The organism is Streptomyces sp. NPDC102467, from assembly GCF_044765445.1.
Classification (GTDB): domain Bacteria; phylum Actinomycetota; class Actinomycetes; order Streptomycetales; family Streptomycetaceae; genus Streptomyces.
In genome coordinates this window covers 169,660-224,826 of sequence record NZ_JBIWKA010000015.1, presented here as the reverse complement: position 1 = coordinate 224,826, position 55,167 = coordinate 169,660, and the positions used below count along the sequence as shown (strand labels likewise).

General features: G+C 71.7%; 56 protein-coding genes, 1 pseudogene and 2 riboswitches (2 of these 59 cut by a window edge). Of the genes and pseudogenes, 36 read left to right on the top strand and 21 right to left on the bottom strand.

Annotated elements, in window-relative coordinates:
- From ACIREE_RS30190 to ACIREE_RS30165, 6 genes are all read left to right on the top strand, one after another.
- Positions 1-975, top strand: partial view of a family 78 glycoside hydrolase catalytic domain gene (locus tag ACIREE_RS30190; protein ID WP_404158967.1) — the final stretch only. 2,214 nt of this gene lie to the left of the window's left edge; the window shows 975 of its 3,189 coding nt (coding positions 2,215-3,189); its start codon lies beyond the left edge, outside the window; the stop codon is at positions 973-975.
- A gap of 37 nt (positions 976-1,012) precedes the next feature.
- Complete coding sequence (locus tag ACIREE_RS30185; protein ID WP_404158964.1) at positions 1,013-2,437, top strand: BNR repeat-containing protein; 1,425 nt, start codon at positions 1,013-1,015, stop codon at positions 2,435-2,437.
- 89 nt (positions 2,438-2,526) lie between these two features.
- Entirely contained in the window at positions 2,527-3,555 is a 1,029-nt protein-coding gene (locus ACIREE_RS30180) for a LacI family DNA-binding transcriptional regulator (protein ID WP_404158961.1), read from the top strand.
- A 95-nt stretch (positions 3,556-3,650) separates the two neighbouring features.
- Positions 3,651-4,955, top strand: a complete 1,305-nt coding sequence (locus ACIREE_RS30175) for an alpha/beta fold hydrolase (protein ID WP_404158958.1) — start codon at positions 3,651-3,653, stop codon at positions 4,953-4,955.
- A gap of 53 nt (positions 4,956-5,008) precedes the next feature.
- A complete protein-coding gene (locus ACIREE_RS30170; RefSeq protein WP_404158955.1) occupies positions 5,009-5,227 on the top strand; it encodes a hypothetical protein in 219 nt (72 codons plus the stop codon).
- A complete protein-coding gene (locus tag ACIREE_RS30165; protein ID WP_404158952.1) occupies positions 5,224-5,481 on the top strand; it encodes a hypothetical protein in 258 nt (85 codons plus the stop codon). Before ACIREE_RS30170 ends, ACIREE_RS30165 begins: the two co-directional genes overlap by 4 nt.
- A 9-nt stretch (positions 5,482-5,490) precedes the next feature.
- Here the strand turns inward: ACIREE_RS30165 and ACIREE_RS30160 are convergent, their stop codons facing one another.
- Positions 5,491-6,033, bottom strand: coding sequence for a hypothetical protein (locus tag ACIREE_RS30160; protein WP_404158949.1), 543 nt, complete (start codon positions 6,031-6,033; stop codon positions 5,491-5,493).
- Positions 6,034-6,125: 92 nt separating this feature from the next.
- Between ACIREE_RS30160 and hemC the strand changes: the two genes are divergently transcribed.
- Entirely contained in the window at positions 6,126-7,058 is a 933-nt protein-coding gene (gene hemC, locus ACIREE_RS30155) for a hydroxymethylbilane synthase (RefSeq protein ID WP_404158946.1), read from the top strand.
- Here hemC and ACIREE_RS30150 read toward each other — a convergent pair.
- Both ACIREE_RS30150 and ACIREE_RS30145 read right to left on the bottom strand, forming a co-directional pair.
- Positions 6,946-8,457, bottom strand: a complete 1,512-nt coding sequence (locus ACIREE_RS30150; protein ID WP_404158943.1) for an MFS transporter — start codon at positions 8,455-8,457, stop codon at positions 6,946-6,948. The genes hemC and ACIREE_RS30150 overlap by 113 nt on opposite strands.
- Complete coding sequence (locus ACIREE_RS30145; RefSeq protein ID WP_404158940.1) at positions 8,454-9,047, bottom strand: TetR/AcrR family transcriptional regulator; 594 nt, start codon at positions 9,045-9,047, stop codon at positions 8,454-8,456. The genes ACIREE_RS30150 and ACIREE_RS30145 overlap by 4 nt, the downstream gene beginning before the upstream one ends.
- Before the next feature lie 139 nt (positions 9,048-9,186).
- Here ACIREE_RS30145 and ACIREE_RS30140 point away from each other — a divergent pair, with 139 nt between their 5' ends.
- Together ACIREE_RS30140 and ACIREE_RS30135 are read left to right on the top strand one after the other, a co-directional pair.
- Positions 9,187-10,026, top strand: coding sequence for an enoyl-CoA hydratase/isomerase family protein (locus ACIREE_RS30140; protein WP_404158938.1), 840 nt, complete (start codon positions 9,187-9,189; stop codon positions 10,024-10,026).
- 132 nt (positions 10,027-10,158) lie between these two features.
- Positions 10,159-10,605 carry a PPOX class F420-dependent oxidoreductase gene (locus ACIREE_RS30135; RefSeq protein ID WP_404158936.1) on the top strand — a complete coding sequence of 149 codons (447 nt, stop codon included), beginning with the start codon at positions 10,159-10,161 and terminating at the stop codon, positions 10,603-10,605.
- Positions 10,606-10,649: 44 nt separating this feature from the next.
- On the opposite strand, the gene ACIREE_RS30130 is transcribed toward ACIREE_RS30135, so the two are convergent.
- On the bottom strand, positions 10,650-11,552 hold the full coding sequence (locus tag ACIREE_RS30130) for an SDR family oxidoreductase (RefSeq protein WP_404158933.1): 903 nt from the start codon (positions 11,550-11,552) through the stop codon (positions 10,650-10,652).
- 168 nt (positions 11,553-11,720) lie between these two features.
- The gene (locus tag ACIREE_RS30125; protein ID WP_404158931.1) at positions 11,721-12,740 is read right to left on the bottom strand and encodes an NAD(P)/FAD-dependent oxidoreductase; all 1,020 of its coding nucleotides are present in this window, start codon (positions 12,738-12,740) and stop codon (positions 11,721-11,723) included.
- 104 nt (positions 12,741-12,844) lie between these two features.
- Here ACIREE_RS30125 and ACIREE_RS30120 point away from each other — a divergent pair, with 104 nt between their 5' ends.
- From ACIREE_RS30120 to ACIREE_RS30095, 6 genes are all read left to right on the top strand, one after another.
- Entirely contained in the window at positions 12,845-13,468 is a 624-nt protein-coding gene (locus ACIREE_RS30120) for a helix-turn-helix domain-containing protein (protein ID WP_404158928.1), read from the top strand.
- 126 nt (positions 13,469-13,594) lie between these two features.
- On the top strand, positions 13,595-14,581 hold the full coding sequence (locus ACIREE_RS30115; protein WP_404158925.1) for an NADPH:quinone oxidoreductase family protein: 987 nt from the start codon (positions 13,595-13,597) through the stop codon (positions 14,579-14,581).
- On the top strand, positions 14,578-15,762 hold the full coding sequence (locus ACIREE_RS30110; protein ID WP_404158922.1) for an acyl-CoA dehydrogenase family protein: 1,185 nt from the start codon (positions 14,578-14,580) through the stop codon (positions 15,760-15,762). Before ACIREE_RS30115 ends, ACIREE_RS30110 begins: the two co-directional genes overlap by 4 nt.
- Positions 15,759-16,877, top strand: coding sequence for an acyl-CoA dehydrogenase family protein (locus ACIREE_RS30105; RefSeq protein WP_404158919.1), 1,119 nt, complete (start codon positions 15,759-15,761; stop codon positions 16,875-16,877). The genes ACIREE_RS30110 and ACIREE_RS30105 overlap by 4 nt, the downstream gene beginning before the upstream one ends.
- Positions 16,878-17,089: 212 nt before the next feature.
- Positions 17,090-17,947 carry a phosphatidylinositol-specific phospholipase C/glycerophosphodiester phosphodiesterase family protein gene (locus tag ACIREE_RS30100; protein ID WP_404158916.1) on the top strand — a complete coding sequence of 286 codons (858 nt, stop codon included), beginning with the start codon at positions 17,090-17,092 and terminating at the stop codon, positions 17,945-17,947.
- A 111-nt stretch (positions 17,948-18,058) separates the two neighbouring features.
- On the top strand, positions 18,059-18,253 hold the full coding sequence (locus tag ACIREE_RS30095; RefSeq protein WP_404158913.1) for a hypothetical protein: 195 nt from the start codon (positions 18,059-18,061) through the stop codon (positions 18,251-18,253).
- A 69-nt stretch (positions 18,254-18,322) separates the two neighbouring features.
- Here ACIREE_RS30095 and ACIREE_RS30090 read toward each other — a convergent pair whose 3' ends face one another.
- Both ACIREE_RS30090 and ACIREE_RS30085 read right to left on the bottom strand, forming a co-directional pair.
- The gene (locus ACIREE_RS30090; RefSeq protein WP_404158910.1) at positions 18,323-19,555 is read right to left on the bottom strand and encodes a phosphodiester glycosidase family protein; all 1,233 of its coding nucleotides are present in this window, start codon (positions 19,553-19,555) and stop codon (positions 18,323-18,325) included.
- A 103-nt stretch (positions 19,556-19,658) separates the two neighbouring features.
- Positions 19,659-20,015: a DUF779 domain-containing protein gene (locus tag ACIREE_RS30085; RefSeq protein ID WP_404158907.1), complete on the bottom strand. Its 357-nt coding sequence runs from the start codon at positions 20,013-20,015 to the stop codon at positions 19,659-19,661.
- Between the two features lie 75 nt (positions 20,016-20,090).
- On the opposite strand from ACIREE_RS30085, the gene ACIREE_RS30080 reads away from it, so the two are divergent.
- Positions 20,091-20,462, top strand: coding sequence for a hypothetical protein (locus ACIREE_RS30080; protein WP_404158904.1), 372 nt, complete (start codon positions 20,091-20,093; stop codon positions 20,460-20,462).
- Positions 20,463-20,492: 30 nt separating this feature from the next.
- Here the strand turns inward: ACIREE_RS30080 and ACIREE_RS30075 are convergent, their stop codons facing one another.
- The gene (locus ACIREE_RS30075; protein ID WP_404158901.1) at positions 20,493-21,638 is read right to left on the bottom strand and encodes a hypothetical protein; all 1,146 of its coding nucleotides are present in this window, start codon (positions 21,636-21,638) and stop codon (positions 20,493-20,495) included.
- A gap of 184 nt (positions 21,639-21,822) precedes the next feature.
- On the opposite strand from ACIREE_RS30075, the gene ACIREE_RS30070 reads away from it, so the two are divergent.
- Positions 21,823-22,443, top strand: a complete 621-nt coding sequence (locus ACIREE_RS30070) for an L-threonylcarbamoyladenylate synthase (RefSeq protein ID WP_404158898.1) — start codon at positions 21,823-21,825, stop codon at positions 22,441-22,443.
- A gap of 15 nt (positions 22,444-22,458) precedes the next feature.
- Here ACIREE_RS30070 and ACIREE_RS30065 read toward each other — a convergent pair whose 3' ends face one another.
- The 5 genes from ACIREE_RS30065 to ACIREE_RS30045 form a co-directional block, all read right to left on the bottom strand.
- Positions 22,459-23,259, bottom strand: coding sequence for an ABC transporter ATP-binding protein (locus ACIREE_RS30065; RefSeq protein ID WP_404158896.1), 801 nt, complete (start codon positions 23,257-23,259; stop codon positions 22,459-22,461).
- The gene (locus tag ACIREE_RS30060) at positions 23,256-24,239 is read right to left on the bottom strand and encodes a FecCD family ABC transporter permease (protein ID WP_404159099.1); all 984 of its coding nucleotides are present in this window, start codon (positions 24,237-24,239) and stop codon (positions 23,256-23,258) included. Before ACIREE_RS30060 ends, ACIREE_RS30065 begins: the two co-directional genes overlap by 4 nt.
- A 29-nt stretch (positions 24,240-24,268) precedes the next feature.
- Complete coding sequence (locus ACIREE_RS30055; RefSeq protein WP_404158893.1) at positions 24,269-25,333, bottom strand: ABC transporter substrate-binding protein; 1,065 nt, start codon at positions 25,331-25,333, stop codon at positions 24,269-24,271.
- A 37-nt stretch (positions 25,334-25,370) separates the two neighbouring features.
- Positions 25,371-25,561: riboswitch (cobalamin riboswitch) on the bottom strand.
- A gap of 217 nt (positions 25,562-25,778) precedes the next feature.
- Complete coding sequence (locus ACIREE_RS30050; protein ID WP_404158890.1) at positions 25,779-26,183, bottom strand: hypothetical protein; 405 nt, start codon at positions 26,181-26,183, stop codon at positions 25,779-25,781.
- 14 nt (positions 26,184-26,197) lie between these two features.
- Positions 26,198-26,770, bottom strand: coding sequence for a helix-turn-helix domain-containing protein (locus tag ACIREE_RS30045; protein ID WP_404158887.1), 573 nt, complete (start codon positions 26,768-26,770; stop codon positions 26,198-26,200).
- A 134-nt stretch (positions 26,771-26,904) separates the two neighbouring features.
- Here ACIREE_RS30045 and ACIREE_RS30040 point away from each other — a divergent pair, with 134 nt between their 5' ends.
- Positions 26,905-28,410, top strand: coding sequence for an MFS transporter (locus tag ACIREE_RS30040; protein WP_404158884.1), 1,506 nt, complete (start codon positions 26,905-26,907; stop codon positions 28,408-28,410).
- Positions 28,411-28,589: 179 nt separating this feature from the next.
- Positions 28,590-29,657, top strand: coding sequence for an alkene reductase (locus ACIREE_RS30035; protein ID WP_404158881.1), 1,068 nt, complete (start codon positions 28,590-28,592; stop codon positions 29,655-29,657).
- 63 nt (positions 29,658-29,720) lie between these two features.
- On the opposite strand, the gene ACIREE_RS30030 is transcribed toward ACIREE_RS30035, so the two are convergent.
- Genes ACIREE_RS30030 through ACIREE_RS30020 form a run of 3 tightly spaced genes read right to left on the bottom strand, consistent with a single transcriptional unit; the run spans position 29,721 to position 34,625 of the window.
- Complete coding sequence (locus ACIREE_RS30030; protein WP_404158878.1) at positions 29,721-31,871, bottom strand: PI-PLC domain-containing protein; 2,151 nt, start codon at positions 31,869-31,871, stop codon at positions 29,721-29,723.
- 17 nt (positions 31,872-31,888) lie between these two features.
- Positions 31,889-33,151 carry an arginine deiminase gene (locus tag ACIREE_RS30025; RefSeq protein ID WP_404158876.1) on the bottom strand — a complete coding sequence of 421 codons (1,263 nt, stop codon included), beginning with the start codon at positions 33,149-33,151 and terminating at the stop codon, positions 31,889-31,891.
- A gap of 34 nt (positions 33,152-33,185) precedes the next feature.
- Positions 33,186-34,625 carry a basic amino acid/polyamine antiporter gene (locus ACIREE_RS30020; RefSeq protein WP_404158873.1) on the bottom strand — a complete coding sequence of 480 codons (1,440 nt, stop codon included), beginning with the start codon at positions 34,623-34,625 and terminating at the stop codon, positions 33,186-33,188.
- A gap of 174 nt (positions 34,626-34,799) precedes the next feature.
- On the opposite strand from ACIREE_RS30020, the gene ACIREE_RS30015 reads away from it, so the two are divergent.
- The 3 genes from ACIREE_RS30015 (at position 34,800) to ACIREE_RS30005 (ending at position 37,047) form a co-directional block, all read left to right on the top strand.
- Positions 34,800-35,894 carry a chemotaxis protein gene (locus ACIREE_RS30015; RefSeq protein ID WP_404158870.1) on the top strand — a complete coding sequence of 365 codons (1,095 nt, stop codon included), beginning with the start codon at positions 34,800-34,802 and terminating at the stop codon, positions 35,892-35,894.
- Between the two features lie 86 nt (positions 35,895-35,980).
- Entirely contained in the window at positions 35,981-36,613 is a 633-nt protein-coding gene (locus tag ACIREE_RS30010) for a hypothetical protein (RefSeq protein ID WP_404158867.1), read from the top strand.
- Between the two features lie 38 nt (positions 36,614-36,651).
- On the top strand, positions 36,652-37,047 hold the full coding sequence (locus tag ACIREE_RS30005; protein WP_404158865.1) for a molybdopterin-binding protein: 396 nt from the start codon (positions 36,652-36,654) through the stop codon (positions 37,045-37,047).
- A 31-nt stretch (positions 37,048-37,078) separates the two neighbouring features.
- Here ACIREE_RS30005 and ACIREE_RS30000 read toward each other — a convergent pair whose 3' ends face one another.
- The gene (locus ACIREE_RS30000; RefSeq protein WP_404158862.1) at positions 37,079-37,564 is read right to left on the bottom strand and encodes a molybdopterin-dependent oxidoreductase; all 486 of its coding nucleotides are present in this window, start codon (positions 37,562-37,564) and stop codon (positions 37,079-37,081) included.
- Between the two features lie 217 nt (positions 37,565-37,781).
- On the opposite strand from ACIREE_RS30000, the gene modA reads away from it, so the two are divergent.
- The 7 genes and pseudogenes from modA to ACIREE_RS29965 all read left to right on the top strand — a co-directional run bounded on the left by modA (position 37,782) and on the right by ACIREE_RS29965 (position 43,564).
- Positions 37,782-38,609, top strand: a complete 828-nt coding sequence (gene modA, locus ACIREE_RS29995) for a molybdate ABC transporter substrate-binding protein (RefSeq protein ID WP_404159096.1) — start codon at positions 37,782-37,784, stop codon at positions 38,607-38,609.
- Positions 38,606-39,457 (top strand): molybdate ABC transporter permease subunit, encoded by an 852-nt coding sequence (gene modB / locus ACIREE_RS29990; RefSeq protein WP_404158858.1) that lies wholly within the window; start codon positions 38,606-38,608, stop codon positions 39,455-39,457. The genes modA and modB overlap by 4 nt, the downstream gene beginning before the upstream one ends.
- Positions 39,454-40,530: an ABC transporter ATP-binding protein gene (locus ACIREE_RS29985; protein ID WP_404158855.1), complete on the top strand. Its 1,077-nt coding sequence runs from the start codon at positions 39,454-39,456 to the stop codon at positions 40,528-40,530. Before modB ends, ACIREE_RS29985 begins: the two co-directional genes overlap by 4 nt.
- Positions 40,531-40,715: 185 nt before the next feature.
- Positions 40,716-41,135, top strand: a pseudogene (locus ACIREE_RS29980) (molybdopterin-binding protein).
- A gap of 139 nt (positions 41,136-41,274) precedes the next feature.
- On the top strand, positions 41,275-42,333 hold the full coding sequence (locus ACIREE_RS29975; RefSeq protein ID WP_404158852.1) for an enoyl-CoA hydratase/isomerase family protein: 1,059 nt from the start codon (positions 41,275-41,277) through the stop codon (positions 42,331-42,333).
- A 96-nt stretch (positions 42,334-42,429) separates the two neighbouring features.
- A riboswitch (cobalamin riboswitch) is annotated at positions 42,430-42,501 on the top strand.
- A gap of 60 nt (positions 42,502-42,561) precedes the next feature.
- Positions 42,562-42,783 (top strand): CbtB-domain containing protein, encoded by a 222-nt coding sequence (locus tag ACIREE_RS29970; protein ID WP_404158849.1) that lies wholly within the window; start codon positions 42,562-42,564, stop codon positions 42,781-42,783.
- 22 nt (positions 42,784-42,805) lie between these two features.
- A complete protein-coding gene (locus ACIREE_RS29965) occupies positions 42,806-43,564 on the top strand; it encodes a CbtA family protein (protein ID WP_404158846.1) in 759 nt (252 codons plus the stop codon).
- 205 nt (positions 43,565-43,769) lie between these two features.
- On the opposite strand, the gene ACIREE_RS29960 is transcribed toward ACIREE_RS29965, so the two are convergent.
- Entirely contained in the window at positions 43,770-44,351 is a 582-nt protein-coding gene (locus tag ACIREE_RS29960; RefSeq protein ID WP_404158843.1) for a histidine phosphatase family protein, read from the bottom strand.
- Between the two features lie 362 nt (positions 44,352-44,713).
- Here ACIREE_RS29960 and ACIREE_RS29955 point away from each other — a divergent pair, with 362 nt between their 5' ends.
- From ACIREE_RS29955 to ACIREE_RS29940, 4 genes are all read left to right on the top strand, one after another.
- Entirely contained in the window at positions 44,714-45,814 is a 1,101-nt protein-coding gene (locus ACIREE_RS29955; protein WP_404158840.1) for a DUF1996 domain-containing protein, read from the top strand.
- 159 nt (positions 45,815-45,973) lie between these two features.
- The gene (locus tag ACIREE_RS29950; protein ID WP_404158837.1) at positions 45,974-47,734 is read left to right on the top strand and encodes a discoidin domain-containing protein; all 1,761 of its coding nucleotides are present in this window, start codon (positions 45,974-45,976) and stop codon (positions 47,732-47,734) included.
- 102 nt (positions 47,735-47,836) lie between these two features.
- Positions 47,837-50,338, top strand: coding sequence for a glycoside hydrolase family 3 C-terminal domain-containing protein (locus ACIREE_RS29945; RefSeq protein ID WP_404158834.1), 2,502 nt, complete (start codon positions 47,837-47,839; stop codon positions 50,336-50,338).
- A gap of 9 nt (positions 50,339-50,347) precedes the next feature.
- Positions 50,348-51,388 carry a LacI family DNA-binding transcriptional regulator gene (locus ACIREE_RS29940; RefSeq protein ID WP_404158831.1) on the top strand — a complete coding sequence of 347 codons (1,041 nt, stop codon included), beginning with the start codon at positions 50,348-50,350 and terminating at the stop codon, positions 51,386-51,388.
- 18 nt (positions 51,389-51,406) lie between these two features.
- On the opposite strand, the gene ACIREE_RS29935 is transcribed toward ACIREE_RS29940, so the two are convergent.
- On the bottom strand, positions 51,407-52,663 hold the full coding sequence (locus ACIREE_RS29935; RefSeq protein WP_404158828.1) for a sensor histidine kinase: 1,257 nt from the start codon (positions 52,661-52,663) through the stop codon (positions 51,407-51,409).
- An 81-nt stretch (positions 52,664-52,744) separates the two neighbouring features.
- On the opposite strand from ACIREE_RS29935, the gene ACIREE_RS29930 reads away from it, so the two are divergent.
- Entirely contained in the window at positions 52,745-53,050 is a 306-nt protein-coding gene (locus tag ACIREE_RS29930) for a hypothetical protein (RefSeq protein ID WP_404158826.1), read from the top strand.
- Positions 53,014-53,445: an ATP-binding cassette domain-containing protein gene (locus ACIREE_RS29925; protein WP_404158823.1), complete on the top strand. Its 432-nt coding sequence runs from the start codon at positions 53,014-53,016 to the stop codon at positions 53,443-53,445. Before ACIREE_RS29930 ends, ACIREE_RS29925 begins: the two co-directional genes overlap by 37 nt.
- A 117-nt stretch (positions 53,446-53,562) precedes the next feature.
- Here ACIREE_RS29925 and ACIREE_RS29920 read toward each other — a convergent pair whose 3' ends face one another.
- A complete protein-coding gene (locus ACIREE_RS29920; protein ID WP_404158820.1) occupies positions 53,563-53,931 on the bottom strand; it encodes a hypothetical protein in 369 nt (122 codons plus the stop codon).
- Positions 53,932-54,118: 187 nt separating this feature from the next.
- Between ACIREE_RS29920 and ACIREE_RS29915 the strand changes: the two genes are divergently transcribed.
- Positions 54,119-54,751: a DUF1345 domain-containing protein gene (locus ACIREE_RS29915; RefSeq protein WP_404158817.1), complete on the top strand. Its 633-nt coding sequence runs from the start codon at positions 54,119-54,121 to the stop codon at positions 54,749-54,751.
- Between the two features lie 8 nt (positions 54,752-54,759).
- Here ACIREE_RS29915 and ACIREE_RS29910 read toward each other — a convergent pair whose 3' ends face one another.
- Positions 54,760-55,167 carry the 3' portion of a DUF1206 domain-containing protein gene (locus ACIREE_RS29910; RefSeq protein WP_404159094.1) on the bottom strand. It continues 417 nt past the right edge of the window, so 408 of the gene's 825 nt are visible here — the last part of the coding sequence; its start codon lies off the right edge, out of view — the gene reads right to left on this strand; its stop codon occupies positions 54,760-54,762.

Below are 55,167 nucleotides of genomic sequence, written 5' to 3'. Positions count from 1 at the left end.
ACATACGGCGACCAGGAGACCCTGCGCGCGTACTACCCGCAGATGAAGAAGTACGTGACCTTCCTGGAGCAGAAGGTCTCCGGCGGCATCCTCGACTACTCGCTCGGCGACTGGTTCACCCCGGACAAGACCTTCCCCAAGGCCGTCTCCGGAACGTACGGGTACTGGCGCGTCGTCGACGCGCTCAGCGACATCGCGGGTGTCCTCGGCAACGACGACGACGCGGCCGCCTACCGCGCGAAGGCGGACGCGAGCGCGCGGGCACTCTCGGACACGTACTACGACCAGGAGTCCGGGACGTTCGGCGGCGGCGGGCAGGGCGCCGAGGCACTCGCCCTCGACATGGGCGCTTACCCGGAGGGCCAACGACCGCGCCTGCTCGCCCACTTGGTCTCCTCCGTACAGGCGGCCGACCACCACCTGCTGCTCGGCGAGATATCCCTGCCCGCCGCGTTCCGCGTGCTGTCGCGGTCCGGCCGGGACGACATCGTCTACAAGATCGCCACGCAGACGACCTCGCCCAGCTACGGCTATCAGGTCCTCGCCGGCAACACCACGCTCGGCGAGAGCTGGGACGGCGGCTCGGGCCAGTCGCAGAACCACTTCATGCTCGGCGCGATCGACGCCTGGTTCACCCGGAGCCTGGCCGGTCTCGACCAGACCCCCGACTCGGTCGGCTACCGCGAACTGCGCATCGCCCCGGCCGTCGTCGGCGACCTGACCTCCGCGAGCGCCACCTACACCACGCCCTACGGCGAGGCCGCGAGCCGGTGGCGCCGCGACGGCGGCCGGCTCACCCTGACGGCGCGCGTCCCCGCGGGCAGCACGGCCGAGGTCGAGGTGCCCGTCGCCTCCTCCGGCAAGGTCACGGCACCGAAGGGTGCGCGACTCCTCCGCCACAAGGACGGCGTCAGCACCTACGAGGTCGGCTCCGGGGCCTGGACGTTCCGGTCCACGTACACGCCGACGCAGTGACCGGCCATCAACCCAGCCATCCGCAAGAGGAGTTCACGTGCCCGCACGCCGCACCATCCTGCTCGGCGCGCTCGCCGCAGCCACCGTCCCGATGGCGTCCGCGGCAGCCGGGGCGGCCACCCGCCCCGGCCCCCCCGCCCGCCTCGTCTCCGACACCCAACTCGACGCACAGGCGCTCTACTTCATCTCCTACGACGGGCTCGTCAACAACAACTCGTTCCAGAAGAGCGGCCTGTTGACCTACCGCGGTCACCAGTACGCCGCCTGGTACACGGCCGACCGGACCGCCGTCCTTGCCCGCAGGCGCCTGCCGCACGGGCCGTGGCAGACCCTGCGCCTCCCGCACCAGCTGCGCTACGACGACTCCCACAACGTCATCAGCCTCGGCGTCTCCCCTCTCGACGGCCGCCTGCACGTCCTCATGGACGCGCACAGCGACGCGTTCTTCTACCTCAAGTCGGCGCGGGGCCTCGTCTCGAACCCCGGGCGGTTCTCCTGGAGCGCCGCGCACTTCGGCCCCGTACAGAACACCCTGGACGGCACGCCGCTCACTGACAAGTTCACCTATCCCCAGTTCCTCGCCACACCGGAAGGACGCCTGCAACTCCTGTATCGCACAGGGGTGTCGGGCAACGGTCAGGCCGCGCTCGCCGAGTACGACGGGTCCGCCTGGCGCAACCTGGGGGAGTGGTCCGACGCCGCCGGCAGGTACACCTCCGAACACGGCGGCAGCACCGCCCGCAGCATGTACGTGAACGGCTTCGACTACGGGCCCGACCGGTCGCTGCACGTCTTTTTCACCTGGCGCGAGCAGAACGCGTCCGTGATGTGCAGCCCCGGCGGTCTGTCCAACCACGAGATGGCGTACGTGTCGAGCGCCGACCGGGGCCGGACCTGGCGCGATGTGTCGGGCGCGCGCGTGGGCGTGACAGGGACCGCCGACCGGGTCGCTGTCACCGACACGGGCACCGTCGTGGAGGCCATCGGCCCCGACCACTCCCTGATGAACCAGGAGAGCCAGGCCGTCGACTCGGCGGGCCGCCCGCACGCCCTGTGGTCGTACGTTCCCGGCCGCTTCGGCCAGTGCACCACCAGCTACGCGGCCGACCGCGTCGCGAACGCCCGTACCTTCCACATGTACCTTGATTCCGCCGGGAGTTGGCACAAGACGGAGATCCCCGAAGCGCCGCACTCCACCCAGCGCAGCCGCCTGGCCTTCGACCGGCACGACAACGCGTACGCGATCATGCCGCGCGCGAAGATCGTCGGCGCCTCGGCCGCGAGCGGCTGGACCGACTGGCGCGTTCTGTACGACGGCGCCGACCTGAACGCCTACGGCGAGGTCCTCATCGACGAACTGCGCCTCAAGGCCGACGGCACCCTGTCCGTCCTCTACCAGCAGGCCTCCACCGGGACCACACCCTCACCGATCCGCGTGGCCGACTTCGCGCTGCCCGGCTGACCTCGGGCCGTCCGACCGACCGAACAACGACCGGGCCCTCCCACGTAGACTCCCTCTGCCGCACCCGCTCACCTGGAGGTCCACGCCCGATGGCTCAGTCCGTGGGGATCAAGGACGTCGCCCGTGTCGCCGGGGTGTCCGTGGGCACGGTCTCGAACGTGATCAACCGGCCCGAGACCGTCGCCGACGAGACCCGGGCCCGCGTCCTCGCGGCCATCGACCGGCTCGGCTACGTCCGCAGCGAGTCGGCCCGCCAGCTGCGTGCGGGGCGCAGCCGCATCATGGGCCTGCTCGTCCTCGACATGGGCAACCCGTTCTTCGTGGACGTCGCGCGCGGCGCCGAGCGCGCCGCCCGCGACGCGGGCCTCGGCGTCATGGTGTGCAACAGCGCGCAGAGCGCGTCCGAGGAGGCCGAGTACCTGTCGCTCTTCGCCGAACAGCGGGTGCGCGGCGTGCTGCTCACCCCCGCCCAGGCGACCGGGCCCACGGTGGAGGGGTTCAGGCGGCACGACATCCCGTTCGTCCTCGTCGACCGCGTCGCCGAGGGCGCCACCGAATGCTCGGTCTCCGTCGACGACGTCAACGGCGGCGCCCTCGCCGTGCGCCACCTCGTCGACGCAGGCCACCGCCGCATCGCCTACGTCAGCGGACCCCCCGCCCTCAACCAGGTCAACGACCGGCGCCAGGGCGCGCTGCGCGCACTGGAGGAGGCCGGGCTGCCCGCCTCGGCCCTGCACGAACTGCCCACCGAACGCCTCGACGTCGGCGCGGGACGCGACGCGGGCGCCCGCCTGCTCGGCCTCGCCGACCGCCCCACCGCCGTCTTCTGCGCGAACGACCTGCTCGCCCTCGGGGTCCTGCAGTCCATGTACGCGGCCGGGGTGCGGGTCCCCGAGGACGTCGCGATCGTCGGCTACGACGACATCGAGTTCGCGGCCGCCGCCGCGGTACCGCTCACCTCGGTGCGCCAGCCCGCCGTCACGATGGGCGCCCTCGCCGCCGACCTCCTCCTGGAGGAGATCGCCGCCGCCGACCACCCGGGCACCGCACACGAGCACCGCCGCGTCGTGCTCCAGCCCGAGCTCGTCGTCCGCGGCTCCAGCCTGGGCCCGCGCTGACCTCGTCCGCGACCGTGTGCTGAACTGGGCGGAGGACCCCGGTGTCCGGAATCCGGGCCGCCCGCACCGTATGCAGAACTGCCGCAGGAGCCGATTTGAGCGCCGTCAGCTACCGCCAGCCCGGGGTCGTCCTCACCGACCGCCGTTTCTCCGTCCCCCTGGACCACGACGCCCCGGACGGCGAGCGGATCGAGATCTACGCCCGGGAGGCCGTCGCCGCCGACCGCGCCGACGAGCAACTGCCCTGGCTGCTCTACCTCCAGGGCGGCCCCGGCTTCGGCGCCAACCGGTTCTCCGGCAAACAGGCCTGGCTCGGCCGCGCGCTCCAGGACTACCGTGTCCTCCTGCTCGACCAGCGCGGCACCGGCGCCTCCACCCCCGTCAACCGGCAGACGCTCCCGCTGCGCGGTGACGCCGGAGCGCAGGCCGACCACCTCACCCACTTCCGCGCCGAAGCGATCGTCCGCGACTGCGAGCTGATCCGCCGCCAGGTCACGGGCGGCGCGCCCTGGACGATCCTCGGCCAGAGCTTCGGCGGTTTCTGCGCCACCCACTACCTGTCGACCGCGCCCGAAGGGCTGACGGCGGCGCTCCTCACCGGCGGCCTGCCGTCCCTGGACGGGCACGCCGACGACGTGTACCGGGCCGCGTACCCGCGCATCGAACGCAAGGTCCGGGCGCACTACGCCCGCTACCCCATGGACGTCGAACGGGCGCGGGAGATCGCCGCGCACGTCCTCGAACACGAGCCCGTCCTCCCGAACGGCTACCGCCTCACCCTGGAAGCCTTCCAGTCGCTCGGCATCTGGCTCGGCGGCGGCGACGGCAGCGACCGGCTGCACTATCTGCTCGAGGACGCGTTCGTCCGTACCCCGGCCGGGCGCGAACTGTCGGACGCGTTCCAGGAACAGGTCGCGTCGGCTCTGTCCTACGCGGGCCATCCGATCTACGCGCTGCTGCACGAGGCGATCTACGCACAGGGCGGCCGCGCCACACAGTGGGCGGCGGAGCGCGTACGCGGTGAGTTCCCCCAGTTCGACGGCGAGAAGGCGCTCGCCTCCGGGGCAGCGCTGATGTTCACCGGCGAGTCCATCCACCCGTGGCAGTTCGACTGCGACCCGGCCCTGCGCCCCCTGCGGGACGTCGCCCACGACCTGGCCGCGCGCACCGACTGGTCACCCCTGTACGACACGACCCGGCTCGCGGCGAACGAGGTGCCCGTGGCCGCCGCCGTCTACCACGACGACATGTACGTCGACACGGGCCACTCCCTGCGCACGGCCGGCGCGATCCGCGGCCTGCGCCCCTGGGTCACGAACGAGTTCGAGCACGACGGGCTGCGAGCGGGCGGCCCGCGCGTACTCGACCGGCTGCTGGGCATGGTGCGCGGCGAGGTGTGACGGTGGGCGGTTCGGCCAACTCGGTTGGCCGAACTCGTGGCAGACTCGTGGGCGTGGACACCGCCAAGCTCGAACTCGCCGCCCAGCGCTACCGGGATGCCGAGGAGGCGCTCGAAGGCGCACGCCTCGACCTCCAGGCCGAAGCCGTCGCGATCCTGCGCCAGGACGACGCGAAGCGCGGCGAACAGGCCGAAGTGGCCCGGATCACCGGATGGAGCCGCGAGTACCTGCGGCGCCTCCTGAAGGGCGCCCCCGAAGAGCCACGACGATGATGGCGCGCTCCAAGCTGATCCAGGAGCTGCGCCGGGGCGGCCACACCGCGGCGTCCGCCGCGCAGCTCGTCGAGGACTACGCCCATCAGCTCGCCGTGGAGCTGCGGGAGGTCGGCCGGCGCGAGGCCGCGGAACTCATCGACCCCCGCGCGGGGCAGTGCACCTGCGGCGCCCCCGACGGCGGCGACGAGGACAGCGAGCAGACCCGCCGGTACTGGTACCACGCCCGGTCCTGCCCGCTGGGCTCCGCGTAGCCGCGAGGGTCAGCGCTGCCCGCTCCAGCCGGTGGCCGTCACCACGTCGCGCGCGATGTCGACGACGGGCCGCCCGTCCGTCACCACCCGCAGCGTTCCCGGATGGGCCCCCTGGTCCAGAAGCCGCGCTTTGCGGGCGCTCGCCGCCAGCTCGTGCTCCAGCTCGGAGCCGAGTTCGCGGCCCGTCAGCCGCTCATGGGCGGTCGCGTCCGTGGCGGTGAGCAGCACGCGGGTGATCCGGACCTTCGGCCCCAAGGCGCGCTCGAACATGCCCGTCGTCCCGGACAGCACGCTCGCCGTGTTCGTATAGATCAGCCGGCGACAGCCGCGCTCGGCGAAGTTGGCCCAGACCGCCGTCAGATTTTTCTCGGTGATCTCCGAACGGTGCTGATCCCCCTCCGGAGCGGGATGGATCTGCCCCATGAAGTCGCCCTCGATGACCGCATGGGGGACGCCCGCGGCGCGCAGGAACACCGAGACCTCCCACCCCACCGTCGTCTTGCCGACGCCGGCCCGGCCGCCGAGAAGCAGTATTTCCACATCATCGTCCATGGGCGCAGCGTGCCAGGTGGAGTTGCCCACACGCGCCGCCCTTTCGCTCCGCTTGGTCAATCGGCGGGCCCGCGGACCACTATCGTGGCCGGATGGCTGCCGAGCTGATCCGTATCGTCTCCCGTTCCTCTCCGATGGCGCTCGCCCAGGTGGAGCGCGTCCGCGCCGAACTCGCCGCGCTGCACCCGGAGGTGCGCACCGAGGTCGTCCCCGTCACCACCAGCGGCGACAAGTGGATGGGCGATCTCGCGGCGCTCGGCGGGAAGGGCGCCTTCACCAAAGAGGTCGACCAGGCGTTGCTCGACGGGCGCGCCGATCTCGCCGTGCACTGCCTCAAGGACATTCCCGCGGACCGGCCACTGCCCGAAGGGTGCACGTTCGGGGCGTACTTGAAGCGTGACGACGTACGCGACGCGCTGATCGATCCGCAGGGACGGACCCTCGACGAGCTGCCCGAAGGAACCCGGATCGGGACGTCGTCCGTCCGCCGGGTGGCCCAACTGGCCGCTACGCACCCGCACTTGCACTGCGTCCCGATGCGGGGCAACGCCAACCGCAGGATGGAGAAGCTCGCCGCGGGTGACGCGGACGCACTGCTGCTCGCCCTGTCGGGGCTCGAACGGATCGGCCGCCCGGATCTCGCGACCGATGTGCTGTCGCCGGAGCTGATGTGCCCGCCGATCGGGGCCGGGATCCTGGCGCTGCAGTGCCGCGCCGACGACGAGGCGACCCTCGACAGGGTGAGCGGGCTCGGGCACCGGGACACCTGGCGGGAGGCGACCGCCGAGCGTATGTTCCTGCACGTGCTGCAGGGCCACTGCAACTCACCGATCGCCGGATACGCGCGGGCCGAGCGCAGCGGCGACCTGTCGCTGCGGGCCAGCGTCTTCACGCCCGACGGGAAGCGGGTGCTCAACGCCCAGGAGTGGGCGGGTCCGTTGGACCCCGCGACCCTGGGCATGTCCGTGGCGGTGGCGCTGCTGCGTCAGGGGGCGCGGGAACTGATCGACGGCATCGCGCACTGACCCGGCCCGATGGCGGGGCATCCGATGGGCGGCGGCGATGAGTCCGCTCCGAGGGCCGGGGCGGGAGCTGCCGTGCCGCCACCGCGCCCGCGCAGGTCAGGACCGCAAGGACGGTCAGCGCCGTACCCATCGACGCGGTGAAGTCCCGGCCCGTCGCGAGCAGTGTGGCGGACACGGCCGTGCCGAGCGTCGGCCCCACGTTCATCGCCGTCTGCTGGAGGCCGCCCGCCACTCCGGCGTCGCCCGCCGCCGCGCGTCGGACGAGTACCTCGGTCGCGCTGACCATGACCGTGCCGAAGCCCGCGCCCGTCGCGAACGCGCAGGCCCCGACGGCCAGGGCCGTGGCCGTCTCGTCGAGGCGGCCGAAGGCGAAGACGCCGAGCGCCAGGACGGCCATGCCCGCACCCGTGGTCGCCCGCGCCCCGAAGCGGCGCAGCAGCACCGCGCTCAGCGGCGCCGCGAGGATCATGCACAGAGCGGCGGGCAGCATGCGCAGCGCCGTGTCGACAGCGTCGAGCCCGAGGACGTCCTGGAGGAAGTACGACGCCACGAACAACGTGCCGAACAAGGCGGCCGAGGCGGCCAGCAGGATGGCCAGAGCCGACACGACGACCGGTGAGGCCACGACGGACGGCGGCAGCAGCGGACTCGGCGTACGGCGTTCGTGCCGGACGAGGACAGCGGTCGCGGCGGCCGCGCCGCCCACGGCCAGCCCCGTGCCGACCGACCAGCCCGCGTCGGGCAGCGTGACCAGGGCCGTGACCGTGCAGGCGAGCGCCGCTCCGAGCAGCAGCACACCGCCCGGATCCAGGCCGACCTGCCGCGGCGCCGCCGATGCCTCGGGATCCCGTACGCGCAGCACCAGCACCGCGATGACCACCGCGGGCAGCACTCCCAGGAAGAACACCGAGCGCCAGCCGAGATGAGCCGTCAGGACGCCGCCGACCAGGGGTCCGGCCGCCGCCGAGATGCCGATCGCGCTCGTCCGCAGCGCGATCGGCATGCCCAGCTCGTCCGGTGGGTACGCCGCCCGCAGCATGCCCAGCGTCGCCGGCTGCAGCAGCGCGCCGCACACGCCCTGCACGACACGCAGCGCGATCACCCAGCCGATGCCCGGGGCGAACCCGATCCCCGCCGACGCGGCCGCGAACCCGAGCATGCCGATCGCGAAGAGCCGCCGGTGCCCGTACCGGTCGCCGAGCCGCCCCGCGAAGACCAACAGGCTCGCCACCGCGATCAGATAGCCCGTACTGGTCCACTGGGCCTGGGTCAGCGACGCGTCCAGGTCGCGCTGGAGGGCGGGCCTCGCGATGGTCAGAACCGTGCCGTCGAGGGCGACGAGGACGGCGCCGACGACGCTGCCGGCGAGCGTGACGCGGCGGTGTGACAGCACGCTCATCGCGGAGCCGGTCCCAGATGCGCGTCGAGCACCGAGGTGAGAAGTGGCTCGATGTCGTCGACTCCGAGAGCGAGTTGAAGACTTCCCCATCCCCACAGTTGCGCCACACCGTGCAGATTCGCCCACAACGCGCCTGCCACGACCGTGGGTTCGGTGTCCGGGCGTACCGCCGCCACCAAGTCGGCAAGCGTGTTGAACAGCGGCAGACTGGTCTCCCGCAACCCCAACTCGCCGCTTTCCAACAGGTCATGACGGAACATCAACTCGTACATGCCGCGATGGTGTGCCGCGAAGTCGAGATAGAGCCGGGACAGCATGGCCAGCCGCGCGCGCGGAGTCGCTGTGTCCGCCCCTTCCTCGCGCACCGCGTTCGCCGCCCGAGCCCCCAGGTCCGCGAAGCCGCGCCGCGCGATCGCCGACAGCAGCTCCAGGTGCGTAGGGAAGTAGCGGCGGGGCGCTCCATGCGAGACGCCTGCCCTGCGGGCGATCTCCCGCAGCGACAAGGCCGCCGCGCCCTCCGCGTCCACCAGGGCGACGCCGGTGTCGATGAGGCGGTCGCGAAGCCCGCCGTTCGTGCTCTCCGTCTGCATAGACACTGTCTACCCGATACCCGTAGACGCTGTCTACCGGCGATCAGGTGGTGGTTCGGCCCTTTAAGGTGCCGGGAATCGCCGCTACGCTGCGCGCCGCCGGCACCGCGCCGTACCGCGACGACAGGCAGGGGGCCACATGATCGACACGACCGACACCGAGATCCCCGGTGGTGAGGCGCGCCGGCTGCGCCTGGATGTGGAGGAGAGCGGCATCGGGGTCCTCACGCTCTGCCGCCCGGCCAGGCTGAACGCCTGGAGCTGGGAGTCGAGCCGGCAGCTCGGTGTCATGGCCGACCGGATCCGGTTCGACGACCGCATCCGCGTCGTCCTGCTCCGGGCCGAGGGCCGGGCCTTCTGCGCGGGCATCGACGTGAGCGCCCCGGGCGGCGGAATCGAGGGCGAGAGCGGCTCCGCGCGCGGCCGCGCCTACTACGAGGGCATCCGCTGGGCGCACGAGCGGTTCGCCGCGTTCGCACGGCTTCCACAGCCCGTGGTCGCGGCCGTGCAGGGGTACTGTCTGGGCTTCGGTTTCGAACTCGCGCTGATGGCAGATGTGCGCGTCGCCGCTGACGATGCCGTGTTCGCCCTGCCCGAGGCCCAGTTGGGGGTGGCCGTCGACGCGGGCGGAGATCTGCGGATCGCGCGGGAGGCGGGCGCGGGCTGGGCGAAGTTCCTCGCGCTCACCGGGCGCCGGATCGACGCGGACACCGCGTACCGGCTTCACCTGCTGCAACAGGTGGTGGCCCGGGAGGAGTTGGAGCGTGCCGCGCGCGAAGTGGCGGCCGAGATAGCAGCGAACGCACCCCTCGCCGTGCAGTCCGTCAAGCGGGACATCGATGCCTACGCCGACCACGGGCTCGACGCGGCCCTGGACCGCGTGGCCATGAGCGCGGCCCTCACCCTCACGTCCGACGACGCGGCCGAGGGCTTCACGGCGAAGGCCCGCCGCCGGCCCCCGGAGTTCCGCGGCGCCTGAGCCGACCGCCTGACGGAGGGCGACGCGCGGGTGGCCTGATCCATCGGAGTGCGGCCCGCGGCGGCGACGGATGGGTCACGATGACCGAACGGCCCCGGGCGCCCCGAGGCCCTGCCCGATGGAGAGGTGATCATGACCGCCGCACCCGACACCGCCGCGCCCTTCGACCCGCGTGCCCTGCTCGCGGAGAGCCGTCTCGGCGTTCTCGCCACGCTCAAGTCCGACGGCCGTCCCCAACTGTCGCCGGTCACGCCCTTCTACGACCGGGAGAGCGAGACGCTGTACGTGTCGATGACCGACGGCCGCGCCAAGACGGCGAACCTGCGCCGCGACCCGCGCGCCGCGCTGGAGGTCACCGGCCCCGACGCCGGGACCTGGGCCACCGCCGAGGGCGCGGTGAAACTCACGGGACCCGGCACCGACCCGCACGGCCCCGAGGTCGACGCGCTGGTCGAGTACTACCGCAAGGCCGCGGGCGAGCACCCGGACTGGGACGAGTACCGGTCGGTCATGGTGTCCGACCGCCGGGTACTGATGGAGATGAGCGTCGACCACGTGTACGGGCAGCGCATCGGCTGAGCCCGGTCACGCAGCCCGTACGCCCGGTCGCCCGGTCCATCTGGTCAACCGGCCTCGAACGGCTCGCGCCCCAGCTGCTCCCGCACCGTCGTCACGGGTTCGTTGACGAGGCCGCGCCGCTGCCAGTTCGCGCCGTCCACCACCATGGTGTGCCCGCTCACGAACCGCGCGTACGGGGAGGCGAGGAAGGTCGCGGCCCAGCCCAACTCCCTTGGTGCGCCCACCCGGAGAGCGGGTTGCCGGGCGCCGGGGTCCTCGGCCCTGCCGAGGTGGGAGCGGATGTCGGGCGTCATGTCGTCGTGCGGCATGAGGCCCGGCACCAGGCCGTTGACCTGGATGCCGTACGGCCCCCACTCCACGGCCAGCGTCTCCACCAGATTCTTCACGCCGGCCTTCGCCGCCGCGCTGTGCGCGAAGCCCGGACCGCCCGTCCACGCGTACGAGGCGCCGACGGCGAGCACCGAGCCCGGGGTGCCCGCGGCGAGGTGCCTGCGGCCGAACTCGCGGGTCATGAAGAACGTACCGTTGAGCGTGATGTCGACCACGGAACGCCAGCCGTTCGGCGTCACATCCTCCGCCGGTACGGGGAAGTTGGCGGCCGCGTTGTTCACCAGGACGTCCGGGGTGCGACCGTGTGCGGCCGCGGCCGCGTCGAAGACCTCGGCGATGCGCGCCGCGTCCCGTATGTCACAGGCCGCCGCCGTGACCGGCCCGGCGCCCTCGATGGCCGCCAACCCCTCGCGGGCGGGCGTCAGATGCTCCGCACTCCGGCTGACGATCAGCACGGCGGCGCCGAGCCGGGCGAACTCCGCGGCGATCGCCCGGCCGAGGCCCGTGCCGCCCCCGGTCACCATGACGAGTCGGCCGTCGTACGTGCCGGGAGGCAGCGCCGTGGCGCCGAGCGGGGGAGGAGCGGGCAGGCCGCGCGCTGCGCTGGAGGACGTCATGCGGGCATGAATACTCCTTGGGCGCTCAACCCTCCATGCCCGCGCGGCACTTCATGCGACGGATGCTTCGAGCGTGACGGACGCTCCTCCGAGCGTGACGAACGCTCCGAACGTGACGGATGCTCCGAATGCGGAGGTCGCTGCAAACACGCCGATCGCTCCGAACGCTCAGACCCCCGCCGCGCGGGCCCGCGCCACCGCCCGCTCGCCCTCCGGTGAGAACACCCCGCTCCGGCGCCGCTCGGTCGCCCGGTCCAGGTCGGCGTGGAGCAGGTCGACGTTGATGGTGACCCCGGCCCGGTACCCGGCGCTCGCCGCGTTCACCACTTGCTCGGCGGGGCCCGCCGCGTTGCCCACGGCCCACACGCCGGGCACGCTGGTCAGCCCGGTCGGGTCCACCTCGGCGAACGGCCCGGCCGGAGTCTCCTTGGTGCGGGCGCCGAGCGCGGTGAGCAGCGTGTCCTGCGCGACCATGCGCGGCGCCACGACGAACACCGAGCGCGGGAACACCCGGCCGCCGGCGAGCCGCACCCCGGTCAGCGCGTCGTCGGTCACGACGAGCCCGTCCACCTTGCCGCTCACCACGCTCACCCCGGCCGCCGCCAGCAGCTGCCAGTCGGAGTCGGGGAGTCCGTCCTCGTCGGCGCCGTCCAGGAACAGGGTCACATCGTCCGAGAGCTGACCGAACAGCAGGGCCTGGTGGATGCCCGACGCCTTCGCGTACAGCACGCCGATCGCCTGGTCCCGCACCTCCCAGCCGTGGCAGTACGGGCAGTGGATCACGTCGTTGCCCCACCGCTCGGCGACGCCGGGCAGGTCGGGCAGTTCGTCGACCAGGCCGGTGGCGACGACGAGCCGGCGTGCGTGCACCCGGCCACCGCCCGCGAGTGCCACGTCGAACGCGCCGGACCCGTCCGGTTCGGCCGCCGTCACCTTGTCCCGTACGAGTTCCACGCCGTACGCGGCGACCTCGCGCCGTACCTCGGCCAGGAACGCGGCGGGCGCCATGCCGTCCCGCGAGGGGTAGCCGTGCATGTGCGCGGCCGGCGCGTTGCGTGGCTCGCCCGCGTCGACGACGAGCACGGAGCGGCGCGACCGGCCCAGGATCAGCGCCGCCGCGAGGCCCGCGGCCCCACCGCCGACGACCACGACGTCGTACGCGTTCTCGCTCTGTTCCTGGTTCCGCATGATGACCACCTCGTCCGGCTGTGAGCGCTGTGTCTTTCCGCTCTCGAAGATGCACTCCACCTCGCCGTATTGACAAACGGACTTGCCGAAACTGCAATAGGAATATGAAGCAGCATCGCGATGACCATGAAGACGAGGAGTCCGGGGCGGGCATGGATGCCGTGCTCTCCGGGGTCGGGCCGCGCCTGCGCGCCCTGCGCAAGGAGCGCGGTGCCACGCTCTCCGGGCTCTCCGACGCCACCGGCATCTCCGTCAGCACGCTCTCCCGCCTCGAATCGGGTCTGCGCAAGCCCAGCCTCGAACTGCTGCTGCCGATCGCCCGCGCCCACCAGGTGCCGCTCGACGAGCTGGTCGGCGCCCCGCCGGTCGGCGACCCGCGCGTGCGCCTGAAGCCGATCGTGCATCACGGCCGGACGATGATCCCGCTCACCCGGCAGCCCGGTGGGCTCCAGGCGTACAAGGTCATCGAGCCGGCCCGGCAGACGGAGCCGGACCCGCAGACCCACGAGGGCTATGAGTGGATCTACATGCTCTCCGGCAGGCTCCGGCTGGTCCTGGGCGGGCACGACGTGATCCTCGGCCCCGGCGAGGCCGCCGAGTTCGACACGCGCGTACCGCACTGGTTCGGATCGGCGGGGGAGGGGCCCGCCGAGTTCCTCAGCCTCTTCGGGCCGCAGGGCGAGCGGATGCACGTCAGGGCGCGGCCCACGCGCGGCACGGCGGACTGACCCGGGCGAGGGCATTCCCAGGAGGGCAAGCGACCGCTTAGTATGCGGCTGGACCCGGTAGCGGAAGCCGGTGTCGCAGAGTCCCGACGCAGCAGTACCGACGCAGCAGTTTCGTGGAGGCCCCGCATGCAGGCATGGCAAGTGCACGAGAACGGCGAGCCGAGCGAGGTGATGCGCCTCGAAGAGGTGGCGCGTCCCGTGCCCGGTGAGGGGCAGGTTCTGCTCAAGGTGCGCGCCGCCAACATCAACTTCCCGGACGCGCTGCTGTGCAAGGGGCAGTACCAGGTCAGGCCGCCGCTGCCGTTCACGCCCGGTGTGGAGGTCTGCGGCGAGACCGAGGACGGGCGCCGCGTCATCGCCAACCCCGCGCTGCCGCACGGCGGCCTCGCCGAGTACGTGGTCGCCGACGCGCGCGCTCTGCTGCCCGCGCCCGACGCCCTGGACGACGCCGAGACGGCCGCGCTGCACATCGGCTACCAGACCGGCTGGTTCGGCCTGCACCGGCGCGCGCACCTCCAGGCAGGCGAGACGCTGCTCGTGCACGCCGCCGCGGGCGGCGTCGGCAGCGCCGCCGTCCAGCTCGGCAAGGCCGCGGGCGCCCGGGTCATCGGCGTGGTCGGCGGCCCCGAGAAGGCCAAGGTGGCGCAGCAGCTCGGCTGCGACGTGGTCGTCGACCGGCGGAACGAGGACGTCATCGCCGCCGTGAAGGAAGCCACCGGCGGCCGCGGCGCCGACGTGATCTACGACCCGGTGGGCGGCGAGGCCTACACGCAGTCCGCCAAGACGGTCGCCTTCGAGGGCCGGATCGTCGTCGTCGGATTCGCGTCCGGGACCATCCCGAGCCCCGCCCTCAACCACGCCCTGGTCAAGAACTATTCGATCATGGGCCTGCACTGGGGCCTGTACGGCAGCAAGAACCCCGAGCTGATCGGCCACTGCCACCAGCAGCTCACCGAGCTCGCCACGCGCGGCGCCATCAAGCCACTGGTCAGCGAGCGCGTCGACCTGACCGAGGCCGCGGGCGCCGTGCAGCGCGTCGCCGACGGCGTCACCACGGGCCGCGTCATCGTGATCCCCGGGCTGACCGCGCGCACGGAAGGATCCGCCGCATGAGCGTCGATGCCGCGCAACTGCGCACCCTCACCCAGGAGTTCCTGGCCGCACACCCCCCGGCCACCACTCCCCGGGGCGACTTCCTGAGCGCCCGCTTCGACACCGGGCTCGCCTGGGTGCACTATCCCAAGGGCCTGGGCGGTCTCGACGTACCGCGCTCCCTCCAGGCCGTCGTGGACGCCGAACTGGAGGCCGCGGACGCCCCCGGCAACGACCCGCGGCGCAACGGCATCGGGCTCGGCATGGCCGCCCCGACCATCCTCCACCACGGCACCGACGAGCAGAAGCAGCGCTTCCTCAAGCCGCTCTGGGTCGGCGAGGAGGTGTGGTGCCAGCTGTTCAGCGAGCCCGGCGCGGGCTCGGACCTCGCCGCGCTCGGCACCCGCGCCGTCCGCGACGGCGACGACTGGATCGTCAACGGGCAGAAGGTGTGGACGTCCGGCGCGCACAACTCCCGCTTCGCCATCCTCATCGCCCGCACCGACCCGGACGTGCCCAAGCACCGCGGCATCACGTACTTCGTCTGCGACATGACCGATCCCGGCGTCGAGGTGCGGCCACTGCGCCAGATCACCGGCGAGGCCGAGTTCAACGAGGTCTTCCTCACCGACGTCCGGATCCCCGACGCCCACCGCCTCGGCGCGGTCGGCAACGGCTGGAAGGTCGCCCAGACCACCCTCAACAACGAGCGCGTCGCCATCGGCGGCATGCGCATCCCGCGCGAGGGCGGCCTCATCGGCATCGTCGCCAAGACCTGGCGCGAGCGCCCCGAACTGCGCACCGCCGACCTGCACCAGCGCCTGGTCAAGCTCTGGGTCGAGGCCGAGGTCGCCCGCGTCACCGGCGAGCGGCTGCGCCAGCAACTCGTCGCGGGGCACCCCGGCCCCGAGGGCGCCGGGATGAAGCTCGGCTTCGCCCGCCTCAACCAGGAGATCAGCGGCCTGGAGGTCGAACTCCTCGGCGAGGAGGGCCTGTTGTACGACGACTGGACCCTGCGGCGCCCCGAGTTCGTCGACTTCGGGGGCCGCGAGGCCGGCTACCGCTACCTGCGGGCCAAGGGCAACAGCATCGAGGGCGGGACGAGCGAGGTCCTGCTCAACATCGTCGCCGAGCGCGTCCTGGGCCTGCCGCCCGAGCCGCGCACCGACAAGGACGTCGCCTGGAAGGACCTGGCCCGATGAGCACACAGCCCGATCTCCTGTACTCCGAGGAAGAGGAGGCGCTGCGCTCGGCGGTCCGCGACCTGCTCGCCGACCACTGTGGCGCCGCCGCCGTGCTCGCCCGCGTCGAGACCGACGAACCGCACGACCGCGCCCTGTGGAAGAACCTTGCCGAGAGCATGGGCCTCGCCGGGCTCCTCGTCCCGGAGGAGCGCGGCGGCCAGGGCGCCTCGCACCGCGAGGCCGCCGTCGTGCTGGAGGAGCTGGGCCGGGCGGTGGCACCGGTCCCGTACCTGACGAGCGCCGTCATCGCGACGGAGGCGCTGCTCGGCTGCGACACCGAAGAGGCGCGGACGCTGCTCGCGTCCCTCGCGTCCGGCCGCACGGTCGGCGCGCTCGCGGTGCCGCTGTCGGCGGGGCCGGGGCATGGCTTCAGGGACGTGACGGCAGCAGGCGAGGAGTTGACCGGACGCGTCACCGCGGTCGCCGACGCCGCCGTGGCCGATGTGTTCCTCGTACCCACGCGGAGCGGCCTGTTCGCGGTGGACGCCACGGCCGACGGCGTCTCCGTCGAGGCGCAGATCTCCTTCGACCGGACCCGTCCGCTGGCGGCCGTGACGTTCACCGGCGCGGCCGGGCGCCTGCTCACCGGCGACGCCGCACCCGCCGTGCGCCGCGCCCTGCGCGCCGGAGCGGGCCTGCTGGTGTCCGAGCAACTCGGCCTCGCCGACTGGCTGTTGACGGAGACCGTGCGCTACACGCGGGAACGCAACCAGTTCAACCGGCCCGTCGGTTCCTTCCAGGCGCTCAAGCACCGGCTCGCACAGTTGTGGCTGGAGGTGGTCAACACCCGGGCCGTCGCGCGCAACGCGGCCGACGCGCTCGCCACCGACAGCGACGACAGCGACGACAGCGCCGAGACCGACACGGCTGTGGCCGTCGCGCAGGCGTACGCCGCGCCCGTCGCGGTGCGCGCCGCCGAGGAGGCGCTCCAGTTGCACGGCGGCATCGGCATGACCTGGGAACACCCGATCCACCTCTACCTCAAGCGGGCCAAGGCCGACTCGATCGCGCTCGGCACCGCGGGCCGCCACCGGGAGGAACTGGCCGAACTGGCCGACCTTCGCGCGCCGTGAACCCAGGGCACCCGCCGCCGTCCAGTGCCGCGCAGGCGTCGGACGGCGGCGGGGCTGCGACGTGCACGGCCTGATCCCCGGGCGATCCGGCCCGTGACGTGGCAATGAACCGAGGGCGGCAGTCCGGCCAACTCCCGTAGCCGCACTGCCTCTTGGCGATGCCGGGCCCGCATACTCGCCGTGTCCCCACCAGCCCATCACGGGAGGCACGCATGGCCCCGACCACCCGCCGTAGAGCCCTCGGCGCCTTCGCCGCCGCACTGGCCGTCGGCGCCGCCACGCCGCAACTCGCCCACGCCGCCGGACGGAAGCCCGGACCGCGCCCGCTCCTGCGGGCCCACGCCCACAACGACTACGACCACACGCGGCCCCTCTTCGAGGCGCTGGACCACCGGTTCAACAGCGTCGAGGCCGACATCTACCTCGTCGACGGCGATCTCCTCGTCGCCCACGACCCTGTCGACCTCGATCCGGACCGTACCCTCGACTCCCTCTACCTCGCCCCGCTGGCCGCCCGCGTGCGCGAGAACCACGGCTCGGTCTTCCGGGGCCGGCACTTTCCGCTCCAGCTGCTGATCGACATCAAGACCGAAGGCGCGGCGACCTACCTCGAACTCGACCGCCGACTGCGGGAGTATCAGGGCCTCTTCACGACATACGCCCATGGGCGAGTGCGCACCGGGCCCATCACCGCCGTCGTCTCCGGGGACCGCGCCGCCCGCGTCCCGATGGAGGCACAAGGCACCCGCAGCGCCTTCTACGACGGACGCCTCACCGACCTGGGTACGTCCGCCCCGGCCTCGCTCATCCCACTGATCAGTGACAACTGGTCCACCTTTTTCACCTGGCAGGGCGTAGGACCGATCCCCGCGGCCGAGCGCGAGCAGCTGCACACCATCGTGTCCGCCGCGCACGACCGCGGGCAGCGGGTGCGGTTCTGGGCCACGCCGGATCTCGCCGGACCCGAACGCGACGCGGTCTGGACCGAGTTGCTGGCCGCCGATGTCGATCACCTCAACACCGACGACCTCGCCGGTCTGGAGGCCTTCCTCGACGCGCACGACCGGTGATCGACATCTAACACCCGTTCGGGGGACAGGTCAGATCACTGCGGACGCCCTCCGCTGCGTCACACTTGCGGCCGAAAGCCACGGTGCCGGCGTGGCGGAGGAGGTTCGACGGTGTCGCTGTCCATTTCCATCGTGCTGCTGCTCGTGATCGTTGCGGTGATCATGCTGCGCAACGGGGCGTTGAAGCTCTCGCACGCCATCGTGTGCGCCCTGCTCGGCTTTCTGCTGGCAGGCACCAACGTGGCCCCGACGATCCACGACGGCATCACGGCCACCGCGGGCCTGGTGAGCAGCCTCCAGCCCTGAGAGCCTGATCCGCCCCGCCCCGCCCCGCCCCGATCCGATCCGATCCGATCCGACGCTTCCTCGCGCGTCCTAGCGGCGCGCATAGACCCCGATTCCGTTGGCGACGGCGCGCTCGGGGGAGTCGGTGGGGTGGTTGAGGAGCGTGACCGAGGCTGCCCCCGGCTCGCGCGCCACCAGCGTCGACGAACCGCCGCCGTCCAGGCTGAACGCGTCGTCGGCGCCCAGCGACCGCATGGTCTCGGCCACTTCGGCGATGGAAAGACCCGTGCGGTACGCGGGCGCGCCGTCCAGGGCGAGCAGCAGGAGGGTGCGCCCGTGATCGGCGATCCCGGCGGCCGTGCGGACCGCGGACGTCTTCGCGTCGAGGCCGGGCAGCGGGGCGCCGCCGCGCAGCACCGGGTAGCCGCCGACCGCGAACCGGTACGGGACCCGCGACTGCGCGGCGACCAGCCGGTGCCGCACCTGGACCGGGTCGCCCGCCGACAGCTTCCGCAGCCACTGCGCGCCGGCCTCCCGGCCCACCAGAACCGTGCTGCCCGTCGCTATCGGACCGCTGCCGGGCGTGTCCGCCGCTGCCACGACCCGGCCGCGGCGCACCGTCACCTCGTAGGTGTCCGTGCTGCACGCCGCCGCGCGCTGGGTGTCCGTGCCGCAGGTGGCGCGCGCCCGGGAGACGCTGCCCCACTCCGGCGTGAACGCGCCCACCGAACCGACCGGCAGCGCGTACTGGTTGAGCCCGCCGAGCGTCACCCGGTCCGCGCGCGAACGGACCGAGCCGTCCAGGGCCATGCTGTCGAGCCGGGCCCGCCGGTCGACGCCCACGCCGAGCACATCGCGGGTGGAGGTGCCCGGTGGCAGAGCGGGCCCGAAGCGCTGCCCGTCCGGGACGGCCGCCTTCAGGGTGCGGCCGCCCGCGACCGCCGGGCCGACCGGGGCGCCGGTCGCCTCGACCCCCGGGTGCTGGGTCTCGGTGATGTTGAAGAAGTCCCCGTTGACGCCACCGACGGCACCGGTCGCGTCGGCCATCGAGGAAACGGTGGCGCGGGCCCCGACCGCACCCGGGTGGAGCAGATCGACGCGTACGCGCGGGTCGCGCAGATCGACACTCAGGACATGGGCGTGGGCGGTGCCCTTGGCGGCGGGAATGTCGAACTCGCTGTACGTCACCCCGGGCGCCACCCGCCCGGCCGCCGTACCGGCGCTGGCCGGTGCGGCCCCCGTCAGGCCCACGCCGGCCAGTGCGCCCACCATCGTCAGGGCTGTCAGGACACTCTTGCGTCTTTTGCCAACTCGCGTCTGCATCAACGGAGTTCAGCAGAAGACAGCGAACCCGTCGATGGTTTGAGCCCTTCTGGCGGATCTCCGTGGGAGAAGGGTGACGCCGCGGAGATCCGCCAGAAGGGCCCTAAGTGCCGACCAGTCGGGAACGGATCAGGAAACGTACGCCTTCCGGCGCCTCCAGCGAGAACCCGCTGCCGCGGCCCTCGACCACATCGACGATGAGCCGCGTATGACTCCACACCTCGTACTGGCTCCTCGACATCCAGAACGACACCGGCTCCGCCACCCCGGCCACGGCGAGCTCCTGGAGCAGTACGTCCGCCGCGCCCGTGCGGAACTCGCCTGCCGGAAAGCACATCGGCGCGCTGCCGTCGCAGCAGCCGCCGGACTGGTGGAACATCAAGGGACCGTGGGCGTCACGCAGTCGCCGCACCAGCTCGGCGGCCTCGGGAGTCAGCTCCACGCGGGGTGCATCGGTCATGACGGAACAGTGAAGGCGACAGGACGTTGCGACCACGTTGCACGCGCGGGTGGCTCGCCCGCATAGGCTCCCCCCATGGAACAGAGGGAGATCGTTCTGCGGGCCATCGGTGTACTGACCGAGACGCAGGAGATGGTGCGCAGGCTCAACGACGGGGATCAGCTCGACACCGACCTGACCCAGCTGGGGCGGCTCGTGTCGGAGGTGTTCCCGACGATCGAGATCCCCGCGGGGTCCGATCCGGAGGAGGCCGCCGAGCTGACCATCGCCGCGCTCATGCCGGCCAGCGTGTCGCTCGTCGAGGCGTTCGCGTTTCTCTTCACACAGCTCGCGAAGGTGCACGACGAGGGCCGCGCCGACGTCAACTCCACCGAGCTGCTGCAGGAGATCGCGCTGCGGATGTCCGACCCGGGGGACGAGGGGGAAGAGGAGGCGGCGGAGGACTGACGCCGACGCCGCCCTGCCCGCCGGCTCGCCCTACTTGTTCGGATCCCGGAAGCGGCCGAACGCCTTCGTGAGGGCGCCCAGCGGTGAGCCGTCCGGCTTGGCGGGGCCGAGCGCGGCCGGCCGGGGCACACCGTCGCCGGCCTCGGCCAGCGCGGCCTGTGCCGCCTCGGAGGCCTCCCGGTACAGGTCGCGCGACTTCGTCATGGCGTCGAGCGCCTCCGCGTACCGGTCCACCATGGACCGGGCGTGGACCAGCTCCTCGTCCGGTGTGAGCAGATGCCAGCCCTGGCGCAGCCGCGTCAGGGCCCGCTCGGCGTCCGCGGGCAGCGGCCGCGGCAGCGCCGCGAACTCCTTGATCCGGGAGATGAGTTCGGTCGGCTCCGAGCCGTCCAGGAAGACGTTGCGCACCGTGAAGCGCTCCGCGTCGTACCCCGGGTCCTGCGGGGCGGTGGGCAGGATCACGGCGCCGCCCCGCGGCATCCGCAGCTTCAGCTCCCGCTTCATCGCGAAGTCGACGATCTGCGCCTGCTCGGGCGTGCCCCGGTGCTCGACCACCCGGTGCCGCAGACTCGGCGGCAGGAACGTCGTGACCGGCTGCTGACCCCGCGCGTCGGGCGTCATCGCCTCGTGCACCACGACGTGGACGTACCAGCTCTCCCGGGTCCACTCCCGCAGCCGGTGGCGCAGCTCGTCGTCGTCCTTGGGCAGGTGGTTGGTCACCCGCAGGCGCACGCCCTCCGCCGTGTCGTTGTCCCAGGGGACCCGGTCGCTGTCCGGCCAGAACATCGTGGCGGGCGACGGCCAGTGCGGGTCCCAGTCCCACTCCGCCTCGGCGGCGAGGACCCAGGTGACGGCGTCGCCGTCCTTGCGGCGCCCGTCGGGGTCGTACAGCGTCAGCTGCGCACGCACCGTGACGTCGTCGGCCACGCGCCAGCGCGCCTCGAACAGACGGCGGGCCGAGGGGCCGGGGTCGGCGGACTCGTCCCGCGGGTGCAGGACGGATGAGCGGGCCGCCTCGACGGGGTCGAGGTCCAGGAAGTCGTCGAGCACCCCGGCCGCCTTGAGGGCGATCAGGTTGCGCCGGACATCCTGCTCGGGCTCGGGTCCGAGGTGGCGCCCGCGCGCCAGCCACGCGGTGTCGGGGACGGTGGTCACAGAGGTGCTGTTCTTGGCCATTGAGTCGTTTACGTCGTTCTGGTGGATTCGTTCTGAGGGTGATCGGGACACGCCCAGTATGGGCCGTGAACCGGCCGGCGGAAATGGGCAGGGTGTGCGGGTGTCGGGATTGTCGCGCGTGTACACGGCTCTCCCGGAGACGGCACGCCGGGAAGGGGGGCCGCTGATCCCGTAGGCTCGGCGGATGGCCCGGTACTTCGACGTGCACCCCGAGAACCCGCAAGCGCGCATCATCGGCGCGGTCGCCGACGGCATCCGCGACAGTGCGCTGATCGCCTATCCCACGGACTCCTGCTACGCGCTCGGCTGCCGCCTCGGCAACCGTGACGGCGTGGAGCGGATCCGTGCGATCCGGCATCTCGACGACAAGCATCACTTCACCCTGGTATGCCAGGATTTCTCGCAGCTGGGCAGATTCGTCCACATCGACAACGATGTGTTCCGCGCGATCAAGGCAGCGACGCCCGGCAGCTATACGTTCATCCTGCCCGCGACGCGCGAGGTGCCGCGCCAGCTGCAGCACCCGAAGAAGAAGACGGTCGGCGTCCGCATCCCCGACCACGTCGTCACCCAGGCCCTGCTCGCCGAGCTCGGTGAGCCGCTGCTCTCCAGCACCCTGCTGCTGCCGGGCGAGGACGAGCCGCTCACCCAGGGCTGGGAGATCAAGGAGCGGCTCGACCACGTGGTGGACGCCGTGCTCGACTCCGGCGACTGCGGCACCGAGCCCACCACCGTCATCGACTTCTCGGGCGGCGAGGCCGAGATCGTACGGCGCGGCGCGGGGGACCCCGACCGCTTCGAGTGACCTTGTATCAGGGCCCTAGCCTTCGCCGGTTTTGGTGAGCGTGCCCAGGAAGCGGATGTGGGGGCGTTCGCCGGGGCCGGGCCGGGTGACGTGGGCGCGGACACCGTAGACGTCAGCGATGAGGTCCTCGGTGAGGACGGCGTCCGGTTCGCCGGCCGCCACGACCCGGCCCTGGCGCAGGACCACGACCTGGTCGCAGTACGTGGCGGCCAGGTTCAGGTCGTGCAGGGCGACGACGCAGGTCAGCTCAAGGCCCGAGATCAGGTCGAGGAGTTCCAGCTGGTGCTGGATGTCCAGATGGTTCGTGGGCTCGTCGAGCAGCAGCTCGCGCGGCTCCTGGGCCAGGGCGCGGGCGATCTGCGCCCGCTGGCGCTCACCGCCCGACAGGGTGTGCCACCGGCGGTGCGCCCGGCTCGTGAGGCCGCTGCGCTCCAGGGCGTCACGGACCGCGGCCTCGTCCGCGGCGGAGGCGGGCGTCCAGGCCCCGCGGTGCGGGATCCGGCCCAGCCGTACGATGTCGGCGACCGTCAACTCGACCTGGGTGTCGGCCTGTTGATGCACCAGGGCGATACGCCGGGCGGCCACCTTGCGGGGCACCGCGGAGAGCGGGTCGCCGTCCAGCGTGACGACTCCGGCCGCCGGGGCGAGCACTCCGGCCAGCAGGCGCAGCAGCGTCGACTTGCCCGAGCCGTTCGGGCCGAGCACCCCGGTGACGGTGCCCGCCCGTGGCGTCAGGCTCACCCCGTCGAGCACGAGGGCGCCGAGGGCGCCGCCGGGCGACCAGGACACCCGGTCCGCGTGCAGGCCCGCGCTCACCGGACGGCCCGGCCGCGGTAGAGGACGAGCACGAACGCGGGCACGCCGATCAGCGACGTCACCACCCCCACCGGAACCTCCTGCGGTTCGAGGACCGTACGGGCGAGGGTGTCGACCCACACCAGGAACACCGCGCCGGCCAACGCCGTGACCGGGAGCAGTCGGGTGTGGCCCGGACCCACCAGGGCGCGTGCCGCGTGCGGCAGTACGAGTCCGACGAAGCCGATCGCCCCTGCCGCACTCACCAGCGCCGCCGTCAGCAGGGCCGTCACACAGAGCAGGACGAGCCGGGTGCGGGCCACATGCACGCCGAGCGCGGCCGCCGCCTCCTGGCCGAAGGCGAACGCGTCCAGGGTCCGGCCGTACCCGAGGCACACCGCGAGCGCCACCACGAGCACCGCGAGACACAGCCACACCTCGCTCCAGCCGACCCCGCCGAGCGAGCCGAGCAGCCAGAACAGGACGCCGCGCGTCGTCTCCGCGTCGGCCGCGGTCAGCACCACGAACGACGTCAGCGACGAGAACAGCTGCATCGCGGCGACCCCGCAGAGCACCACGCGGTCCGTGGTGCCGCCCAGCGTGTGGCTGAGCAGCAGCACGAGCGCGAACGAGCAGAGGGCGCCGAGGAACGCCCCGCCCGACACCGAGAGGGCGCCGCCGCCGAGGCCGAGGACCACCACGAGGACGGCCCCGGTCGACGCCCCCGAGGAGACGCCGAGCACGAACGGATCCGCGAGGGGATTGCGCAGCAGCGCCTGCAGCACCGTGCCGCACACCGCGAGCCCCGCCCCGCAGACCGCGGCGAGCAGGGTGCGGGGCAGTCGCAGGTTCCAGACGATGCCGTCCCGGATCGGAGACAGGTCCGACGAGCCCCAGCCGAGCCGGGCGCCGACCGCCGTCCACACGTCGCCGACGCCGATGTGAGCGGGACCGATGGTGATGGCCACGGCGACCGACACACACAGCGCGGCGACGGCCATGGCCCAGTGGACGGCGGGGCGGACAGCGCTCACTTGGCCAGGCCGAACGAGCGCAGCGCGGTGGCCACCTTCTCCACGCCGTCCACGGTGCGGATCGTCGGGTTCAGATCCTGGCCGTTCAGCAGCACGTACCGCTTTTCGCGGACGGCGGTCATCTTCTTGGTGACCGGGTCGGACTCCAGGAACTTGATCTTCTGCGCGGCGGACTCCGCGGACTGCGAGCGGCGGGTCAGATCGCCGATGACGAGGACGTCGGGATCGCGGTCCGCGACGGTCTCCCAGTTGATCTGCGGCCACTCCTCGTGCGTGTCGTCGAAGACGTTGCGCAGGCCGAGTTCCTTGGTGACGATGCCGGGCGCGCCGCAACAGCCCGCCATGTAGGGCGAGTCGGAGTTCGCGAACCAGTACAGGACGCTCACGTTCTGGGCATCGACCTTCGAAGTGGCCGTACTGACACGGGACTTCAGATCGGCGATGAGCTTCTGGCCGCGCTCCCGCACATCGAAGATCCGGGCCAGATCGCGTATCTCGCCGTAGACCGTGTCCATGGTCAGCGCGCTGGTGCGCACACCGTCCCCGTCGCCGCTGTTGTCCTTGCCCGCGCAGTCGGTGGGGGAGAGGTAGGTGGGCACGCCGAGCTTCTCGAACTGCTCGCGCGGCGCCACCCCGCCCTTGCCGAGGGTGTACGTGAACGAGGCGGCGGCGAAGTCCGGTTCGGTGTCCAGGACCTTCTCGAACGACGGGTAGCGGTCGGCGAGCCGCGGCACCTTCGCGTTCGCCTTCTCCAGCCCCTTCAGGACGGGATCCGTCCACGTCGCGGTCCCCACCATCCGGTCGGCGAGGCCGAGCGAGAGCATGATCTCCGCCGATCCCTGGTCCAGGGCGACAGCACGGCGCGGGGCGTGTGCGACCCGCACCTTCGCGCCGCAGTTGTCGAGGGTGACAGCGGAATCGGAGCCGCCCGTGCGGTCCTCCGCGTCGGCGGATTCCGCGCCGCCGCAGGCCGTGAGCAACAGTGCGCTCGCCAACAGCGGTGCGCAACGGCGGACTTGACGTGCGAAAGGCACGGAACTTCCTCTGCGTCCAGGGCCCATACGCGGAGCCGGCCTACGGTTCACCCCCGGCCGCGTGTCGGCCGCGGAGGCTGCCAGCAGGTCTTCGGACTCGGGATCGTCCAGGCGGAGCGCCTTCCCGCACCGATGGACCGGCCCAGTGGCAGTGGCTCCGCCCGTCACCCTCACCGCTGCGCGTCAGCTCCGGATTTCCACCGGATTCCCTGACCCGTGCACGTAGAAGAACGTACAGAGGTTTGACTGGCTTTCGGACGGTATCACGGGCCTGACCTGCACACCCGGGCCCTTCTCGATGAGCAGGTCTCGGGCTGGATCTCCTCGACCGTCTCGCCGTTCGCGCGACGGCGGAGCAGGGTGTGCGGCATGTCGTCGGTGAAGACCGGCGGTCGGCCGTCTCTTGCCGGTTCGGCAAGAAGAGGGGCATCGCTGACAAGGGCGCGACGCCCCATGCGGTGTCCGGTTGGCCTCAGGCCGGCGTGCCCCCGTGGACGCGCTGGTGGTGGCGCCACGGTTCGTGGCGCGCGGCGAGATCCTGTCCGGCCTGGGAGCCGACCCGGTGGAGCACCCCATGGGTGTGGGCACCTATGTCCCTTGCGAGCCGGGCGGTGCGACCGAGGCTCCCGGGGTGTATGTGGCGGGCGACGTCACCGATCTGATGGGCGGTCTGCCCGCGGTGCCTCCGTTCGGTGTGGCGACGGCCGCTGCGATCGACGCCGACCTGGTGAACGCCGACGAGGCAGTGGCCCGCCGCCGGTCCGCCCAGGTCTTCGGCGCGGCCGGTGAGGCGCTCGTGTGCGAGCGGGTCCTGGGCGATCGTCGGCACGGCCTGGACGCGGTGCTGCCCCCCGAATCCGGCCGGCGACGGGGGCATGGCGCCCGGGGGCGTCAGGAAGTGGGGCGGGCGCGCAGATGGGCGCGTTCGCCCTGCTTGCCGAAGATGACCAGCAACTCCACCGGCTGGTCGTTGTCGGAGCCCAGACAGTGCGGCACGTGGGTGTCGAATTCCGCGACTTCCCCCGGCGCCATGACCAGGACGCGGTCGCCGAGGTGAAGGCGGAACCTGCCGTTGAGGACGTAGATCCATTCATAGCCCTCGTGCGTCCGGAGCTCGGGCTCGCCGACGCTGGGGCTGATGACGAGCTTGTGCGCGTGCATGCCGCCCGGCCTGCGGGTCAGCGGCACGTACGTCATGCCGTCGCGCGTGACGGGGCGCAGGTGAAGGCGCGGATCGCCCGTCGCCGGTGCGCCGACGAGCTCGTCGAGCGGGACGTTGTAGGCCTGGGCCAGGGGCAGCAGGAGTTCCAGGTTGGGCTTGCGGCCTCCGCCCTCCAGGCGGGAGAGCGTGCTCTCCGAGATCCCGGTGAGTTCGGCCAGCGCGGCCAGCGTGATGGCGTGCCGGTGGCGCAGATCCCGCAGTCGGGGTCCGACACCGGCCAGCACGTTCTCGAATGCGTCCATGCACCGCATCTTGCTGAAACGGCATGACGGATTGCAACCTTTTGGGGCCTGGGCGCACTCTCCTGGCGACGTGAGCCACGCACCTTGTAGCTCACCGAGGCAATCCCGCCCCTCATCGCTCAGGAGAGCTGCCGATGTCTACTCCCGCTCGCACCGCCGGGAAGGTCCCGGATGCGGATGCGCCGGATCCGCGCCGGTGGATGGCGCTGATCGTCGCGTCGGTCGCCACCCTCATGGTCGTGCTCGATGTATCCATCGTGAACATCGCGCTGCCGCAGGCGCAGAGCGACCTCACGATGGGCGACGCGAACCGCCAGTGGATGATCACCGCCTACGCACTCGCCTTCGGAGGACTGCTGCTCCTCGGCGGGCGCGTCGCCGACTTCGCCGGACGCAAGCGCATCCTCACCATCGGGCTGCTGGGCTTCGCAGCGGCCTCCATGCTCGGCGGCCTGGCACCCGACCCGGGCACCCTGTTCACCGCACGCGCCCTGCAAGGCGCCTTCGCCGCCCTCCTGGCACCCGCGGCGCTCTCCCTCATCACCGTCGCCTTCACCGACCCCAAAGAACGCGCCAAGGCATTCGGGATCTTCGGCGCGTTCCAGGGCGGCGGAGGAGCCGTCGGGCTTCTCCTGGGCGGCGTCCTCACCGAGTACGCGGGCTGGCGCTGGTGCATGTACATCAACGTCCCCATCGCCCTGACCGTCGCTGTCGCCGCCCGCCGCTTCGTCAGGGAGAGCCGCGCCGTGGGCGACCGGCACTATGACCTTCCCGGCGCTTTGCTGGTGACCGGCGGGCTGGTCGCCCTCGTCTACGGCTTCACCCAGGCCGCCGACGGCGGAGGCTGGACAGCTCCCGCCACCGTGATCCTCCTGGCGGCCGCCGTCCTGCTGCTGACCGCGTTCGTGCTCGTGGAACGCCGCACCACCCACCCCCTGCTGCCGCTGCGGGTAGTCATGGAGCGCAACCGTGCCGGAGTGTTCCTGGCCAACCTCCTCATCGGCGCCGGCATGTTCGGCATGAACCTCTTCATGACGTACTTCCTCCAGGTCAACCTCCACTACACCCCGCTGCAGGCCGGCATCGCCTTCCTGCCGTTCAGTGCCGGGATCATCGCGACCACCACACTCGGTGCGCCTCTCGTCACCCGCTTCGGCCCCAAGCTCCCGATGGTCGCCGGCACCGCCCTGGCCACCGCGGGACTGCTGTGGCTCACCCGCCTGGACAGCGCCTCCGGCTACACCGGAGAGGTCCTGCCGACCCAGCTCCTCGTGAGTGTGGGCGTGGGCCTGTTCTTCCTCGCGGGCCCCAACGTCGCGCTGTCCGGCGTCGATCCGCGCGACGCCGGAGTGGCCAGCGCCGCCCTCACCACCAGCCAGCAGATCGGCGCGGCCCTCGGCCCTGCCCTCCTCAACACCCTCTATCTCGCCGCTGTCACCGGCTACCTCGACCCCCGCACCCCGGCCGGCGGCGAAGCATCCCGTGTCCTGCGGCTGCAGGGCTTCGTGCACGGCTACCGCATCGCGTTCATCGTCGCCGGCGCCCTCCTGGCCGCAGCCGTCCTCGCCCTGACCGCCCTGGTGAAAACGCCCAGGACCCCCGCGGACACACAGCCCGCCGCCCCCGTCCCCACCCACTGAGAGGACGACCCCAGCCGGTCGTATGGCCGGGGGCTCACGCGGTCGGCGACGCCGCCCTCGCCCCCGGACCCGATCGGTTCACTGCCACCCAGCTGGCATCCCATCTGAAAACTCACCGCACCGCACCCCGGCTGACCCTCGTCACGAGGTACGCAGCCGCATTCATTCAAGGAGCCCCCATGGCAGACCTCTTCGAGCCGGTGACCGTCGGCAAGTGGACACTGAGCAACCGCATCGTCATGGCACCCATGACCCGCAACCGCGCCACCCCCGACGGCGTACCGACCGACCTCATGGCCACCTACTACGGTCAGCGAGCCACCGCCGGGCTGATCATCACCGAAGGCGTGCAGCCCAGCACCGTGGGCCAGGGATACATGAACTCACCCGGCCTGCACACCCCCGCCCAGACCGCCGCCTGGCGCACCGTCGCCGACGCCGTCCACCAGTACGGCGGGCACATCGTCGCGCAGATCATGCACGCCGGACGCATCTCACACCCCGACAACAAGCACCACGCCGAAACCGTCGCCCCGAGCGCCATCGCCGCGCCCGGCACCATGTTCACCGGCACCGGCCCCCAGCCGCACCCCACTCCCCGCGCGCTGGACACGGACGAAATCCCCCTCGTCATCGAGGAATACGCCCACGCCGCACGGTCCGCCGTCGACGCCGGACTCGACGGCATCGAGCTCCACGCCGCCAACGGCTACCTGCTCCACCAGTTCCTCGCCCCCAACACCAACCAGCGCACCGACTCCTACGGCGGCACTCCCGAGGCACGCGCCCGCTTCGTCGTCGAGGTCGCCCAGGCCGTCTCCGACGCCATCGGCAGCGAACGCGTCGGCATCCGCATCTCACCCGCCATCAACCTCCACGGCGCCATCGAGGACGACGCGGCCGACACCGCCGCCACCTACCGCACCCTCGTAAACGCCCTCTCCGTCATGGGCCTGGCCTACCTGCACACCATCGGAGACCCCACCACGCCTCTCATCGAGGACCTCGCCCACCGCTTCGCCGGCCCTCGCATCGTCAGCAACGGCTGGGACCCGGTCACTGACGCTGCCATCGCCCAGGCCCTCCTCGACAACGACCAGGCAGACCTCGTCACTGTCGGCCGCGCCTTCATCGCGAACCCCGACCTCGTGCAGCGCTGGCGGACCGAGGCACCCCTGAACCAGCCCGACGTGAACACGTTCTACGGAGGCGACCACCGCGGTTACACCGACTACCCGTCCATGTGACGAGGGCCCGGGGGACCGACGAAGTCCCCCTCGCCCCCTGGAATCCGGCCGCCGGCGCGGTGTTCAGCGCTCGGCGTTGAGTGCGGCCACGGCGCCGACGGCGTCGCCGATCGTGGTGAAGTCGACGGCGACGAACGTGACCGGTCTGCCGCGGGCCCGCTCGCATGCGTGGGCCCGGTCGAGCACGAAGCGGCGGGTGTTGACCGTGCCCGCGTCGAGCCGGCTGCCGCCGTTGTCGGTGATGAAGTGATTCAGCAGGAACAGCCGCTTGTCGTCGCCGCCGCGGTGGGGCACGCAGCTCATCTCGTCCGGCGCGCGGAACGCGAACGGTGTCTCCATGCCGTACCGGTAGAAATTGCGGTACCAGGGCGCCGGGCCGTCGGCCTGTTCGGCGAAGACGACCAGGCGCCGACCGCTGTCGATCATGTCACCGAGCGTCGGCCAGGGCTTCGCGGGATCGGCGTCGGGCGTACGGACCAGATCGGCCAACCCGGCCTCGTGGAACGCCTGTCGGGTGTCCTCGCCGGTGATCGCGTCCTGCACGATGAAGGTGAGCACTTCGGTCGGGTGCGCGCGCATCCAGTCGCCGATCTCCCGCAGCGCCGGCACCAGCGCGAGCGCGCCCGCCCGGCACACGGCGTGACAGAGCCACAGCCCGTCGCGCGGCGGGTTGAGCGTGCCGATCGCCCGGGTGACGAGCGCCTGCTGTGCGGCCGTGAAGTCGGAGTCGCGCAGGCGTCCGGCGATCTCGTCCGGCCGCTCCCAGCGGTAGGTGTCGAGCTGCAGGGCGCGGACGCCGTCGTTCAACTGGGCGGTGATGTCCGGATCCTGAAGGGGGCCGAGGAACCGGTCGACCGTCGTCGCCATGGCGTTGTGCGAGGTGAGGTAGGCGACCTCGTCGTAGGGACGGTCGCACAGCGCGGAGCTGCCCTGGCACAGGCGCGGCGCCGCGGGACGCGCGGCGAGCGGCACCACGACGATCCCGGCCACGGCCAGCGCGGCGCACCCGAGCCCGAGCGGGACGAAGCGGCGCGACCGGACGGGGCGCTCCCGCCGCGTCCGCAGGTACCGCCCGGCCAGGATCAGGCACACCCCGGCGGCCACGGGGACGAGCGCCGTCCACAGGGCGGCGCGGGTGAGATCGTCGAGGGCGCCGTGCTGGACGTCGTCGACGAGCCGGGTCAGGCCGGGCGGCCACGTCGCGGGCGGGTCGACGACGCGGCCGTCGGTGACCAGCCGGGCCACCCCGACGGCGGCCGCCGCCAGCAGCCCGCCGGCCAGCAGCGGCCACCCCAGGCGCCGCAGTTGGGAGTCCGTGCGGCGCGACTCGGTGAACCACAGCGCGGCCAGCGAGAGCACGAGCGCGGCGGCTGCCACGATCTCCATGAGGCCCAGTCCCCCCGCGGTGTAGGGGCGGATGTCGTGCAGGGCCCGCAGGTCGTTGCCGGATGCGGCCAGCGTCTCGGTGAGGTCCCAGGTGCCACCGCCCACCGTTTCCTGGAGCTGCCGGGCCGCCGCGCGCGTCTGGTCCGAGAGCGCCGCGGGTGCCACGGCGGCGAGCGCGGTGGCGACGTCCCCGTCGGCCAGGGCCGTCTCCACCTGCGGGCGCAGCGCTGCCCGGTCCTGCTCGGGCAGCGGCCGCAGCAGCGCCTCGGCGGCCCGGTCGGCCTGCTCCGGGGTGAGCGGCAGCGTGGGCAGACCCTCCGGAGCCCGGCCCGCCGCGAGCTCGCGTACGGCCGCGGAGAGGTCGGCCGTGAACCGGGCGAAGTCCGGCTCCGAGCGGCGCTGCACTCCGGCCACGAGATCACCGAAGTAGGTCTGCGCCAGCTGGTCCACGTTGGCGAGCACCGGCCGCAGATCGACGGTCAGGTCCAGGGCGCCCCGGTCGCCGTTCAGATAGCCGACCACCGCGTCGATCTGCTGCCGGGTCAGGTCACGGACGGTCTCCGGCGGCAGCACCAGTTTGATGTTGGACGTCACCTGGGCTTCCGGGATGCGCAGGCCGGCCAGGAGATCCCTGGCGACCGGCGAGGCCCGCGGGTCCACCAGGACCTCGTTGTAGAGCCGGTCGTACGCGTGGCTCTCGTCCAGGACCGACGCGTGGAAGGCCGGGTCGAGCACCGTGGCCCGCACTGTGGCCGTCGTGACGACGCACAGCGTGGCGAGCGCGGCCACGACGAGGGCCACCGCCCGCACCGGTCCGGGTCGCTCCATGAGACGCCGCGCGACCGTCAGAAGGTCACGGGGTCGCGGACGATGGGGCAGGTCATGCAGTGGCCGCCGCCACGTCCGCGGCCGAGTTCGGCGCCCACGATGGTGACGACCTCGACGCCGGCCTTGCGCAGCAGCGTGTTGGTCTGGGTGTTGCGGTCGTAGGTGACGACGACACCGGGTTCCAGGGCGACCGCGTTGTTGCCGCTGTCCCACTGCTGCCGCTCGGACGCGTACACGTCGCCGCCGGTCTCGATCACCCGCAGGCCCGGGAGGCCGAGCCCCCTGGCGACGACGTCGACGAACGGGGTCGAGCCCTCGTCGGTGATGTCGAGGCCCGGCGCCTTGTCGCTGGGGCGCAGCGAGAACGTGTGCACCGAGTCCATGATGCGCGGGTAGAGCGTGACGATGTCCCGGTCGGCGAACGTGAAGACGGTGTCCAGGTGCATCGCCGAGCGCAGCTTCGGCATCCCGGCGACGATCACATGCTCGGCCGCGCCGCTCTTGAACAGGGCGGCGGCGACCTGGGTGATGGCCTGCCGCGAGGTGCGCTCGCTCATGCCCATCAGGACCACACCGTTGCCCACGGGCATGATGTCGCCGCCCTCGAACGTGGCCTGCCCCCACGCCTGTTCGGGGTCGCCCCACCACACGGTCGAGCCGACGAAGTCCGGGTGGAAGCAGTAGATCGCCTTCATCAGCAGGGTCTCGTCGTGCCGCGCGGGCCAGTACAGCGGGTTGAGCGTGAGCCCGCCGTACAGCCAACAGGTGGTGTCGCGGGTGTAGAGGGTATTGGGCAGCGGCGGCATCAAGTACTCGCGCACGCCGGTCGATTCGCGTGCCATCGACACGTAGGCGGAGCGGTACTCGTCGGGCAGGTCCGTGGTGGCGAGACCGCCGATCAGGAAGTCGGCGAGCTGCCGCGGCTCCAGCGTCTCCAGGAAGGCGCGGGTGTCGTCGATGAGTCCCACCCCCACCTGATTGGCGACGATCTTGCGGTCCAGGAGCCACGACTTCGCGTCGGGCAGCGCCATCGTCTGCGCGAGCAGATCGTGCAGCTCGACCACGTCGATGTCGCGCTGCCGCAGCTTGTTGACGAAGTCGGCGTGGTCGCGCTGGGCGTTCTCCACCCACATGACGTCGTCGAAGAGCAGGTCGTCGGCGTTGGTCGGGGTGAGCCTGCGGTGTGCGAGCCCCGGCGCGCAGACGAGGACCTTGCGCAACCGGCCCACCTCGGAGTGGACGCCGTACGCGGCGGAAGCGGGGGTGTCGTGGTCGGTCACGGGATGCCTCCGGGGCTTGGCGGGGTAACGGGTCTCACAGGCTGATCCAGCCGGCGGCCAGGGCGACGATGCCGAGCACGGCACCGATGACGGACACGACCAGGATGACCAGCTCGCGCGGGGAGAAGAGGCGTCTGCCCTGCTCCCTGCGGGCCATGACGAACAAAATCGTGGCGGGGGCGTAGAAGACGAACGAGACCAGGACGAACTTGAGGCCGGCCGCGTACAGCATGAACGCCGTGTAGAACGTGGCGATCGCCGCGATGGTCAGCTCGCGCGTCGAGGTGCGCCCGCCCTCCGTGCGGCGATCGGTTCTCGTCCCGATCTTCACGGCGAAAGCGGCCGCCAGCAGGTACGGGATCAGGGAGAGCGAGCTGGTGAGGTCGAGGGCGAAGTTGAAGGCGTCGTCCGAGAACGCGGTGATGACCAGCACCACCTGCGTGAGCACGGTCGTCATGAGCAGCGCGGGCACGGGTACGTCCGCGTCGGTGGCGCGCCGCAGGAAGCGCGGCATGTCGTCGTCCTTGGCCGCCACGAACAGCACCTCGGCGGCCATCAGCGACCACGCCAGATAGGCGCCGAGGACGGAGACGATCAGACCGACACTGATGAACACCTTGCCCCAGGTGCCGACGGACTCCTCGAGCACGCCCGCCATGGACGGCTGGCGCAGCTCGGCGATCTCACCCATCGGCATGATCCCGTACGACACGATTACGACGGAGGCGAAGACGGCGAAGACGCTGAGGAAGCCGAGGATCGTGGCCCGGCCGACGTCCGAGCGCTTCTTTGCGTGCCGCGAGTAGACGCTCGCGCCCTCGACTCCGAGGAAGACGAAGACGGTGGCGAGCATCGTGCCGCGCACCTGGCTGAAGAGGGATCCGGCGTAGTCCGCTCCGCCCCAGTTGTCCGCGAACACCGACGGTTTGAAGAACACCAGGGCCAGGATGACGAAGACCAGGATCGGCACGATCTTCGCCACGGTGACGACCTTGTTGATCGCCGCGGCCTCCTTCACGCCGCGCCGGATCATCAAGAAGAACGCCCACAGGCCGGCCGACGAGAGCACCACGGCGAGCGCGGTGTCGCCGTCGCCGAGTGCGGGCCAGATGGCGCCCACCGTGGACATGATCAGGACCCAGTACGTCACGTTGCCGACGCAGGCGCTGGCCCAGTAGCCGAACGCCGAGAAGAAGCCTAGGTACTCGCCGAACCCGGCCTTCGCGTACGCGTACACGCCCGCGTCCAGATCGGGGCGGCGCAGGGCGAGCGACTGGAAGACGAAGGCGAGCATCAGCATGCCGGTGCCGGCGATCGCCCAGGCGATGAGCGCGCCCGCCACCCCGGTCTCCTCGGCGAACCGGCGGGGGAGCGAGAACACCCCGGCGCCCACCATGGAGCCGATCACCATCGTGGTCAGGGTGAAGAGCGGCAGCTTGGCGGTGGGAGCACTCTTCTCGACAGTTTGCTCCATGTTCGTCCCCCTCTGTGCGGCGTGGGCGCGGGCATAATGAGATGCCGGGCACCAGTCTCATACCGCATCGTTGGGTATCGCACCTTTTGTCGGATCCTTTTGCCCGAAGTCAAATGGCCGGACATGCCCACCTATGCGCAGCATGGAGACGTTGCGACAGAAGGGCACACAGGCATGCACTCCTCCTTGAACCCGGCGATCCTGCGGGATCTCCGCGCACCGCGGCCCTATCCCGCCGTTTCCCTGGCGATGCCGACCCACCGAAGGAAGCCGGACAACGCGCAGGACCCCGTCCGCCTCGGCAACCTGGTGCAAGAGGCCGTGCGACAACTCGCGGCGGACCCCGGCGTGACCAGGGAACGCCGGGACGACGTGGTCGCGCAGCTGGAGGCGGCGGTGGCGGAGATCGACCTCGCCCACGCCAGGGAGGGCCTCGTCGTCTTCGCGGCGCCCGGGGAACATCAGGCCTGGGCCCTCGACCGGTCCGTGCCGGAGCGGGTCGTGGTCGCGGACACCTTCCTCACCCGCAACCTCGTCGCCGCCGACGCCGCGCGGCGTCCGTACTGGGTCCTGGCCGTGGCCGCCGACCGGGTCACCCTCTGGGACGGACGCGGCGACCGCGTCACGGAGGACACTGCCCACGCCTTCCCGCTCAGCCGCAGCCTGGAAGCCCCGGACTCCGAACGCAAGGAGCGCGTCGGCGACCTGCCCAGCATCTTCCATGACGAACTGACCCGGCAGTTCTTCCGCGACGCGGACGCCGCACTGGCCGACGTCCTCGCCGCCGCACCCCGCCGGCTCTACGTCACCGGTGAGGCGGCCGCGCTGTCCCTGCTCACCGAGATCGGGAGCGCCGCGCACGGCGCGGTCCAGGTCCCGTTCGGCGGACTCGCGCAGGCCGCCCCGGACGCGGTCGTGCGCGCCGTGACCCCGGCCCGCACCGACGACGCCGAACGGGAGGTCGCCGAGGCGCTCGCGGAGCTGGACCGGGCACGCGGCGGCAACACCTACGCGGCCGGACCGGACGAGGTCTGGCAGAAAGCCTCGGACGGCCGTATCCACCGGCTCGTCGTGGAGGAGAACTACCGCGTCACCGTACGGGCCGGTGAAGGGCACCTCGAACCGGCCGCGGACGACGACCTGGACGCGGTCCACGACATCGTCGACGAGATCGTCGAATCCGCCCTGGAGACCGGTGCGCAGGTCGTGTTCGTGCCCGACGGGACCCTGGCGGACGCCGGGCATGTGGCCGCCGTACTGCGCTTTTGAGCACCCTCGGCCGTCGGCCTCAAGCGATCAGCCCTCAGTCGCCGACCTCAGCAGTCAGCCCTCAGCAGTCAGAAGGGAATCCACTCATGAGTGCAGCCAAGGCGCCCGGACGTCCCCGCCGTCGTCGCGGGCCGACCGTCCTCGCCGTGTGCGCGGCCGCGGGCGTGCTGACGCTCGCGGGGTGCAGCAGCGACAGCGGCAGCGACACCGGAGCCAGTGCGAGCGCTCCGGCAACCGCACCGAAGTCGTCGAACTTCTCCGGCGAACCGCCGTCCTCGATGGCCTCCAGCGCCGCGTCGAAGAAGGGGGAGGTCAAGGAATCGGCCTCGGCGGCTGCCGCATCCGCGTCGGAGCGGGCCCACGACTTCGAGGCGTCGGTCGCCGCGGATGTGGAGCGCAACCGGCAGGAGTTCACGAAGCAACTGGACGCCGTCGACGGCCGGGGCAACGCCATGAAGGACGTCTCCCTGACCGGCAAGCCGCTCTCGCAGACCAACAACGTGCGCGCGCTCGTCGTGAACATCACCAACAAGACCGACAAGACCGCCTCGTTCGCGGTGCAGGTCGACTTCAGCGACTCCGACGGCAAGGTCGTCGAGACCAAGGTCGTCGGCGCGAAGGAGCTGAAGGCGGGCGACCGCGCCCAGCCGCTGGCCATCAGCACCAAACCGCCGCAGCCGCACCTCACCGCGAAGATCGCCAAGGCCCAGCGGTACTGATGGGACGGGGTGCGGACCCGGTCGCTATCTTGTGATCCATGCAGTCCTACACAATCGGCCAGGCGGCACGGCTGCTCGGAGTGAGTCCGGACACCGCGCGGCGCTGGGCGGACGCGGGCCGGGTCGTCACGCATCGCGACGAAGGCGGGCGGCGGCTCATCGAGGGCAAGGACCTGGCCGCGTTCTCCGTGGAGCTGGCCAAGAGCGCCGGCGGCGAGGAGGACGTCTCGTACACGTCCGTGCGCAACGCGTTCCCCGGCATCGTCACCGCCGTCAAACTCGGTGACGTCGCCGCCCAGGTGGAGATCCAGGCCGGACCGCACCGGCTGGTGTCGCTGCTGACCCGGGAAGCCGTGGACGAGCTGGGTCTGGAGGTCGGCATGGAGGCCACCGCCCGGGTGAAGTCGACAAACGTGCATATCGACCGCGCCTGACCACGGCGGTCGGCAACGCCCCGCACGACCCTCAGGCCCAGGGGGCGTAACCGCCGTCCACCCGGATCGCGTGGATCCCGCTGATGTGCCGGGCCCCGCACCGGTCCTGCGGCAGCACGAGCTGGGGGCCCGCGCGGTCCAGCGGGGCGTCGTCGATGGTCAGGCCGAGCAGTACGGGCGCGTCCGCGAAGTCGGGGTCGATCTCCGCCCACGACAGCACCGCGTGATGACCGTCGGCCCCGCGCACGGCGATGAGGAACCGCAGCCGGTCCTTGCGGCGCACCGGGTCGAAGCCGGGCCCCGCCGCCGACAGCACGTCGTACAGGCGCGGACCGGAGAAGCGGTGGTGCTGGATGCCGCTGGTCGCGCACTCGAAGGCGACCTCCGCGCGGTGCTGGGGCCACGCCCGCAGCTCGGCCACGGTGAGCCGGGCCGGGCGCGCGAGATCACCGCTCAGGGACAGCCGTGTCACGGGGTCGGCGATTTCGGTCAGGGGGCCGGTCAGGGACTGGCTCATGGGCCACACCTCCCGCAGGGCTGTACCCACCAGATCCCGTCGCGCAAACGCACATGCGTACATCCAAGCTGCATGATCCCAGCTCATGCGATGTGACAGGAGACCTGCGCCTCGCAGATGCGGCAGTATGATCCACGCAGCCCTCGACTGCCGCACACGTCGAATGCTCAGAAACATGCTCAGGAACATGCTCAGGAACCAAGGGAGTGGACCCGTGATAACCCGTTCCGCGCGCCGGACCCGCCGGATGCTGTCCGTGGCCGGCCTCGGCACCGCCGCGCTGCTGACCCTGAGCGCCTGCGGCTCGTCCGACTCCGACTCCGGCTCGTCCTCCGACTCCTCGCCGTCCGGCTCCGCGGACAAGAAGGTGTCCGGCACAGTGACCGTGTTCGCCGCGGCCTCGCTGAAGGAGAGCTTCACGACGCTGGGCAAGCAGTTCGAGAAGGCGCACCCCGGCACCAAGGTCACGTTCAGCTTCGGTGGCAGTGACACCCTCGCGGCCGGCATCACCGGAGGCGCCCCCGCGGACGTGTTCGCCGCCGCCAGCCCCAAGACGATGAAGACCGTCACGGACAAGGGTGACGCGGCCGGCGACCCGAGCACCTTCGTCCGCAACCAGCTGGAGATCGCCACCCTGCCGGGCAACCCCGACAAGGTCGCCTCTCTCAAGGACCTCACCAAGTCCGGCCTGAAGGTCGTGCTCTGCGACAAGACCGTGCCGTGCGGAGCGGCCGCGCAGAAGGCCCTGGACGCCAGCAAGCTCAAGCTCACCCCGGTCTCGTACGAGCAGGACGTCAAGAGCGCCCTGACGAAGGTCGAGCTGAAGGAGGCCGACGCGGCCGTCGTCTACAAGACCGACGTGCACGCCGCGGGTGACAAGGTGGAGGGCGTGGAGTTCCCCGAATCGGCCGACGCCATCAACGACTATCCGATCGCCCGGCTCAAGGACGCGCCCAACGCCGCCGGGGCGAAGGCGTTCATCGAGCTCGTGCGGTCCGCCGAGGGCCAGAAGGTCCTGACCGGAGCCGGATTCCTCAAGCCGTGACCCAGCTCGACAAGCAGGGCGCCGCGGCCGACACCCTCCGGAGTGGGCCGCGGCGCCGCCGTACCCGCGGCCGCGCCGCACCGCTGCCCCTGCTGCTGCCCGCACTCGTGGGCCTGGCGTTCCTCGTGGTGCCGCTGCTCGCCCTGCTCGTCCGCGCCCCGTGGCGGGACCTGCCGTCCCAGCTGACCAGCACCGAGGTGTGGCAGGCGCTCCAACTGTCCCTGCTCTGCGCCACGTCGGCGACGCTGGTGAGCCTGCTGCTCGGGGTGCCGCTGGCCTGGCTGCTCGCCCGCACCGAGTTCCGCGGCCGTGGTCTCGTACGGGCCCTGGTGACGCTGCCGCTCGTGCTGCCCCCGGTGGTCGGAGGGGTCGCGCTGCTGACGGCGCTCGGCCGCAACGGGATCGTCGGCACGTACCTGGACCAATGGTTCGGCCTCACCCTGCCGTTCACCACGACCGGCGTGATCATCGCCGAGGCGTTCGTCGCCATGCCGTTCCTCGTCATCAGCGTCGAAGGCACCCTGCGCGCCGCCGACCCGCGCTACGAGGAGGCGGCGATGACGCTCGGAGCCTCCCGCTTCACCGCGTTCCGCCGGGTGACACTGCCACTGATCGCACCCGGCATCGCCGCCGGGTCGGTCCTCGCCTGGGCGCGTGCGCTCGGCGAGTTCGGCGCGACCATCACCTTCGCCGGCAACTTCCCCGGCCGCACCCAGACCATGCCGCTCGCCGTGTACCTCGCCATGCAGAGCGATCCGGCCGCTGCCATCGCCCTCAGTCTGGTCCTGCTCGCCGTGTCCATCACGGTCCTCGCGGGCCTGCGCGACCGCTGGATGACCGCCTCATGACCGCGCCCAAGACCAGCAGCGGCCCGGACGGCGCGGGTCTCGACGCCCGCCTCGTCGTCGACCGCGGCTCCTTCCGCCTCGATGTCATGCTCGCCGCCGCCCCCGGAGATGTCGTCGCCCTGCTCGGCCCGAACGGGGCGGGCAAGACCACCGCCCTGCGCGCCCTGGCCGGCCTCACCCCCCTCGACGACGGGCATCTGCGGCTCGACGGGGCCGAACTCGACGGCACCCCGCCCGAGTCGAGGCCCGTCGGCGTCGTCTTCCAGGACTATCTGCTCTTCCCGCACCTCAGCGCAGTGGACAACGTCGCCTTCGGCCCGCGCTGCCAGGGCAGGACCAAGGCCGAGGCCCGCGCCGAGGCGGCCGTCTGGCTCGACCGCATGGGGCTCGCCGCCCACGCCGGAGCCAAGCCCCGCCGGCTCTCCGGCGGCCAGGCCCAGCGCGTCGCCCTCGCCCGCGCCCTGGCCACCCGCCCCCGCCTGCTCCTCCTCGACGAGCCCCTCGCCGCGCTCGACGCCCGCACCCGCCTCGACGTACGGGCCCAACTCCGGCGCCACTTGGCCGAGTTCGAGGCGGTGGCCGTGCTGGTCACGCACGACCCGCTGGACGCCATGGTGCTGGCCGACCGCCTGGTCGTCGTCGAGAACGGGCACATCGTCCAGCAAGGCGCCCCCACCGAGATCGCCCGGCGCCCGCGCACCGACTACATCGCCCAGCTCGTCGGCCTCAACCTCTACCGTGGCCGCGCCGACGGCCACACGGTCCACATCGACGACGACGGCCCCGCGATCACCACCACCGAGGACCTGACCGGCCCCGTCTTCGTCGCCTTCCCACCGAGTGCGGTGACCCTGCACGGGGAGCGCCCCACCGGCTCCAGCGCCCGCAACCTCTGGCGCTGCGAGGTGAGCGGCATGGAGACCCACGGCGACCAGGTCCGCGCCGCCCTCACCGGCGAACTCCCGCTCGCCGCCGACCTCACGACGGTGGCCGCGGCCGAGCTCGACCTGCACCCCGGCGCCACGGTGTGGGCGACGGTCAAGGCGGCCCAGACCCACGCCTACCCCGCCTGACCGACCGACGCGGAGACCTTCGGCCCCGTTCCCTCGCTCCGCCGCCGCCGCGATCTGCCAGGCGCTCCCGAGAGGGCACCTGGCATCTGCGACGGCTGGTCCCTGAGACCGGCCCGACACGACTACGGTGAGCCGCAACAGGCCCCGTAACGGGCGAAACCTCTCTATTCGATAGGCGCGCCGTCATGACCCTGAGCATCCGCAACCAACTGCCCGGCACCGTCACCGCCATCACCTCCGGCGAAGTGATGGCGACGGTCACGGTCCGTCTCGACGGCGGCCGGCACCTCACGGCCGCCATCACCCGGGAGTCCGTCTAGGACCTCGGCCTCGCCGAAGGATCCCCGGTCCGCGCCCTGGTCAAGTCCACCGAGGTGGCGCTCGCCACCGGCCACGTCGAGGGCCTGTCCATCCGCAACCAACTGCCCGGCACCGTCACCGACGTGACCACCGGCGGCGCCATGGCCACCGTCAAGATCTCCGTCGACGGCGGTGAACTGACCGCCGCCGTCACCAAGGACGCGGTCACCGACCTCGGCCTGGGCGCAGGCTCCTCCGTCGTCGCCCTCATGAAGTCGACCGAGGTGTCGCTGGCCACCGCCTGACAGGCCGCCGCGTGACCCGCGGGGCGATCGGAGAGGATGACACCGAGAAGATCGTCCGGGCCCTGCGGGTCCCGTGTCCTGGAAGGAACGACGAGATCATGCGCGTCCTCACGACCCCTGCCCCGACGGAGGCCATCGGATGACCGGCGGCGAACCCCCCGTCCTCGTACGCAGGGAAGGGCGGGCCGGCCACCTAGTCCTCAACCGGCCGCGCGCCCTGAACGCGCTCAACCACGACATGGTGGTCCGCATCGACCGGGCGCTGACCGCGTGGGAACACGACGACACCGTGGAGACGGTCGTCATCAGCGGTGCCGGGGAGCGCGGCCTGTGCGCGGGCGGCGACATCCGCGCCGTGCACGACGACGCGCGGGACGGCGACGGCACGGCCTCCGCGGAGTTCTGGCGCGACGAGTACCACCTCAACGCCCGCATCGCCCGCTACCCCAAGCCCTACGTCGCCGTGATGGACGGCATCGTGATGGGCGGGGGCGTGGGCATCTCCGCGCACGGCGGCGTCCGGATCGTCACCGAACGCTCGCGGATCGCCATGCCGGAGACCGGCATCGGCTTCGTGCCCGACGTCGGCGGAACCTACCTGCTCCCGCGCGCCCCCGGCGAACTGGGCACCCGCCTCGCGCTGACGGGAGAGCACATCGGGGCCGGTGACGCGCTGCTGTGCGGACTCGCCGACCATTACGTCCCGTCGCCGGCCCTGCCCGCCCTGCTCGCGGATCTGGCGACGCGGCCGGTGCGGGACGCGCTGGCCGACCACGCGCGCCCCGCGCCCCAGGGCGAGCTGGCGGCCCAGCGGCCCTGGATCGACACGTGCTTCGCCGCCGACACGGTCGAGGAGATCCTCGGCCGGCTCTTCGACCACGGGGACCCGGCGGCCAAGGAAACGGCCGAAACGCTGCTCGGTACATCGCCCACCGCCGTCAAGGTCACGCTGGCCGCGGTGCGCCGGGCCCGCGAACTCGGCTCCCTGGAAGCGGTGTTGAACCAGGAGTACCGCGTCTCCTGCGTGGCAATGGGCAATCCGGACTTCGTCGAGGGAGTCCGCGCCCAGGTCATCGACAAGGATCGCAGGCCCCGCTGGTCGCCGCGGACCCTCGCCGAGGTCAGCGACGCCGATGTGGAGCGCCATTTCGTACCGCTGGGCGAGCGTGAACTCGGTCTCGGCGAAAGCGCGCTGTAGTCCCCGTGCACTGCGAGCAAGATCACTCCGGCCGGGGCTCTCTTGGCCATGCACGCGACACGCGGTACCTTCAGTGCGTATCGACGACGGCACGACGGAAGCCGGTGAAAGCCCGGCACGGTCGCGCCACTGTGTGCGGGCGGTCCCAGGACCGCTCGTGAGTCAGACCCGTGGCTGTCGTCCTGTGCACCACCGAGATGGGACGCGAACTCCCGAGGAGGCCCTGCCATGGCGCAGCATGTCGCCCAGCCGACTGCCACCACCCCTGCCGTACCGGCCACACTGCCGTTGAAGGCGATCGCCCCCTGGGCCGCCTTCTTCGGCGTCCTGATGCTGATCCTGCTGTACTTCGTCGGCGCGGAGCAGGGCGCCACGTCCGTGTTCAGCGGCGCCGAAGTTCATGAATGGGTGCACGACGCCCGCCACCTGCTCGGTTTCCCCTGCCACTGACCAGAGGGACACCGCACAGCTCATGAACTCAACAACCGTACGAAACCTACTCGTTCGGGGCATGCTCGCCGGTCTCGCGGCCGGCGTGCTCGCCCTGATCGTCGCCTACTTCCTGGGCGAGCCGAGCGTCGACAGCGCCATCGGCTTCGAGGAGGCCCACGCCGGGCACTCCCACGGCGACGAGGTCGAACTCGTCTCGCGGAGCCTGCAGTCCACGGCCGGACTCGCCACCGGCGTCCTCGTCTACGGGGTCGCCTTCGGCGGCATCGCCGCACTCGGCTACTGCTTCGCCCTGGGTCGGGTGGGCCGCTTCGGCCCGCGCGCCACGGCGCTGCTGCTGTCGGCCTGCGCGCTGCTCGCCGTGTACGTCGTCCCGTTCCTGAAGTACCCGGCCAATCCGCCCGCCGTCGGCAACCCCGACACCATCGGCAAGCGGACCATCCTGTACTTCCTGATGATGGTGCTCAGTGTGCTCCTCGCCGTCGGAGCGACGATCCTGGGAAAGCGCCTGACCCCCAGGACCGGCACGTGGTACGCCGCGGTCCTGGCGGTGCTCGCGTTCGCTGTCGTGATCGGACTGGCGTACGCGCTGCTGCCCGTGATCAACGACGTGCCGGACCATTTCCCGGCCACTCTGCTCTGGCGCTTCAGGCTCTCCGCCCTCGCCATGCAGATCGTGATGTGGGGCGGATTCGGCCTGCTCTTCGGCGAGTTGGCCGAGCGCCTGCTGCGTCCGCGGGCCGTCGCGGTATCCGGCGGGGCGGTCTCGGCCGGGCGGTGATCCGCCGCCCGGCACAGGGGAGGGCCCGCGGAGTTGTCGTCCGGGGGCCCTCCCGCGTTGTGCGGGAGCCGGCCGGGTGAGGGGCCGGAGCGGGCGTTGCCGACCGCAGCGGGAGTGCGGTCGGCTCCGTCGTCGGATCGGCCCTCTGGTGCCGGGGCACGTCCAACTGCCGTACAGGCAGCGCGCGTCGGCCACTTCGGTGCCGTCAGGACGTGCCCAGCGGACGGCCGAGCGCCACATTCCACCGGCCCAGCCGCCCGCTGAGTTCCGTGAGCGTCAGCGGCGCGACGTCGAGCCGCCAGAACGCCGCCGGGGGCGCACCCGCCGCATGGATGACCGCGGCCCGCACCACATCCGGCTCCACCACCGCGACGAGGCGCCCCGAACCCGGTTCCACGCCGCTCAGCCACCGTGCGACCCGCGCGCAGACCTGCGCCACCGACTCCCCGCCGGGCGCCGTGACGTCCGGCTCGGTGAGCCAGCGGCCCAGGGCCTCGGGGTCCGCCGCGCCCACCTCGTCCAGCGTCCGGCCGCGCCACCGCCCCGCGTCGATCCCCGCCAGCTCAGGGCGGGTCGACGCGGCGGCGAGCCCCAGGGCTTCCGCGGTTTCCCGGCATCGCGCGCTGGGCGACACCACCACGCGGGCGCCCGCGGGCAGCGAACCCGCCGCCGCGTGGGCCCGCGCGGCCCCCGCGGGATCGAGCGGGCCGCCGTCGTCGAAGGCGGCCCGGCGCTGCGCCACGCTCAGGGCGGGCGTCACGAAGAGGACGCGGCTGGTCTGGGTCACAAGAATCGAGCGTAGCGACCGCGGCCGTCGGCGTGCGCGGAGAGTCGGCCGATACAGGCGGAGAGCCGGCCGACGCGCGGAGCGACAACCAGGGCGGGAGCGCTCTCCGCGCGGGCAACTTCCCGCGACAAAAGGGCACTTGGCAGGGCTCAATGGCGCTCCCGAAGCGCATGAGCTCGATGTCGCCCCGGGAAACAGTGCGTTCACTTTCTCTTGACACTGCCACGTCAGAGCGAGAACACTCCGCGACGAGAGAGCGCTCTCTCAGGTTCCGCGCACGACATGTCCCACGGGCGGCGGCCGCCCCTCGCGTCGCCGCCCACCCCCCACCACACGCCGTACCGACATGGCAGGAGGTCTCCATGGCACGGAGATCGAAACTCGTCTCAGGACTGCTGATATCCGGCGCACTCGTACTGACCACGCTGGGCGTGGGCGGGGTGGCCCTCACCGCGGGCGCCGCCGAGGCACCCGTACAGAAGGCGTCCTCGTCGTCGTCCGCTTCCGCGCATCAGGGCCACACGATGGCCGCGTCCACCGTGCCCGCCGCCGAGGACGCGAACGGTGACGGCTACATCCCCGCGAACCCGCCGGTCACCGGCGTCGAACCGTCCACGAAGGAGCCGCCGCACGCCTACTTCCACGAGTTCCAGGCGCACTGTTCCGTCACCCACACCAAGCCCGACGACCCCATCGTCTACCCGGGCCAGGCCGGCAAGTCCCACGACCACACGTTCATGGGCAACACGACGACCGACGCGAACAGCACCACGGCGTCGCTCGACAGCGGCTCCACCAAGTGCCTCGCACCCGGCGACAAGTCCGGCTACTGGATGCCCACCATGCTCAACGGCGACAAGCCGGTGCTGCCGGTCGGCGAGCAGACGATCTACTACAAGGCCGGTGTCACCGACTACACCAGCGTGCGGCCCTTCCCCAAGGGGCTGCGGTTCGTCGTCGGCAGCCCGATGCAGACCGCGCAGGAGTTCCGCAACCACCCCGGCTTCGTCGAGGGCTGGGAGTGCGGTGACAGCTTCTTCAACGTCGACTTCCCCAAGAACTGCCCCACGACGCCGTCCACCCAGGTCAACATCCGCTTCCAGGCCCCCAGTTGCTGGGACGGGAAGTACCTGGACACGCCCGACCACAAGAGCCACATGGCCTACCCGGTGGTGAAGAACGGCACGAACGACAACATCTGCCCGGCCGACCACCCCGTCGCGCTGCCGATGATCGAGTTCAAGATGGCGTTCCCCGTCAACGGCGACCTGTCGAAACTGCGGCTGTCCAGCGGTCCGAGCTACTCGTGGCACTACGACTTCTTCAACGCCTGGGACGACCGGACGCTGAAGGCGATGGTGGACCACTGCGTGGTCGGCGGCCTGCAGTGCGACCCGCGTGGCTACGACCAGAACCACCCCGAGAAGGGCGCGGTCCTCAACGACCACTACGAACTGCCCTGACCTCAACAAGAAAGTCCCTCGCAAAGAAGACCCCCGCAAGAAAGTTCCGCGCAAGGAAGTAAGTACCCGGGGCGGCGGTCCCCCTGACCGGCCGCCGCCCCACCTCCCCGTCGCTCACCCCCTCTGCTTCTCTCACCGACCCCCACCGGAGGCACCCGCATGCGCAGGACCCGCACCGTCAACCGGAGATCGCACCGCCTGGCCACCCCCCTCACCGCCGGCGTGCTCGCGGCCGGATTCCTCGCCCTGCCCGCCCAGCACGCGCAGGCCGCGAGCGACGTGGTCAAGGTGACCGGTTCGCAGGGCAACTGGCAGCTCCAGGTCAACGGTTCGCCGTACCAGGTCAAGGGCCTGACCTGGGGCCCGTCCGTCGCGGACGCCGGTAAGTACCTGCCCGACCTGAAGTCCATGGGCGTCAACACCATCCGTACCTGGGGCACCGACGCCTCCAGCAAGCCGCTGTTCGACACAGCCGCCGCGAACGGCATCAAGGTCATCGCGGGCTTCTGGCTGCAGCCCGGCGGCGGCCCCGGCAGCGGCGGCTGCGTGAACTACCTGACGGACACCACGTACAAGAACCAGATGCTCGACGAATTTCCCAAGTGGGCCGCCACGTACAAGGACAACCCGGGTGTCCTGATGTGGAACGTCGGCAACGAATCCGTTCTCGGTCTGCAGAACTGCTACAGCGGCGACGAGTTGGAGAAGCAGCGCAACGCCTACACCACCTTCGTCAACGACATCACCAAGAAGATCCACAGCGTCGACCCGAACCATCCGGTCACCTCCACCGACGCCTGGGTCGGCGCCTGGCCGTACTACAAGAAGAACGCGCCGGATCTCGACCTGTACGCCGTCAACTCCTACAACGCCGTCTGTGACGTCAAGTCGGCCTGGCAGCAAGGGGGTTACACCAAGCCGTACATCGTCACCGAGACCGGGCCCGCGGGGGAGTGGGAGGTGCCCGACGACGCCAACGGCGTCCCCCAGGAGCCCACCGACCAGGCGAAGGCCGCGGGATACACCAAGGCCTGGGGCTGCATCACCGGGCACAAGGGCGTCGCCCTGGGCGCCACCATGTTCCACTACGGCACCGAGTACGACTTCGGCGGCATCTGGTTCAACCTGCTGCCCGCGGGCGAGAAGCGGCTGTCGTACTACGCGGTGAAGCGGGCCTACGGAGGCGACACCTCGCGGGACAACACCCCGCCGGTCATCTCGCAGATGGACATCGAGGGCGGCGCGTCGAGCGTGCCCGCGGGACGCGACCTCATCGTCTCCACCAAGGCGACCGACCCGGACGGCGACAAGCTCAGCTACCAAGTGCTGAGCAACAGCAACTACATCGACCAGAGCAAGCAGCTCGTGCCGATGCAGGCCACCGACCTGGGCTCGGGGCGCCTGAAAGTGACCGCTCCCGACAAGCCGGGCGTCTGGAAGATCTACGTCAAGGCCACCGACGGGAAGGGCAACGTCGGCGTCGAGACCCGTTCGGTGCGCGTCGTGCCGCCGCCGGTCGACGGGACCAACATCGCCGTCGGCAAGGCGGCCACCGCCTCCTCGCAGCAGACCAGCGACTACGGCGACTGCCCGTGCACCGCGACGCAGGCCGTCGACGGCAAGAACGACACGCGCTGGGCCAGTGACTGGAGCGACCCGCAGTGGCTCCAGGTCGACCTCGGATCCCGTCAGTCGTTCAAGCACGTGCAGCTCAACTGGGAGACGTCGTACGCGAAGGCGTACGCGATCCAGACCTCGGACGACGGGCAGAACTGGACGACCGTGCGTCAGGTCACCGACGGCAATGGCGGCGTCGACGACTTCGACGTGACCGGCACCGGCCGCTACGTCCGCGTCAACGGCACCGCCCGCGGCACCGGATACGGCTACTCCCTCTGGGAGTTCGGCATCTACAAGTGATCCGGATCCGGTAGAACGACCGCGTCAGGGAGTCGTGAGAGAGTCGTGAGAGAGCGCTCTACGACGCTCTCCGGAACGTTTATGGGTACGAAGGGTGGGGCAATGGCCGACGAGGAGCCGGACCGGCTGGTCGACAAGCTGAGTCCGCGGCAGAAGGTACGGCTGCTCACAGGCGGGACCACCTGGCGCACCCGCGCCGAACCCGCCGTGGGCCTGCGCGAGGTGGTGACCTCGGACGGGCCCGCGGGGGTACGGGGAGAGGCCTGGGACGAGCGCGTCACCTCGGTCCTGCTGCCCTCCGCCTCGGCGCTCGCGGCATCCTGGGACGAGCAACTCGTCGCGGAACTGGGCGGGTTGCTCGCCGAGGAAGCGCACCGCAAGGGCGTGCACGTCGTACTCGCCCCCAACCTGAACCTGCACAGGTCACCCCTGGCCGGCCGCCACTTCGAGTGCTTCTCCGAGGACCCCTGGCTGGTCGGCCGGATCGGCGCGGCACTGATCCGCGGCCTGCAGGCCGGGGGAGTCGCGGCCACGGCCAAGCATCTCGTGGCCAACGACTCCGAGACCGGCCGGCTGACCGTGGACGTGCGGGTCGACGAACGCACCCTGCGCGAGGTCTTCCTCGCCCCCTTCGAGGCGGCCGTCGACGCCGGCGTCTGGGCGGTGATGGCGGGGTACAACCGTGTCAACGGGACGACCATGAGCGCGAGTTCACTGCTCGCCCGCCCCCTGAAGGGCGAGTGGGGTTTCGACGGCGTGGTGATCTCCGACTGGGGCGCCCTGCGCACCGCGGTGGACACGGCGAACGCGGCCCTCGACCTCGCGATGCCGGGTCCGGGCGGCCCGTGGGACGCCCTGCTCGACGACGCCGTGGCCGCCGGGCAGGTGCCGGAAGCCACGATCGACGACAAGGTGCGCCGACTGCTCCTCCTGGCCGGGCGGGTCGGTGCCCTGGACGAAACCCCCGCCCCGCGAGGGCGCACGCCGCAACGCCCCTCCCACGCGCGGAGGTTGCTGCACCGCGCCGTCACAGCCGGTGCGGTGCTGCTGCACAACGACGGCGTACTCCCGCTGCGCGAAGCCGAGTTGAGTACGGTCGCGGTCATCGGCGCCCACGCCGTAACGCCGCGCGTACAGGGCGGCGGCAGCGCCGGAGTCTTCCCCGAGCGGGTCGTCCCGCCGCTGGACGGCATCCGGGAACGACTGCGTGGCCGGGCCCGCGTCGTCCATGCCGCGGGCCCGGATCTCGGTGCCCCGCCCGCGCCGCTGGGCCCCCGGGACTGCGCCGATCCACGATCCGGTGCGCCCGGTGTGCTGCTGCGCATGCTGGACGCGGACGGGAACGAGCTCTACGCCGAGCACCGGCACTCGGGCCGACTGCTCGAACCGGCCCTCACCGACGGCGCCCACACCGTGGAGATCAGCGCCCTCCTGACACCGGAGAAGGCGGGCCGATGGGCCTTCGCCGTCGGCGGGTTCGGCCGGATGTCACTGACCGTGGACGGCCATCGGATCATCGACGGCACGTTCCCCCGGCGCACCGACGACCCGGCCGTCGTCCACGTGAACCCCCCGGGTCCCACGGCCCACCACCACCTCACCGAAGGCGCCCCCGTCCTCGTCGTGGCACGGCGCGAACTCGCGCCCGACACCGGCCGCGCCACCGTCCTGACCGCCGCCCCGCCCGCGCCCCGTGCCGAAGAGGCGATCGCCGAAGCCGTCGCTCTGGCCCGCGCGGCCGACGTGGCGATCGTCGTCGTCGGCACCACCGACGGCAGCGAATCGGAAGGACACGACCGCACCACTCTCGCCCTGCCCGGACACCAGGACGACCTCGTGCGCGCCGTCGCCGCGGTCAACTCCCGTACCGTCGTGGTGGTCAATTCCGGAGGGCCCGTCGAACTTCCCTGGCGCTACGCGGTCGACGCGGTCCTGCTCACCTGGCTGCCGGGCCAGGAAGCCGGTGGCGCCCTCGCCCAGATCCTGTGCGGCGACACCGAACCCGGCGGCCGCCTCCCCACGACCTGGGCCGCACGTCTCGACGACGCGCCCGTCACCGCCACCCGGCCCGTCGACGGCGTCCTCAGGTACGACGAGGGACTCCACGTCGGACACCGGGCCTGGCTGCGCACCGGACGCGCCCCCGCCTACTGGTTCGGGCACGGTCTGGGCTACACGACGTGGCGCTACGAGAACGTCACCGTGCCCGAAGTCGCCGCGATGGACGGCGGTTTCACCGTGTCGGTACAGGTGCGGAACACGGGCGGGAGAAGTGGGCGCGAGGTCGTCCAGGTGTATCTCTCCCGGCCGGACTCGGACGTGGACCGCCCCGTGCGCTGGCTCGCCGGGTACGCGGCCGTGCACGCGGCGCCCGGCGAAACGGCACGGGCCACTGTCGAGATCTCCGGCCGCTCCCTGCGGCACTGGAGCGTCGAGGAGCACGGGTGGGCCGCCGAACCGGGCCGCTTCACCGTGCACGTAGGACGCTCGGCCGGAGACCTCCCGCTCACCGCACACGTACAGGTGCGGGCCGACGGCACCCGACAAGACGTGACGGACGAGCCGCAAGAGAGCGCTCTATGCGCGGTGAGGCGGCACGATTAAGCTGCGTGCATGCAACGACAGTCCTTGACGCTGGAGGATGTCGCCCGTGAGGCGGGCGTCTCGCGGGCGACCGTGTCCCGGGTGATCAACGAGGTCTCCAGCGTGGACCCCGCCATCCGCGAGACGGTGCGCGAGGCGATCCGGCGCACCGGCTACACCCCCAACAGAGCGGCGCGCTCCCTGGTCACCCGGCGTGCGGAGACCATCGCCCTGGTGGTCTCCGGCGCGGGCGAGGAGGACGAGAGCGCCCGGAACGCGTTCGCGGCGCGGGTCTTCGCCGACCCCTTCTTCGGCCGCATCGTCAGCGGTGTCGTCGCCTTCCTCAGGACCCGGTCCATGCATCCGGTCTTGATGTTCGCCGAATCCGGATCGGCCAGGGACGAGGTGATGGGGTACCTGCGGGAGGGCAGGGCCGACGGCGCGCTGGTCGTCTCCACGCACGCCGAGGACCCGCTGCCGCCCCTGCTCGCCCGGGAGGGGCTGCCCGCCGTGTGTTTCGCCCGGCCCGCGCTGCCCGCTCCCATCAGCTACGTGGATCTGGCACACGGCGAAGGCGGCCGGATGGCGGCGCAGCACCTCCTGGACCGCGGCCGGCGCCGCGTGGCGACGGTGACGGGCCCCCTGGACCTGCCGGCCGGACAGCAGCGGCTCGCCGGATTCCGGGAGGCGATGGAGCGGGCGGGTCTGCCCTATGTGCCCATCGCCGAGGGCGGGTTCACGCTCGACAGCGGCGCCGCCGCGATGGCCAGACTGCTGGACGACCATCCCCACCTCGACGGTGTGTTCGCGGCCAACGACCTGATGGCGCAAGGAGCGTGCCAGGTACTGCGGGAGCGGGGCCGACGCATCCCGGAGGACGTCGCCGTGGTCGGGTTCGACGACTCCAGTGTCGCGATCACCTGCACCCCGCCGCTGACGACCGTACGGCAGCCGGTGGAGGAGATGGCGCGGGCGATGGCCCGCATTCTTCAGGAGCACATCGAGGGCGAGCGCACGGAGCCGACGTCCCGGATCTTCGAACCGGAGCTGGTGGTCCGCGCGTCCACCTGAGCGCCTGTCCTCGCGCGCTCAGCCGCCGATGACGCCGACGCCCCTGATGCCGTCCATGCCGACGGCCGCGGGCAGGCGTACGCGCATGCGCAGGCCCCCGCTCGCCGGCGCCTCGGCGGTGATCGTTCCGTGGTGGGCGCGGACGATGCTGCTGACGATGGCGAGGCCGAGGCCGTGCCCCCGGTCGCTGGAGACGCGGGGCCGCGCGCGGTAGAACGGTTCGAAGAGCCGGTCCACGGTGGCCGGGTCCACCACCGGGCCGGTGTTGGCGACAAAGAGCACCACGGCGTCGGCGTCGCGGTGGGCCGCGACGGCCACGGACACGGACCCTCCGGGGCTGTTGTGCTCGCGGGCGTTGCCGAGCAGGTTGACCACCAACTGCCGTAGCAGCGTGGCGTTTCCCGCGACATGGCAGTCCGCGCCCGCATCGGGGAGACCGAGCCGCACGACCGGATCGCCGCCGTCCGCGGCCAGTTCGTCGACCGCCTCGGCCACGACATCGGCCACATCGACCGGCTCCGCGTCGATCTCGACCTGCTCGGTGGCGGCCAGCTGCAGCAGCTCGTTGACGACGGTGATGTTGCGTTCGTTCGTCTCCACCAGCATCGGCAGCAGCTCGGTGAACTCCTCGGCGTCCGGGTCGGCCGCCGCCACCTGGAGGACGGCGCGCGTCGTGGCGAGCGGGGTGAGCAACTCGTGCGAGGCGTTCGCCGCGAACCTGCGGTGCGCCTCGAAGGACTCCTCCAGCCGCTCCAGCGTGGTGTCGAAGGTGTCGGCGAGCTGCTTGAGCTCATCGGCGGGGCCCTCCGCGCCGATCCGGTACGACAGGTCGCCCTGACCGGCCCTGGCCGCGGCCCGGTTGATCGCCGACAGCGGGGTGAGCAGTCGGCGGGACAGCAGCCACCCCGCACCGAGTCCGACCGCTGTCACCAGCAGCACCCCGGCGACCGACACCGCGAGGACGGTGTTCCACACGTCCTCCTTGTCCTGGACGAGGCCGTCCGTGTCGACCTTGCCGCCCTCGACGGGACGGGCCGGCCGGAAGTCCCGCAGCCGCGACGGGGTGGGGGAGGGCGAGGACGCCGCCGACGGGGGGACGGTGACGGTGGTCGTGAAGTCGTAGGTCGGCAGATAGCGGATGCCGACGTAGATGATCGCGACCATGAGCGCCCCGCACCCGGCGAGCGCCGCCCCGAAGCCCAGGAAGAGCCGGGTGTGAATGCTCAGGGTCCGGGGCCGTGGCGGCTCGCGGCGGTCGCGGCGCGGCCGGATCATCGGCTCGGCCCCAGGTAGTAGCCGGCCCCGTTGGTTTCCGGGCACGGCATCACCCCGGACAGTAAAGGGAACGAAATCGTCATGGAGAAACGCCTCGCGAAGGCGAACCATCTGAAAGTCGGCGACCGGATCAAGCTGAAGGCAGGCGAACTCCCCGGCCCCGGACAGGAGAAGAACGAGACCGAGCACTCCTTCGAGGTCGTCGGTATCTACACATCCGGCACGGCCGACGCCGGGCAGTACGTACCCCCGGTCATGGATTCGGCCAACCGCCGCGCTCGCCACGCTCGTCCCGGGCATCCGCGTCCTGCGGCTGACTCCGCGCTCCATCCTGACGAAGGGGAACTGACATGTCCGACGACGCCCTCCTCGAACTCGCCGGTGTGACGCGTACGTTCACCGGCGGGGGCCGCCGCCGCGTCGTGCTCAAGGCGGTCTCCCACCGGTTCCGGGAGGGCCGCATGTACGCCGTGACGGGCCCGTCGGGATCCGGCAAGACCACCCTTCTCTCGCTGGCCAGCGGCCTGGACTCACCGACGTCGGGGACCGTACGGTTCCGCGGCAGGGACATCGCGGAGATCGGCCTCGGCGCCTACCGCAACCGGCACGCGGCCACCGTGTTCCAGTCCCTGAACCTGCTGACGTACATGACCGCGCTCCAGAACGTCACCGCCGCCATGGAGATCAATCCTGTTCGCCGACGAGCCGACGGGCAGCCTCGACCACGACACCGCCGCGGGGATCATCACCCTGTTCCAGAAGCTGGCGCACGACGAGGGTAAATGCGTGATCGTCGTGACCCACTCGAAGGAGGTCGCCGACGCCGCGGACGAGACGGTGACCATCCGGCGAGGCCGGATCGGCGCTCACGGGAGGGACGGTCGAGCGTAGCCCCTCGCTCATTCCGCGTCGCGGGCGACCTTCCGCGCCCACAGCACCAGCGGCACCTGCAGTGGCACCCGCGCCTGCGCGGCGCGCCGCAGCGGGGCCGGGCGGTCGCGCCAGTCCACGGCCATCTGCACGTTGCCGGGCAGAACGGCGACGAAGAACGCGGCCGTGGCCGTCGCTGCCCGCTGCCGGGTGCGCGGCAGGGCGACCCCGGCCGCCAGCGCCAGTTCCACCGCGGCACTGGCGTAGGTCCAGGAGCGTGGCGAACCCGGAAGAACGCGCGGCACCATCGAGTCGAACGGCTTGGGCACCAGAAGATGCGCGACCCCGGCCCCGGCCAGGAGTCCGGCGAGGAGCTGGGGCGAACGTACGCGGCGCAAGGGGCCTCCCGAGAAGCGGTGCGAGTAGACGCGGCGCGCGATCTTACTGACTGGTAAGTATGAATGTCGAGCGAGGACCTTCGGGAACCTGCGCGTGCCTGTCTGCGACGACCTGCGAGGATCGCTCCATGAAGGTCATGGCGCTGACACGTACCACCGAGCCGCCCGACTCGGGCGACGGCGCCTGATGGGCGCCCGTCTGCCGTTGGCCGCCGCCCCCCGGCTCGTCGTGGCGGTGGCGTCGGGGGTCCTCGGCGGCGGGGCCGTGGGGGCCGCGACCGACGGCCCGCTCGGCTGGCTCGTCGGCATCGCCGTGACGGAGCTCGTCTTCGTGGTGTCGGGCTGGGCGGTGCTCTGGCCGTTGGGCGCCGACGCCACCCACGACAACGCCCACCGCGAGGACTTCCGCCCCCTCGCCGAGGAGCTCGTGGTCGTCGGCGCGGCACTGTGCGGCCTCGTCGCCATCGTGCTGCTGCTCCTGCGCGGCAGGTCCGACACCGGCCACGTCGCCGCCGCGACCGCGCTGTGCGGAGTGTTCCTGGCCTGGGCCGCGCTGCACCTCATGTACGCCGCCCGGTACGCCTACGTCTACTACGCGTCCGGCGGCGGGATCGACTTCAACTCCGAACAGCCGCCCGCCTACCGGGACTTCCTCTACTTCAGCTACAACCTCGGCATGACGTACCAGGTGTCCGACACCAGCGTGTCCAGCCCGACGATCCGCGCGATCGTGCTGCGGCACACCCTGCTGTCCTACGTCTTCGGTACGAGCATCCTCGCCACCACCATCAACCTCGTCGCCGGCCTGGTGACCGGCTGACGTACCGGTCAGACCCTGCGATAGCGGGCGAGCGCGAACGAGAACAGGCCGAAGAGCAGCAGACCGAACGCGATCAGCGCCAGCAGCCACGGCCCGGCCGGAGTACCGGCGAAAGCGCGCAGGGTGCCGTCCACGCCCTTGGCCTTTCCGGGGTCGTACTTCGCCGCGGCGATCACCACGAAGACGCCCGCGCCCGCGTAGATCAGCCCCCGGGCCACGCCACCGCTGACGCCGAGGACGTCGATCGCCCGGCGCACGTGACGCGACATCTGCGCCTTCTTGAGCTGCTTGTGGTACTTGCGCAGCGCCGCCCGTACACCGACACCGATGCCTATGCCGATCACCACCAGACCGGCGATGCCGACCAGCCAGCGCCCCGCCGGAAGGTCGAGCGCCCGGGCCGTGAAGTCCCGCGA

Excerpts from the sequence above, each read along its gene's own strand:
- ACIREE_RS30180 (WP_404158961.1), top strand. The coding sequence starts at position 2,527 with ATGGCTCAGTCCGTGGGGATCAAGGACGTCGCCCGTGTCGCCGGGGTG.
- ACIREE_RS30165 (WP_404158952.1), top strand. The coding sequence starts at position 5,224 with ATGATGGCGCGCTCCAAGCTGATCCAGGAGCTGCGCCGGGGCGGCCAC.
- ACIREE_RS30160 (WP_404158949.1), bottom strand. The coding sequence starts at position 6,033 with ATGGACGATGATGTGGAAATACTGCTTCTCGGCGGCCGGGCCGGCGTC.
- hemC (WP_404158946.1), top strand. The coding sequence starts at position 6,126 with ATGGCTGCCGAGCTGATCCGTATCGTCTCCCGTTCCTCTCCGATGGCG.
- ACIREE_RS30150 (WP_404158943.1), bottom strand. The coding sequence starts at position 8,457 with ATGAGCGTGCTGTCACACCGCCGCGTCACGCTCGCCGGCAGCGTCGTC.
- ACIREE_RS30145 (WP_404158940.1), bottom strand. The coding sequence starts at position 9,047 with ATGCAGACGGAGAGCACGAACGGCGGGCTTCGCGACCGCCTCATCGAC.
- ACIREE_RS30140 (WP_404158938.1), top strand. The coding sequence starts at position 9,187 with ATGATCGACACGACCGACACCGAGATCCCCGGTGGTGAGGCGCGCCGG.
- ACIREE_RS30135 (WP_404158936.1), top strand. The coding sequence starts at position 10,159 with ATGACCGCCGCACCCGACACCGCCGCGCCCTTCGACCCGCGTGCCCTG.
- ACIREE_RS30130 (WP_404158933.1), bottom strand. The coding sequence starts at position 11,552 with ATGACGTCCTCCAGCGCAGCGCGCGGCCTGCCCGCTCCTCCCCCGCTC.
- ACIREE_RS30125 (WP_404158931.1), bottom strand. The coding sequence starts at position 12,740 with ATGCGGAACCAGGAACAGAGCGAGAACGCGTACGACGTCGTGGTCGTC.
- ACIREE_RS30120 (WP_404158928.1), top strand. The coding sequence starts at position 12,845 with ATGAAGCAGCATCGCGATGACCATGAAGACGAGGAGTCCGGGGCGGGC.
- ACIREE_RS30115 (WP_404158925.1), top strand. The coding sequence starts at position 13,595 with ATGCAGGCATGGCAAGTGCACGAGAACGGCGAGCCGAGCGAGGTGATG.
- ACIREE_RS30110 (WP_404158922.1), top strand. The coding sequence starts at position 14,578 with ATGAGCGTCGATGCCGCGCAACTGCGCACCCTCACCCAGGAGTTCCTG.
- ACIREE_RS30105 (WP_404158919.1), top strand. The coding sequence starts at position 15,759 with ATGAGCACACAGCCCGATCTCCTGTACTCCGAGGAAGAGGAGGCGCTG.
- ACIREE_RS30100 (WP_404158916.1), top strand. The coding sequence starts at position 17,090 with ATGGCCCCGACCACCCGCCGTAGAGCCCTCGGCGCCTTCGCCGCCGCA.
- ACIREE_RS30090 (WP_404158910.1), bottom strand. The coding sequence starts at position 19,555 with ATGCAGACGCGAGTTGGCAAAAGACGCAAGAGTGTCCTGACAGCCCTG.
- ACIREE_RS30085 (WP_404158907.1), bottom strand. The coding sequence starts at position 20,015 with ATGACCGATGCACCCCGCGTGGAGCTGACTCCCGAGGCCGCCGAGCTG.
- ACIREE_RS30080 (WP_404158904.1), top strand. The coding sequence starts at position 20,091 with ATGGAACAGAGGGAGATCGTTCTGCGGGCCATCGGTGTACTGACCGAG.
- ACIREE_RS30075 (WP_404158901.1), bottom strand. The coding sequence starts at position 21,638 with ATGGCCAAGAACAGCACCTCTGTGACCACCGTCCCCGACACCGCGTGG.
- ACIREE_RS30070 (WP_404158898.1), top strand. The coding sequence starts at position 21,823 with ATGGCCCGGTACTTCGACGTGCACCCCGAGAACCCGCAAGCGCGCATC.
- ACIREE_RS30060 (WP_404159099.1), bottom strand. The coding sequence starts at position 24,239 with ATGGCCGTCGCCGCGCTGTGTGTGTCGGTCGCCGTGGCCATCACCATC.
- ACIREE_RS30055 (WP_404158893.1), bottom strand. The coding sequence starts at position 25,333 with ATGGGCCCTGGACGCAGAGGAAGTTCCGTGCCTTTCGCACGTCAAGTC.
- ACIREE_RS30050 (WP_404158890.1), bottom strand. The coding sequence starts at position 26,183 with ATGCCCCCGTCGCCGGCCGGATTCGGGGGGCAGCACCGCGTCCAGGCC.
- ACIREE_RS30045 (WP_404158887.1), bottom strand. The coding sequence starts at position 26,770 with ATGGACGCATTCGAGAACGTGCTGGCCGGTGTCGGACCCCGACTGCGG.
- ACIREE_RS30040 (WP_404158884.1), top strand. The coding sequence starts at position 26,905 with ATGTCTACTCCCGCTCGCACCGCCGGGAAGGTCCCGGATGCGGATGCG.
- ACIREE_RS30035 (WP_404158881.1), top strand. The coding sequence starts at position 28,590 with ATGGCAGACCTCTTCGAGCCGGTGACCGTCGGCAAGTGGACACTGAGC.
- ACIREE_RS30030 (WP_404158878.1), bottom strand. The coding sequence starts at position 31,871 with ATGGAGCGACCCGGACCGGTGCGGGCGGTGGCCCTCGTCGTGGCCGCG.
- ACIREE_RS30020 (WP_404158873.1), bottom strand. The coding sequence starts at position 34,625 with ATGGAGCAAACTGTCGAGAAGAGTGCTCCCACCGCCAAGCTGCCGCTC.
- ACIREE_RS30015 (WP_404158870.1), top strand. The coding sequence starts at position 34,800 with ATGCACTCCTCCTTGAACCCGGCGATCCTGCGGGATCTCCGCGCACCG.
- ACIREE_RS30010 (WP_404158867.1), top strand. The coding sequence starts at position 35,981 with ATGAGTGCAGCCAAGGCGCCCGGACGTCCCCGCCGTCGTCGCGGGCCG.
- ACIREE_RS30005 (WP_404158865.1), top strand. The coding sequence starts at position 36,652 with ATGCAGTCCTACACAATCGGCCAGGCGGCACGGCTGCTCGGAGTGAGT.
- ACIREE_RS30000 (WP_404158862.1), bottom strand. The coding sequence starts at position 37,564 with ATGAGCCAGTCCCTGACCGGCCCCCTGACCGAAATCGCCGACCCCGTG.
- ACIREE_RS29985 (WP_404158855.1), top strand. The coding sequence starts at position 39,454 with ATGACCGCGCCCAAGACCAGCAGCGGCCCGGACGGCGCGGGTCTCGAC.
- ACIREE_RS29975 (WP_404158852.1), top strand. The coding sequence starts at position 41,275 with ATGACCGGCGGCGAACCCCCCGTCCTCGTACGCAGGGAAGGGCGGGCC.
- ACIREE_RS29970 (WP_404158849.1), top strand. The coding sequence starts at position 42,562 with ATGGCGCAGCATGTCGCCCAGCCGACTGCCACCACCCCTGCCGTACCG.
- ACIREE_RS29965 (WP_404158846.1), top strand. The coding sequence starts at position 42,806 with ATGAACTCAACAACCGTACGAAACCTACTCGTTCGGGGCATGCTCGCC.
- ACIREE_RS29955 (WP_404158840.1), top strand. The coding sequence starts at position 44,714 with ATGGCACGGAGATCGAAACTCGTCTCAGGACTGCTGATATCCGGCGCA.
- ACIREE_RS29950 (WP_404158837.1), top strand. The coding sequence starts at position 45,974 with ATGCGCAGGACCCGCACCGTCAACCGGAGATCGCACCGCCTGGCCACC.
- ACIREE_RS29945 (WP_404158834.1), top strand. The coding sequence starts at position 47,837 with ATGGCCGACGAGGAGCCGGACCGGCTGGTCGACAAGCTGAGTCCGCGG.
- ACIREE_RS29940 (WP_404158831.1), top strand. The coding sequence starts at position 50,348 with ATGCAACGACAGTCCTTGACGCTGGAGGATGTCGCCCGTGAGGCGGGC.
- ACIREE_RS29935 (WP_404158828.1), bottom strand. The coding sequence starts at position 52,663 with ATGATCCGGCCGCGCCGCGACCGCCGCGAGCCGCCACGGCCCCGGACC.
- ACIREE_RS29930 (WP_404158826.1), top strand. The coding sequence starts at position 52,745 with ATGGAGAAACGCCTCGCGAAGGCGAACCATCTGAAAGTCGGCGACCGG.
- ACIREE_RS29925 (WP_404158823.1), top strand. The coding sequence starts at position 53,014 with ATGTCCGACGACGCCCTCCTCGAACTCGCCGGTGTGACGCGTACGTTC.
- ACIREE_RS29915 (WP_404158817.1), top strand. The coding sequence starts at position 54,119 with ATGGGCGCCCGTCTGCCGTTGGCCGCCGCCCCCCGGCTCGTCGTGGCG.